The sequence below is a fragment of the Paenibacillus doosanensis genome (genome assembly GCF_025060755.1).
Lineage (GTDB): Bacteria > Bacillota > Bacilli > Paenibacillales > NBRC-103111 > Paenibacillus_S > Paenibacillus_S doosanensis.
The window spans coordinates 57,672-112,576 of record NZ_JANYUY010000022.1; the positions used below are offsets into that span (position 1 = coordinate 57,672).

General features: G+C 51.7%; 58 protein-coding genes and 1 pseudogene (1 of these 59 only partly in view). 1 reads left to right on the forward strand and 58 read right to left on the reverse strand.

Translation table 11 applies throughout. From position 1 onward, the window contains the following. From proS to N0M98_RS17275, 55 genes are all read right to left on the reverse strand, one after another. Window positions 1-1,055: the 5' portion of a proline--tRNA ligase gene (proS, locus tag N0M98_RS17005; protein ID WP_249862840.1), read on the reverse strand. Its footprint begins 397 nt before the window's first position; 1,055 of the gene's 1,452 nt are visible here — the first part of the coding sequence; its start codon is at window positions 1,053-1,055; its stop codon lies off the left edge, out of view. A gap of 168 nt (window positions 1,056-1,223) precedes the next feature. Beyond that, on the reverse strand, window positions 1,224-2,480 hold the full coding sequence (gene rseP / locus N0M98_RS17010) for an RIP metalloprotease RseP (RefSeq protein WP_249862839.1): 1,257 nt from the start codon (window positions 2,478-2,480) through the stop codon (window positions 1,224-1,226). A gap of 188 nt (window positions 2,481-2,668) precedes the next feature. Beyond that, window positions 2,669-3,805, reverse strand: coding sequence for a 1-deoxy-D-xylulose-5-phosphate reductoisomerase (locus N0M98_RS17015; protein ID WP_259618622.1), 1,137 nt, complete (start codon window positions 3,803-3,805; stop codon window positions 2,669-2,671). 19 nt (window positions 3,806-3,824) lie between these two features. Continuing rightward, window positions 3,825-4,622 carry a phosphatidate cytidylyltransferase gene (locus N0M98_RS17020; RefSeq protein ID WP_249862837.1) on the reverse strand — a complete coding sequence of 266 codons (798 nt, stop codon included), beginning with the start codon at window positions 4,620-4,622 and terminating at the stop codon, window positions 3,825-3,827. A 20-nt stretch (window positions 4,623-4,642) separates the two neighbouring features. Further along, window positions 4,643-5,410, reverse strand: coding sequence for an undecaprenyl pyrophosphate synthase (uppS, locus tag N0M98_RS17025; protein WP_249862836.1), 768 nt, complete (start codon window positions 5,408-5,410; stop codon window positions 4,643-4,645). Between the two features lie 59 nt (window positions 5,411-5,469). Further along, the gene (gene frr / locus N0M98_RS17030) at window positions 5,470-6,024 is read right to left on the reverse strand and encodes a ribosome recycling factor (RefSeq protein ID WP_249862835.1); all 555 of its coding nucleotides are present in this window, start codon (window positions 6,022-6,024) and stop codon (window positions 5,470-5,472) included. Between the two features lie 5 nt (window positions 6,025-6,029). Further along, complete coding sequence (gene pyrH, locus N0M98_RS17035) at window positions 6,030-6,755, reverse strand: UMP kinase (RefSeq protein ID WP_249862834.1); 726 nt, start codon at window positions 6,753-6,755, stop codon at window positions 6,030-6,032. A 194-nt stretch (window positions 6,756-6,949) separates the two neighbouring features. Next, window positions 6,950-7,600, reverse strand: coding sequence for a translation elongation factor Ts (gene tsf, locus N0M98_RS17040; protein WP_249862833.1), 651 nt, complete (start codon window positions 7,598-7,600; stop codon window positions 6,950-6,952). Window positions 7,601-7,692: 92 nt separating this feature from the next. Beyond that, a complete protein-coding gene (rpsB, locus tag N0M98_RS17045) occupies window positions 7,693-8,391 on the reverse strand; it encodes a 30S ribosomal protein S2 (protein ID WP_249862832.1) in 699 nt (232 codons plus the stop codon). 205 nt (window positions 8,392-8,596) lie between these two features. Beyond that, entirely contained in the window at window positions 8,597-9,091 is a 495-nt protein-coding gene (locus tag N0M98_RS17050; RefSeq protein ID WP_259618623.1) for a hypothetical protein, read from the reverse strand. Then, window positions 9,078-9,662, reverse strand: coding sequence for a hypothetical protein (locus N0M98_RS17055; RefSeq protein ID WP_259618624.1), 585 nt, complete (start codon window positions 9,660-9,662; stop codon window positions 9,078-9,080). The genes N0M98_RS17050 and N0M98_RS17055 overlap by 14 nt, the downstream gene beginning before the upstream one ends. A 39-nt stretch (window positions 9,663-9,701) precedes the next feature. Next, window positions 9,702-10,022, reverse strand: a complete 321-nt coding sequence (locus tag N0M98_RS17060; protein ID WP_249862829.1) for a hypothetical protein — start codon at window positions 10,020-10,022, stop codon at window positions 9,702-9,704. A 35-nt stretch (window positions 10,023-10,057) separates the two neighbouring features. Then, the gene (locus tag N0M98_RS17065) at window positions 10,058-11,464 is read right to left on the reverse strand and encodes a flagellar assembly protein A (protein ID WP_259618625.1); all 1,407 of its coding nucleotides are present in this window, start codon (window positions 11,462-11,464) and stop codon (window positions 10,058-10,060) included. Between the two features lie 21 nt (window positions 11,465-11,485). Continuing rightward, window positions 11,486-12,271, reverse strand: a complete 786-nt coding sequence (locus N0M98_RS17070) for a FliA/WhiG family RNA polymerase sigma factor (RefSeq protein WP_249862827.1) — start codon at window positions 12,269-12,271, stop codon at window positions 11,486-11,488. 18 nt (window positions 12,272-12,289) lie between these two features. Then, complete coding sequence (locus N0M98_RS17075; protein ID WP_249862826.1) at window positions 12,290-12,718, reverse strand: hypothetical protein; 429 nt, start codon at window positions 12,716-12,718, stop codon at window positions 12,290-12,292. Between the two features lie 3 nt (window positions 12,719-12,721). Next, window positions 12,722-13,216 carry a chemotaxis protein CheD gene (locus N0M98_RS17080; protein ID WP_249862825.1) on the reverse strand — a complete coding sequence of 165 codons (495 nt, stop codon included), beginning with the start codon at window positions 13,214-13,216 and terminating at the stop codon, window positions 12,722-12,724. Further along, entirely contained in the window at window positions 13,213-13,833 is a 621-nt protein-coding gene (locus N0M98_RS17085) for a chemotaxis protein CheC (RefSeq protein WP_249862824.1), read from the reverse strand. The genes N0M98_RS17080 and N0M98_RS17085 overlap by 4 nt, the downstream gene beginning before the upstream one ends. Before the next feature lie 5 nt (window positions 13,834-13,838). Beyond that, window positions 13,839-14,300 (reverse strand): chemotaxis protein CheW, encoded by a 462-nt coding sequence (locus N0M98_RS17090; RefSeq protein WP_249862823.1) that lies wholly within the window; start codon window positions 14,298-14,300, stop codon window positions 13,839-13,841. A 54-nt stretch (window positions 14,301-14,354) separates the two neighbouring features. Then, on the reverse strand, window positions 14,355-16,430 hold the full coding sequence (locus tag N0M98_RS17095; protein ID WP_259618626.1) for a chemotaxis protein CheA: 2,076 nt from the start codon (window positions 16,428-16,430) through the stop codon (window positions 14,355-14,357). A gap of 59 nt (window positions 16,431-16,489) precedes the next feature. Further along, window positions 16,490-17,641 (reverse strand): protein-glutamate methylesterase/protein-glutamine glutaminase, encoded by a 1,152-nt coding sequence (locus N0M98_RS17100; RefSeq protein ID WP_259618627.1) that lies wholly within the window; start codon window positions 17,639-17,641, stop codon window positions 16,490-16,492. Between the two features lie 44 nt (window positions 17,642-17,685). Next, window positions 17,686-18,570, reverse strand: coding sequence for a MinD/ParA family protein (locus N0M98_RS17105; RefSeq protein ID WP_259618628.1), 885 nt, complete (start codon window positions 18,568-18,570; stop codon window positions 17,686-17,688). Continuing rightward, entirely contained in the window at window positions 18,563-19,924 is a 1,362-nt protein-coding gene (flhF, locus tag N0M98_RS17110; protein ID WP_249862819.1) for a flagellar biosynthesis GTPase FlhF, read from the reverse strand. Before flhF ends, N0M98_RS17105 begins: the two co-directional genes overlap by 8 nt. Continuing rightward, window positions 19,921-21,954: a flagellar biosynthesis protein FlhA gene (gene flhA, locus N0M98_RS17115; RefSeq protein ID WP_249862818.1), complete on the reverse strand. Its 2,034-nt coding sequence runs from the start codon at window positions 21,952-21,954 to the stop codon at window positions 19,921-19,923. The genes flhF and flhA overlap by 4 nt, the downstream gene beginning before the upstream one ends. A gap of 25 nt (window positions 21,955-21,979) precedes the next feature. Beyond that, a complete protein-coding gene (gene flhB, locus N0M98_RS17120) occupies window positions 21,980-23,071 on the reverse strand; it encodes a flagellar biosynthesis protein FlhB (RefSeq protein WP_249862817.1) in 1,092 nt (363 codons plus the stop codon). A 33-nt stretch (window positions 23,072-23,104) separates the two neighbouring features. Then, window positions 23,105-23,884, reverse strand: a complete 780-nt coding sequence (gene fliR / locus N0M98_RS17125) for a flagellar biosynthetic protein FliR (protein ID WP_249862816.1) — start codon at window positions 23,882-23,884, stop codon at window positions 23,105-23,107. A gap of 11 nt (window positions 23,885-23,895) precedes the next feature. Next, window positions 23,896-24,165, reverse strand: a complete 270-nt coding sequence (fliQ, locus tag N0M98_RS17130) for a flagellar biosynthesis protein FliQ (RefSeq protein ID WP_249862815.1) — start codon at window positions 24,163-24,165, stop codon at window positions 23,896-23,898. Window positions 24,166-24,199: 34 nt separating this feature from the next. Further along, complete coding sequence (gene fliP / locus N0M98_RS17135; RefSeq protein WP_249862814.1) at window positions 24,200-24,916, reverse strand: flagellar type III secretion system pore protein FliP; 717 nt, start codon at window positions 24,914-24,916, stop codon at window positions 24,200-24,202. Window positions 24,917-24,957: 41 nt separating this feature from the next. Then, window positions 24,958-25,602 carry a flagellar biosynthetic protein FliO gene (locus tag N0M98_RS17140; RefSeq protein ID WP_259618629.1) on the reverse strand — a complete coding sequence of 215 codons (645 nt, stop codon included), beginning with the start codon at window positions 25,600-25,602 and terminating at the stop codon, window positions 24,958-24,960. A gap of 47 nt (window positions 25,603-25,649) precedes the next feature. Further along, window positions 25,650-26,012: a response regulator gene (locus tag N0M98_RS17145; RefSeq protein WP_249862812.1), complete on the reverse strand. Its 363-nt coding sequence runs from the start codon at window positions 26,010-26,012 to the stop codon at window positions 25,650-25,652. A gap of 26 nt (window positions 26,013-26,038) precedes the next feature. Further along, window positions 26,039-27,322 (reverse strand): flagellar motor switch phosphatase FliY, encoded by a 1,284-nt coding sequence (gene fliY, locus N0M98_RS17150; RefSeq protein ID WP_249862811.1) that lies wholly within the window; start codon window positions 27,320-27,322, stop codon window positions 26,039-26,041. Then, on the reverse strand, window positions 27,312-28,310 hold the full coding sequence (gene fliM, locus N0M98_RS17155; RefSeq protein WP_249862810.1) for a flagellar motor switch protein FliM: 999 nt from the start codon (window positions 28,308-28,310) through the stop codon (window positions 27,312-27,314). Before fliM ends, fliY begins: the two co-directional genes overlap by 11 nt. Before the next feature lie 39 nt (window positions 28,311-28,349). Next, on the reverse strand, window positions 28,350-28,826 hold the full coding sequence (locus tag N0M98_RS17160; RefSeq protein ID WP_249862809.1) for a flagellar basal body-associated FliL family protein: 477 nt from the start codon (window positions 28,824-28,826) through the stop codon (window positions 28,350-28,352). Further along, window positions 28,827-29,048 (reverse strand): flagellar FlbD family protein, encoded by a 222-nt coding sequence (locus tag N0M98_RS17165; RefSeq protein ID WP_259618630.1) that lies wholly within the window; start codon window positions 29,046-29,048, stop codon window positions 28,827-28,829. 54 nt (window positions 29,049-29,102) lie between these two features. Beyond that, window positions 29,103-29,924 (reverse strand): flagellar basal body rod protein FlgG, encoded by an 822-nt coding sequence (gene flgG, locus N0M98_RS17170; protein ID WP_259618631.1) that lies wholly within the window; start codon window positions 29,922-29,924, stop codon window positions 29,103-29,105. 96 nt (window positions 29,925-30,020) lie between these two features. After that, complete coding sequence (locus N0M98_RS17175) at window positions 30,021-30,416, reverse strand: TIGR02530 family flagellar biosynthesis protein (protein ID WP_249862806.1); 396 nt, start codon at window positions 30,414-30,416, stop codon at window positions 30,021-30,023. Beyond that, window positions 30,413-30,877 carry a flagellar hook capping FlgD N-terminal domain-containing protein gene (locus N0M98_RS17180; RefSeq protein WP_249862805.1) on the reverse strand — a complete coding sequence of 155 codons (465 nt, stop codon included), beginning with the start codon at window positions 30,875-30,877 and terminating at the stop codon, window positions 30,413-30,415. Before N0M98_RS17180 ends, N0M98_RS17175 begins: the two co-directional genes overlap by 4 nt. A 33-nt stretch (window positions 30,878-30,910) precedes the next feature. After that, the gene (locus N0M98_RS17185; protein ID WP_259618632.1) at window positions 30,911-32,410 is read right to left on the reverse strand and encodes a flagellar hook-length control protein FliK; all 1,500 of its coding nucleotides are present in this window, start codon (window positions 32,408-32,410) and stop codon (window positions 30,911-30,913) included. Between the two features lie 28 nt (window positions 32,411-32,438). Next, window positions 32,439-33,365, reverse strand: coding sequence for a MotE family protein (locus N0M98_RS17190; protein WP_249862803.1), 927 nt, complete (start codon window positions 33,363-33,365; stop codon window positions 32,439-32,441). Between the two features lie 25 nt (window positions 33,366-33,390). Next, on the reverse strand, window positions 33,391-33,831 hold the full coding sequence (gene fliJ, locus N0M98_RS17195; protein ID WP_259618633.1) for a flagellar export protein FliJ: 441 nt from the start codon (window positions 33,829-33,831) through the stop codon (window positions 33,391-33,393). A gap of 8 nt (window positions 33,832-33,839) precedes the next feature. Further along, entirely contained in the window at window positions 33,840-35,162 is a 1,323-nt protein-coding gene (fliI, locus tag N0M98_RS17200) for a flagellar protein export ATPase FliI (protein ID WP_249862801.1), read from the reverse strand. Beyond that, complete coding sequence (locus tag N0M98_RS17205) at window positions 35,159-35,986, reverse strand: FliH/SctL family protein (protein ID WP_259618634.1); 828 nt, start codon at window positions 35,984-35,986, stop codon at window positions 35,159-35,161. The genes fliI and N0M98_RS17205 overlap by 4 nt, the downstream gene beginning before the upstream one ends. Beyond that, complete coding sequence (gene fliG, locus N0M98_RS17210) at window positions 35,979-36,995, reverse strand: flagellar motor switch protein FliG (protein ID WP_249862799.1); 1,017 nt, start codon at window positions 36,993-36,995, stop codon at window positions 35,979-35,981. The genes N0M98_RS17205 and fliG overlap by 8 nt, the downstream gene beginning before the upstream one ends. A gap of 11 nt (window positions 36,996-37,006) precedes the next feature. Next, complete coding sequence (gene fliF / locus N0M98_RS17215; protein WP_249862798.1) at window positions 37,007-38,599, reverse strand: flagellar basal-body MS-ring/collar protein FliF; 1,593 nt, start codon at window positions 38,597-38,599, stop codon at window positions 37,007-37,009. Window positions 38,600-38,645: 46 nt separating this feature from the next. After that, a complete protein-coding gene (gene fliE / locus N0M98_RS17220) occupies window positions 38,646-38,945 on the reverse strand; it encodes a flagellar hook-basal body complex protein FliE (RefSeq protein WP_259618635.1) in 300 nt (99 codons plus the stop codon). Between the two features lie 21 nt (window positions 38,946-38,966). Further along, complete coding sequence (flgC, locus tag N0M98_RS17225) at window positions 38,967-39,413, reverse strand: flagellar basal body rod protein FlgC (RefSeq protein ID WP_249862796.1); 447 nt, start codon at window positions 39,411-39,413, stop codon at window positions 38,967-38,969. A 3-nt stretch (window positions 39,414-39,416) separates the two neighbouring features. Further along, on the reverse strand, window positions 39,417-39,821 hold the full coding sequence (flgB, locus tag N0M98_RS17230; protein ID WP_249862795.1) for a flagellar basal body rod protein FlgB: 405 nt from the start codon (window positions 39,819-39,821) through the stop codon (window positions 39,417-39,419). Window positions 39,822-40,037: 216 nt separating this feature from the next. After that, window positions 40,038-40,814 carry a GTP-sensing pleiotropic transcriptional regulator CodY gene (gene codY / locus N0M98_RS17235; protein ID WP_259618636.1) on the reverse strand — a complete coding sequence of 259 codons (777 nt, stop codon included), beginning with the start codon at window positions 40,812-40,814 and terminating at the stop codon, window positions 40,038-40,040. 49 nt (window positions 40,815-40,863) lie between these two features. Further along, window positions 40,864-42,261 (reverse strand): ATP-dependent protease ATPase subunit HslU, encoded by a 1,398-nt coding sequence (gene hslU, locus N0M98_RS17240; protein WP_249862793.1) that lies wholly within the window; start codon window positions 42,259-42,261, stop codon window positions 40,864-40,866. A gap of 22 nt (window positions 42,262-42,283) precedes the next feature. After that, window positions 42,284-42,829: an ATP-dependent protease subunit HslV gene (hslV, locus tag N0M98_RS17245; RefSeq protein ID WP_259618637.1), complete on the reverse strand. Its 546-nt coding sequence runs from the start codon at window positions 42,827-42,829 to the stop codon at window positions 42,284-42,286. Window positions 42,830-43,016: 187 nt separating this feature from the next. After that, complete coding sequence (gene trmFO / locus N0M98_RS17250; protein WP_249862791.1) at window positions 43,017-44,345, reverse strand: FADH(2)-oxidizing methylenetetrahydrofolate--tRNA-(uracil(54)-C(5))-methyltransferase TrmFO; 1,329 nt, start codon at window positions 44,343-44,345, stop codon at window positions 43,017-43,019. Between the two features lie 31 nt (window positions 44,346-44,376). Next, entirely contained in the window at window positions 44,377-46,461 is a 2,085-nt protein-coding gene (topA, locus tag N0M98_RS17255; protein WP_249862790.1) for a type I DNA topoisomerase, read from the reverse strand. Between the two features lie 43 nt (window positions 46,462-46,504). Next, on the reverse strand, window positions 46,505-47,608 hold the full coding sequence (gene dprA / locus N0M98_RS17260) for a DNA-processing protein DprA (protein WP_259618638.1): 1,104 nt from the start codon (window positions 47,606-47,608) through the stop codon (window positions 46,505-46,507). Window positions 47,609-47,767: 159 nt separating this feature from the next. Beyond that, entirely contained in the window at window positions 47,768-48,700 is a 933-nt protein-coding gene (gene sucD / locus N0M98_RS17265; protein ID WP_259618639.1) for a succinate--CoA ligase subunit alpha, read from the reverse strand. A 63-nt stretch (window positions 48,701-48,763) separates the two neighbouring features. After that, window positions 48,764-49,924 (reverse strand): ADP-forming succinate--CoA ligase subunit beta, encoded by a 1,161-nt coding sequence (gene sucC, locus N0M98_RS17270; RefSeq protein ID WP_259618640.1) that lies wholly within the window; start codon window positions 49,922-49,924, stop codon window positions 48,764-48,766. A gap of 590 nt (window positions 49,925-50,514) precedes the next feature. Further along, on the reverse strand, window positions 50,515-50,775 hold the full coding sequence (locus tag N0M98_RS17275; protein ID WP_249862786.1) for a hypothetical protein: 261 nt from the start codon (window positions 50,773-50,775) through the stop codon (window positions 50,515-50,517). Window positions 50,776-50,963: 188 nt separating this feature from the next. Between N0M98_RS17275 and N0M98_RS17280 the strand changes: the two genes are divergently transcribed. Beyond that, complete coding sequence (locus N0M98_RS17280) at window positions 50,964-52,523, forward strand: YifB family Mg chelatase-like AAA ATPase (RefSeq protein ID WP_259618641.1); 1,560 nt, start codon at window positions 50,964-50,966, stop codon at window positions 52,521-52,523. 733 nt (window positions 52,524-53,256) lie between these two features. Here the strand turns inward: N0M98_RS17280 and N0M98_RS17285 are convergent. The 3 genes and pseudogenes from N0M98_RS17285 to N0M98_RS17295 all read right to left on the reverse strand — a co-directional run. Next, complete coding sequence (locus N0M98_RS17285) at window positions 53,257-53,631, reverse strand: YraN family protein (protein WP_259618642.1); 375 nt, start codon at window positions 53,629-53,631, stop codon at window positions 53,257-53,259. Beyond that, window positions 53,624-53,953 carry an EscU/YscU/HrcU family type III secretion system export apparatus switch protein gene (locus N0M98_RS17290; RefSeq protein ID WP_249862782.1) on the reverse strand — a complete coding sequence of 110 codons (330 nt, stop codon included), beginning with the start codon at window positions 53,951-53,953 and terminating at the stop codon, window positions 53,624-53,626. Before N0M98_RS17290 ends, N0M98_RS17285 begins: the two co-directional genes overlap by 8 nt. Then, window positions 53,950-54,905 (reverse strand): annotated as a pseudogene (locus tag N0M98_RS17295) (hypothetical protein); the annotation flags it as partial. The pseudogene N0M98_RS17295 and the gene N0M98_RS17290, both read right to left, overlap by 4 nt.

The window sequence follows — 54,905 nt, forward strand, 5'->3', positions numbered from 1 at the left end:
CGAATCGGAACGCCGCGCATTTCGTATTCGTTAAATTTCCAACCAGGGCTTTGATCGGGACGATCGTCCACCTTGACGCGCACGCCCGCTTGCTTCAGCTCGGCAAACAATTCGTTCACGCGGCCTACGACTTGCTCTCTCGTTTTAGGAGGCCCGATTGGAATCATAATGACTTGCGTAGGAGCTACCTTAGGCGGCAAAGCCAAGCCTCTGTCGTCGCCGTGCACCATAATCAGCGCGCCGATCAGACGGGTGCTTACGCCCCAGGAAGTCGTATGGCAGAACGTATGCTGGTTTTCACGATCCAAATATTTAATATCGAACGCTACCGCAAAGTTGGTGCCCAAGTAGTGAGACGTGCCCGCTTGCACCGCTTTGCCGTCCTTCATCATCGCTTCGATCGAATACGTATCGACCGCGCCGGCAAATTTCTCGGAAGGCGTTTTCTGTCCTACGATCACCGGAATGGCCAAGAAATTTTCGGCGAAATCGCGGTAAATCTCCAGCATTTGCATCGTTTCGCGGCGCGCGTCCGCTTCGTCTTCGTGAGCGGTATGGCCTTCCTGCCATAAAAACTCGCTCGTTCTAAGGAACGGCTGCGTCCGTTTTTCCCAACGCACCACGTTCGCCCATTGATTGATCAGCAAAGGCAAATCGCGGTACGAATTAATCCACTCGGAGTACATATGGCCGATCATCGTCTCGGACGTCGGACGAATCGCCAGTCTTTCCTCCAGCTTCTCGCCGCCGGCTTCGGTTACCCAAGGCAGCTCGGGATTGAAGCCTTCGACATGCTCCTTCTCTTTTTGGAAAAAGCTCTCCGGAATGAAGATCGGGAAGTAAGCGTTGCGATGACCCGTTTCTTTGAACCTGGCATCAAGCTCGCGCTGAATGTTTTCCCAGATTTCATAGCTGTCCGGTTTGAAAACGATGCATCCTCTTACCGGCGAATAGCTCATGAGATCCGCCTTCTTGATGACATCGATATACCATCTGGAGAAATCTTCGCTTTGCGGCGTAATCTCCTTTACGAACTGTTTGTTATCCTTGGACATTTTGGCGTGACTCCTCCTAAAAACTCTCTTTCCTGGAAACCCCTGAAGCGGGGAAGATCCGTCTACAAAGGCGATCGCTGGCGCTGTTCCAACTTGCTACCGACTCTCCGGCCACTTGATCACCACGCTTCTAGGGCAAAGCTGCTTCGTAAGATAAGCTAAGCTTTCCTAGCCTTTAATTAATCGTAAAATATCGTTATAAGTAACGGCGATCATAAGCAGCATCAACATCGCAAAGCCGACGAAATGAACGATGCTCTCCCTGCTCGGATCGACCGGCTTGCCGCGCAGCGCCTCGAAACCGAGAAATACAAGGCGGCTTCCGTCCAAAGCCGGGAACGGCAGCAGGTTGAACAAGCCGAGGTATAAGCTCATAAGGCCTGCCCAGAACGTGTACTGCGCCAGACCGGCGCTGGCCTGCTCGCTCGTAAATTCGACGATTCGCACCGGCCCGCCCAAGTCGTCCATTTTGAACTGCAGCGTAACAAGCTTGCCGAAGCTATCCAGAATGGACACCGTTGCCGTAGCCAAGCTGTCCCACCCGTTGGTCACCGCCTCAAGCACATTCGCCTTTCTCGTCTCCGCCATCAATGTTACTCCGACAAGGCCTCCGTTGCCTTTATCCTCAGGAGTCACTTCTTTGCGCAGCTGCTCCTTGTTGCGTTCGACAATCCAGATCATCGGCTTGTTGACCGAATCTTTAATGAGCGTTGTCAATTTATTGCGGTCCGCTCCGATCGGTTCGTTGTTCACCTGCAAAATAATATCGTTGGCGGCCAGCCCCGCCTTCTCGGCAGGAGAACCGGCGACTGTGCTTTGAATTTTCACCTTATCCGGCACGCCGGCCATTAAGACGACGAGGACGAACAAGACGAAAGCGAGAATAAAATTCATCATCGGTCCGGCGAAGATCGACAAGGCTCGCTGCCCCACCGTTTTGCTGCCGAATTGGCGGTCCCAAGGCGCGATTTGCGTCTCCTTGTCTTTGCTGACCATCATCGCCTGCGGATGGATCGGGTACGACTTCAGTTCGCCGTCCAAATCCAGCTTGACGAATAATCGGCGTTCCAGATCGATTTCTTCCACTACGCCGACAACGGCGTCGGAGCGGTTATCAAATTCATTCAAATAAATATGCGTTACTTCTTTGCCGTTCATAGCCAGCGCGATGCGTTGGCCCGGATTGATCTGCACGATTTCCGGATCCTCGCCGGCCATGCGGACAAATCCGCCGATCGGAAGCAAACGCAGCGTATAACGGGTTTCCCCTTTTTTAAACGAAAGCAATTTGGGGCCGAAGCCGATGGCAAACTCCCTGACCAGGATGCCTGCCCTTTTGGCAAAATAGAAATGTCCCCATTCGTGTATCGTTACAAGGACAAAAAATAACAGTACGATTTGAAATGCATTTTGCAATGTAGCCAAATGGACGTCCTCCCTTTAAGCATCGCGATTAGTCAAAGACCAGTTCCATGGATGGGCTCGTTCTTTTCATTAAGATTAACATTATTTACGATATGAATACAAGCCAAGCCATGTTATGAACATATTACTTTGTCACTGAAATGATGCTAGGGAAACCGTAATTTTTGCGACGGACAGAAAATCGGAAGTCAGCTCCGTGCAGCCTCTCGCGCCCACGTATCGGCTGCTGTAATTTCCTCAAGATCCGGGTTCATGACGATCTGATGCTTATTCAGCACATTCGCGATAACATCCTCGATCTGCAGAAACGAAATCTCGCCCTTCAAGAAACGGTCGACCGCCACCTCGTTGGCCGCGTTAAATACCGTCGTTGCCGTGCCCCCCGCTCTGCCGCTATCGAAGGCCATCTGCAGACAAGGATAACGTTCGTAGTCCATCTCCCGGAAATGCAGTTTGCCGACTTCGGCCAGCTTCAGCGGCTGCGTCGGCGTCTTCATTCGCTTCGGGTATGTTAGCGCATACTGAATCGGTACCCGCATATCGGGGTTGCCGAGCTGGGCGATAATGCTGCAATCCTCATATTCGACAAAGGAATGAATGATGCTCTCCGGATGAATCAGCACGTCGATCCGATCGTATGGCATTTCGAATAGCCAATGCGCCTCGATCACTTCAAGCCCTTTATTCATCATCGTCGCCGAATCGATCGTAATTTTGGCGCCCATCGACCAGTTCGGATGCTGCAGCGCCTGCTCGACCGTAACATCCTTCAGTTGCTCGCGCGTACGATCCCGGAACGATCCTCCTGAGGCGGTCAGCGTAATTTTACGAACATCCTTCATCGATTCCCCGTTCAAGCATTGGAATATCGCCGAATGCTCGCTATCGATCGGCAGCAGCTTGACGCCGCGGCGCTGCGCCGCCGCCGTAACCAGATGGCCGGCGCTAACCAGCGTCTCCTTATTAGCCAGGCCGATCTGCTTGCCCGCCTCGATGGCGGCCAGCGTAGGCCGCAACCCCTGGCTCCCGACCAAAGCGGTAACGACAAAATCGGCGTCCGTTCCAGCGGCGACCTGCAGCAGGCCCTCGTCTCCGTAATAAATCTCAGTCCCCGCAGGAACAAGCGTCTTCAGTTCGTCCGCCAGGTCTTTTGTAGCTACCGATACTTTGCGCGGGCGGAACTTGCCGACCTGCTCCGAAAGCAGCTTCAGATTATGCCCTCCGGCAAGCCCATCCACAATAAACTGCTCCGGATAATGAGAAATGACATCCAATGTTTGCGTCCCGATCGAACCGGTTGATCCAAGTATCGAAATTCGCTTCATGCTTCACCTCTAAATCGTATTATGCATGGGGGATGAGAGAAAGCAGATGAACGGCCGGAAAAACGATCAACCAACTGTCGACCCGATCCAGCACGCCGCCATGCCCCGGCAGTATAGCTCCCGTATCTTTAATCCCCTTCACCCTTTTGTAAGCCGATTGAATCAGGTCCCCCATCTGCCCTACAACGGCGATGACAACGCCAAGCAGCAGCGCTTGAGACCATGAAAGCAGCTCCGGTGATGCAAAGGAAAAGCAAAGGGCTACGATAACCGACAATATCGCTCCGCCGAGCGAGCCTTCCACGGATTTTTTCGGGCTGATCGTCGGCCATAGAGGCGTCTTGCCGATTGCCGAGCCGGTAAAATAAGCTCCCGAATCCGTCGCCCATATACAAAAAAAGACAAGCAGCGTCCAAAACAGTCCATGTTCGGCCATGCGGGTTTCAATCATGTAATGGAAGCCGATTCCGATATATACCATACCCAGGAACATCATCGCAACGTGATCGATCGTTACTTTGTTCTTGGATACGACCGTTGCGCAAAGCACGATAAACAAAAAGATCCACGTCAGACGGTCGGCAGAAGCGATGGAAGCCGTAACGGACAGCTTCCATGGTATCGTCAGGCAAACGGTTCCTATGTATCCGAACAAGGCTGTCAGCCTGAAGCTTTTCAGCCCGTTCATTTTTAAAAACTCATCGAAGCCGATCAAAGACAGCACGACGATTAAACCGGCAAACCAATAAGTGCCCAAATACAATAGAATCATAAACCCTAATCCGGCAATGACTCCGGTCGTAATTCGCTGCTTCAAGTTTATTCCTCCATTAGCTGTTACAATCCGCCGTATCTGCGCGCACGACGCTGATATTCTTGAATCGCTTCATAAAAGTGCTTCTCCGTAAACTCCGGCCAGCATAATTCGGTAAACCACAGCTCCGAATAAGCAAGCTGCCACATCAAAAAATTGCTGATACGCAGTTCTCCGCTGGTCCGAATAAGCAAATCCGGGTCAGGCAGCGGATGGGTCAGCAAATAGCTGGAGAACATCGCTTCATCTACGGCGTCAAGAGATATTTTCCCCGACACGACATCTTCTGTAAGCCGCTTCACTCCCTGGAGCATTTCCCGGCGGCTGCCGTAATTAAGCGCAAAGTTCAAGATCAGTCCGGTGTTATGCTTCGTTTGATCGATAGCGTCCTGAATCGCTTTCATCGTATAGTCGGGAACACCTTCGTGCCAGCCCGTCATTCGAATCTGCACATTGTTGGCAATCAGTTCGTCGATCTCTTTCGGAAAAAACTCGAGCGGAAGCTTCATTAAATATTCGACTTCTTCCCTCGGCCTCTTCCAATTTTCCGTCGAAAAAGCATACATCGTCAGAACCTTCACGCCGATGGCATCGGCGGCCATTGTAATTTTCTTAACATTTTTCATTCCCGAATGGTGGCCTGCAACACGGGGAAGCCCGCGTTTCTGGGCCCAGCGGCCATTGCCATCCATGATAACCGCAACATGGCTCGGAATATTCTCGGAATCGATACGCTCAATCCATTCTTCGTTCTGAGACTTGCTTCCAAACCACTTTTTGAAAGGCATCATTTCCATTTCCTCCATTAAGGAAAGACTAAAAGCCCCCTCGAAAGGGGGTCTTCTATATTTTACACTTCCATAATTTCCTTTTCTTTGGCAGCTAACGTTTTGTCTACTTCGCCGATAAACTTGTCCGTGAATTTTTGAATATCTTCTTGATGCTTGCGGGACTCGTCTTCAGAGATGCCTTGCTTCTCCAGCTTCTTGATGTCGTCGTTAGCATCGCGGCGCACATTGCGAATGGCAACCTTGGCTTCTTCGCCGTATTTGCGCGTCATCTTCACCAGTTCGGCGCGGCGCTCTTCCGTCAAGGCAGGAATCACGATACGAATCATACTGCCGTCATTGGAAGGCGTTAAGCCGAGATCCGATTTCATAATCGCTTTCTCAATTGCGCTCACCGAGCTTTTATCCCACGGCTGAATCATAAGAGTGCGGGAATCCGGCGTGTTGATATTAGCCAATTGATTAATTGGAGTCATCGCCCCGTAATATTCGACTTGAACCCGGTCGAGCAGCGCCGGAGTCGCTCTGCCTGCGCGCAAGCTGGCGAGCTCTTTTTTCAAGGCTCCGACTGCTTTCTCCATGCGATCTTCCGCATTTTTTTTAATGGATTGTGGCATAATCGTTAAACACTCCCTTTTACAATCGTCCCAATTTTTTCGCCAAGAACGACTCTCTTGATGTTGCCGCTCTCGGTGATCGAAAACACGATTAACGGAATATTATTGTCCATGCAAAGCGACGAAGCGGTCGAATCCATCACACCCAAATTGTTGCTGAGCACTTCCATATACGTGAGCGTTTCGAATTTTTGCGCTGTCGAATCCTTGAACGGGTCGGCGGAATAGACGCCGTCTACTTTATTTTTAGCCATCAGGATGACTTCCGCTTCAATCTCCGCCGCTCTGAGCGCAGCCGTCGTATCAGTGGAGAAGTACGGATTGCCCGTTCCAGCCGCGAAGATGACGACGCGCCCTTTTTCCAGATGACGAATCGCTCTGCGGCGAATGTAAGGTTCCGCAACCTGCTGCATCGTGATCGAAGTTTGCACGCGCGTAGGGACACCGATCGTCTCCAACGCATCCTGCAGCGCCAGTGAATTCATTACGGTAGCGAGCATGCCCATATAATCGGCTGTAGCCCGGTCGATTCCTTTGGCGCTCCCTGCAATCCCTCTCCAGATATTACCGCCGCCTACGACAACAGCCACTTCCACGTTCAAGTCTACGACTTCTTTCACCTGTGCGGCGATCGAAGAAATCATATCCGAATCGATTCCATAACCTTGCTGCCCTGCCAAAGCTTCACCGCTTAGTTTTAATATGACTCTTTTAAAGATAGGCTGTACCAAGCTTATTACCCCCGTTCGTAAAGCAGCTAAGAAATGTTTATGTTTAAAAAAGAAGGAACACAAAGTGTTCCCACGTTTTTGTTTCCGTATTTGTATGCGGTAAATGATGCATCCCGTAAAATCCATCATTCACCGCAGACTTTCTTTCAGAGTGTAAAACCGAAAGACCTCGGCCGTCTAAACGGCAAGTCTTATTATTTTTTCACTTGAGCCATAACTTCTTCTGCGAAGTTTTCTTGTTTTTTCTCCAAGCCTTCGCCCAGTTCAAAACGGGCAAAACGGCGGATCGTGATGTTTTCGCCGATCGTCGCCACTTTTTCGTTGACAAGCTGAGCGATCGTTTTGTCCGGATCTTTAACGAACGACTGCTCCATCAAGCAGTATTCTTCGTAGTATTTGCCCAAGCGGCCTTCTACCATTTTTTGTACGATGTTAGCCGGTTTGCCTTCGTTCAAAGCTTGCGCCGTCAAGATTTCGCGCTCTTTGTCCAGCGCGTCTTGAGGAACGTCTTCGCGGCGAACGTACAACGGGCTGGAAGCGGCGATATGCATCGCTACGTCTTTAACAAACTCGCGGAATTGTTCCGTTTTGCCGACGAAATCCGTTTCGCAGTTAACTTCCACCAATACGCCGATACGGCCGCCAGCGTGGATGTAAGATTCTACAGTACCTTCCGTAGCGATACGTCCCGCTTTGTTAGCCGCTGCGGACAAACCTTTCTCACGAAGGATATCAGCCGCTTTGGACAAATCGCCGTTAGCCTCTTCCAACGCTTTTTTACAATCGAGCATACCTGCTCCCGTTCTTTCGCGCAATTCTTTTACCGATGCTGCATTCACTGCCATGTTTTGGCCTCCTTAAGTATTAGACTATGTACCCTAAAAAAAGGGCGGTGAAAGGATTTTGCACCTTTGAACCACCCTTCCCTATTCAGCTATTAAGCTGTTGTTTGTTCGCCTTGGTGTGCTTCGATAACTGCGTCAGCGATTTTCGCTGTCAGCAATTTCACCGCACGGATTGCATCGTCGTTACCAGGGATTACATAATCGATTTCATCCGGATCGCAGTTCGTATCAACGATACCAACGATTGGGATACCCAGTTTGCGAGCTTCCGCAACTGCGATACGCTCTTTGCGAGGGTCGATGACGAACAATGCGCTTGGAAGACCCTTCATATTTTTAATTCCGCCAAGGAATTTTTCCAAACGGTCTTTTTCCTTGCGAAGGATGATAACTTCTTTCTTAGGAAGAACTTCGAACGTGCCGTCCTCTTCCCATTTCTCAAGCAGCTTCAAACGATCGATACGTTTTTGAATCGTTTGGAAGTTCGTCAGCGTACCGCCGAGCCAACGTTGGTTGATGTAGTACATTCCACAACGCTCAGCTTCTTCCGCAACGGAATCTTGAGCTTGCTTCTTAGTACCTACGAACAAAATCGTGCCGTTTTCGTCAGCGACGGATTTCACGAAGTTGTAAGCTTCTTCCACTTTTTTGACCGTCTTTTGCAGGTCGATAATATAAATGCCGTTTCTTTCGGTGAAGATGTAACGATCCATTTTAGGATTCCAACGACGGGTTTGATGACCGAAGTGTACCCCAGCTTCCAAAAGCTGTTTCATGGAGATTACTGCCATCTTCACACACCTCCTCTAAATTGGTTTTTTGTGTCTCCTCCGCCGAGTCGCATTTTCGACATAAAACTCCCCCATTCGGGAGCACCATTATGCGAATTGACCAGCGTGCGTTTTAACACCGTCAATAAATATACCACAACTGAAAATCGTATGCAACATCTTCTATAAATAGAACAAAAAGCTCAACCTGTATCAAAGGCTAAGCTTACTGTGACGTCAAATTGGACAATACTTGGGCAAGCTCCTGCGGACCTTTGAACACGTGAAGCCCCGCTACGATCTTGTCGTTTAGACGCTGTTTCCACATTTCGTCTTCAAGCGGTTTCCGCTCCGGTATGACGCCGCTTTGCAGCAGCAGCTCGGCCACGTCGCCTGCGTTCATCCCCTTGCTTATATAAATGTAGACTTCCTTCTCAGGCTGCTTAGCGCCGTCCGCCGCCGTCTGCCGTTCGCTACTCTCCTTCAGCTTCTGCTGAACGAGCGCATCGGCCTGGGACTGGCTGTACAGCTTTTGATCCTTTTCGTATACCTGATAATAGACGGAAGCCGCCTGTTTCAACTGCTGCGGGTCCATGTCGTCCGCATCCTGCCGCCCTTGCACCGCTGCCGCCGGCGCGGAAAAATTCATAAGCTGAAGCAGCGCAGATCCGGCAATAAGGCCGATTCCCAAACCGTAGAGCATCGATTTATTTTTGAACATTCAACTGTTCCTCCTGTTTGGCCAGCTGAATAATCAAGCTCACTTCGCCTTTGTTCATTCCCATCTTCTTAGCTATATAATCGCTCGATTTGCCCTGATCATACATGCTAAACAGCTCGGAATACCGCTTTTTGATGTTCATTCCCTGCGAAGCCTGCGGTTCTTCAACGGCTGCCGCCGCTTCCCCCGACGGTTGCGGGAATGCCGCCGCGTTCTGCAGCACGGACTGCTGCCATTCCGTTATCCGCTCCAGCTTCTTCTGCAGCTCCTCATTTGCCAGGCTGAGCCTTGCGATCTCCTGGCCGGTATGCACAGATTGCTTCTCCAGCATGTCGATTTTGGAAGCCAGCTTCGCGGACTGGGCGTCATATTCTCTTGTCGTCTCCGCCAGCTGACGGATGAGCGCTTCATTCTGTTCCTCCAGCTCCGCGGCGAAATGCTCCATCGTCTCTTCGATTTCGCCTATCGTCGGGCCTTGCAATTCCTTGGAGCCGTTTGTTCTAGGCATAATTTTGGCGTAAACGATAATAATTAAGCCTATCAAAACGATGTACACCCAGGGTTGATTCAAACGATTCACCTTATTTCTGCTAGATGTCTGATGCCTCTGTTAGAGGGAAAGATCGATATGCTTGCCTTTAAAAGGGTGCTCGCCGCGTTCCGCAGACGGTCCGGCCTCCGCCGCGCTCCGTTTCCCCGCATGTTTCCCGCCTGATCCGCCCTGCTTATCTCTAGGCTTATCCTTTACGGAAGCATGATGAATCTGCTCGCTGACCCCCGTCGTCTGCCGCTCTTTCTCCGCCTGCTTAACCGCTTCCGCCGCCAACATCGTCTGGTCCTGCTGCGGCTTATGATTCATATGATGCTGCCGTGCTCCCGCTTCGTCATTTTTATGCAGCGCAATCTGCAGTTCAACCGGTCTGAGGCTCATTCCGTCCCCTCCTAAGCTAGGATAAAACGCTTCCGTTACGCGATCGGGAACATCGCTATATCCCCGTTGGCAAGCTGAAACTTAACATGGGAAACCGAATCCTTAATAAATTTGGTATACCGCCCGATGACGATTTTGGCGCCTCCATATATAGTAGAAACGACTTCCACCGTCGCTTTGTCCGAGTCTTCAAGCGACTTCTCGATCTCAAGAATGCGCTCTCTCATCTGAGACTGCTCCTCGGTAATTTGCTTCTTCGTATGGTTCAGCTTAATGCGCATCGCCATCTTATCGGGTGCTAGCTGTCCGGCGGCCGCCATCTGGTCGAGCAGCACAAGCGCTTTGCCCGTCTTGTCCAAATTCTCGTTAACCGCTCTGAGCTGGCTTCTGAGCTGCCCCAGCTCGTTGCGCAGCTCCGGCAAGACGCCGACCTCGATCACGGTTGCGGTGGACATTGAGTTGCCGATCGTTCTTGCCGTGACCTGTTCTCCGGCTTGAATCGTGCCCCCGACAATCAGCCCCTTCGTCCCTTTGCATACTACGCTTTTGGCCGCGCGGACGTTGGAATGCATAATGCTTAGCGTAACGAGCACTTCGTCCGCAATGACCGTCGCATCCTGGATAAACGAGCTTTTCACCCGGTTGCCGGCCCGGATCACTCCTTTGTTATGCCCCAGAATGCCGGCGCTGATCTCTATCGAGCCTTCCGCTTCGAGATCCGCCCCGTCGACGCTTCCGGTAATGCGGATATCTCCGGACGCCTTGATTTTAAATCCGCTAAGCACATTTCCCCGAATGACGACGGAGCCGACAAAATCGATATTCCCGATATTATAATCGACATCTCCGTTGACCTCGAAAATAGGGAACACGTTGATTTTGCCGCGGTCCGTCTTGCAGATCATGCCGTCGATCGCCGCATAGAGCGCTTTCTGCTCGGGATCGGTAACGACATTTTTCCCGACCTTCATTCGCGCTTCCTTCCCGTCCTTAGCCGTCAGCGACTCCCCTGTCACCGCTCTGCCCTGAATCCCCTGCGTAGGCGGAATCCGTTCGGCAAGCAGCTGGCCCTTGCGCACATTGTTGTTCGACGTAATTTCGCGGAAATCGACTTTGCCGCTTTCCAGCTCCACAGGCTTTTTGGCGTCGTCCGTTAATTCATACGTCATGCGGATAAATCCGTCTTTGCCGTGCAGCGGCGGGGTCCCTTGCGCTATTAACGTTTTCCCGCGAAAGAAGGACTTAGGATCGCTTGCGACCCGACTCAGGATTTCGCGGTCAATTCCATGGGAAATCTTATAAGAGCTCAGCACCTCTTCCAGCTCTGCAAGAGAGACGGAAAGCCCTTCTTCGCTGTTTTTAAATTGCAGAAACGCCTGCAGCTTATCATCCGATAAAGTAATCTCGACATAATAACTTAAAGGCATCACAGCTTCACTCATTATTCCCCCCACTTTCTTCCATTAGGATTCTTGAAATAACTGTGTTTTAAAGCGGCCGAGCGAACCGCGCAGACGAAGAATCGCTTTGGAATGAAGCTGGGAGATTCGCGACGGCGACAAGTTCATGACTTCCGCAATTTCACTCAAAGATAACTCTTCGTAATAAAACAGGGACACGACCGTTCTTTCTTTCTCCGTCAGCCTTTCAATCGCCTTGGATAACGTCTCCTTCAAATAAAACTCATTCACTTTATATTCAGGATTCTTAGCCTTCTCGTCAACCAACAATGAAAGCCTCGTTTCCGAATCTTCCTCCCGAATCGGATCGTCAATGGAACAAACGGTCGTTACCGCAATCTCCTGAACCATTTGTTGAAACTCGGCTTCGCTGACCTGCAGATAAGCGCTAATTTCGGAATCGGTTACCGAACGCAAATACTGCTGCTCCAGCTTCTGATAAGCCTCTTCAATTTTTTTCGACTTTTCCCTAACCGAACGGGGCACCCAATCACCCTGACGCAGCCCGTCGATGATAGCTCCGCGAATTCGCCAAGAAGCATAGGTTTCGAATTGAAGCCCTCTCTTATAATCAAATTTCTCAATGGCATCGATTAATCCCATAATGCCGTAGCTGGACAAATCATCCTTGGATACATTTTTGGGCAGCCCGACGGACAGACGGTTGGAAACATATTCCACGAGAGGGAGGTAGCTCTCGATGAGAGACTGTTTGGCTTCAAGCAGGCCAAATTCCTTCCATTGCCTCCACCTATCGATATTCGGTAAATGTGCGTTTTTTTGAATCATAACCGGTTGTCACCACCCTTATTCTTCCGTCATGCGACGTACCGCTTGCGCCATCTCTCCGGGTTCTGCGTTGTTCATCCTGCTCGACAGCTTAGGCGGATTCAGCGGCTCGAAGCTTGAATCGCCGGCAGAGGCATTGGATTCCGGGGAGCCCTTTAGCATTTGATGCAGCGACGCTTCTTCGTCCGGGGTCGTTAAGTCCAGCGCCGTCCCTTTGCCTTCTTCCTCGGAGGCGTGCGGCGCGGATTCCGCCGAGGCCAGCTGATTGAAGCCGGCCACCGTTCCAAGGACCCACCGGAACAAAAACACGATGGCAAACACAATAATGAAGCTGTATACGCTTCGGATGAAACTGGTCAACCAAATATTATGTACAATGGAGCAGCCGAACGTGATTACAAGCGAGATGAGGCCAATTATGAAATTCCATCTAATGGTTCCTATCATAAGCTACAGTTCTTTCACTCCTTGCTGAACGCTTCTTATCACAAGGACTCCCGTTACGCAATCAAATTCGATCGTTCTGCCGTAATTGCCGCCCGTATCCTCGGCCTTCAGAGGAATCGCATAGCGTTTCAGCATCTCTTTGCACGATTCGACGTTGCGGGGTCCGATTCGCATCGTATCGGAGCTGCCGCCGAAGGCGAACATTTGCGCGCCTCCCGCCATTTTTGCTTCCATCCGGCCTATGACCGCGCCTAGCTCTTCCATCTTGCGGATCATATCGGGAAGGGCCGTATCCGCATATTTGGCGATATTCAGCTTCCCTTCCCGAGCGATCTCCGAAGTCGGCAGCATGACATGCGCCATTCCCGCCACTTTGGCTCTGGCATCATAGAGTGTAAGTCCAACGCAAGATCCCAATCCCGTCGTCTTGAGCACACCGGTCAAGTGAGTTACATTCAAATCGGCCATGCCCACTTTGATGTAGTTGTCCTGGATCATAGCGTATCGACTCCCAGGGCTTTAAAAATTTTGTCGAACGATTCCGGGTCGGGAATAAGGAAGAAATGGCCTTTCACCTCTTCGCTGCCGTCGAGAAATTTCGTATCGATCAGCAACGCGTGATCTCCCATTTGACCGAATTGGATAAGACCGAAGCTTAAAATCGCGCCGGCCATATCAATAGCCAAAGCCGGTACGGTCGGCGTCATCGACAACTGCGTAAAGTCGGCAAGCGAAGACAAATACGATCCCGCCAAAATGTTGCCGATCTCGCTCAGAGCAGAAAGTTCCATATCTGTATAATTTTCGTCATGAGTCGCCACAATTCCTACCAGACTGCGCAGCAATTTTTTGGCCGACTCCAAAGTCATAATAAAGAACAGATTGCCCGGAGTCTCTCCCTCGACCCGAAGGAAGATGGCGATGACGACTTCCTCGGCACCGCCAACGCTGTCGGCAATTTCTTCAAATGCGACGATTCTGACTTTGGGAACGAGCATATCGACCGGTTTGTCGAGCAGCTTCGACAATGCGGTGGCTGCATGCCCCGCTCCTATATTTCCGACTTCCTTCAACACATCCATTTGAAATTCGGCCAACCGATTGAATAATTCCACTTAGGTTACTCCTCTAGGTTTTCTAATTGGATGATTTCATTCTTATTTAAGACTTCTTCCAAATTAAGCAGGATGAGCAGCCTGGTGTCGTTCACCTTGGCGATGCCGCGCAGGTATTTGGCCTTGATGCCTCCTACGATTTCCGGCGGATCGTCGATGTTATCGGTATCTACGTCGATTACGTCGTTAGCCGAATCGACGATCAAGCCGACCTCGATATCTTTGACGGATACGATAATAATGCGGGTACTGTCGGTATATTCGCTTTCTTGAAAGCCGAAACGGCCGCGCAGATCGATAACCGGCGTTACGACGCCGCGCAGATTGATGACGCCTTTAACAAAATCCGGCGTTTTCGGCACGCGCGTCATCGGCTGCATGCGCTCAATCGTGCGTACCTGCTCTACTTCGACCCCGTATTCTTCCTCAGCCAGTGCAAAAACGATGACTTTGATTTCCTCTCCCATATTCCGCGCCTCCCTTAAAATGATAAAACCGTATGTATAACGCAGTAACCCGCGTTATTTGATTAGAGCATTGGTATCGATAATCAGCGCCACTTGCCCGTCGCCCAATATGGTGGCTCCGGATATCGCGAACAAATTGGTCAAATATTTGCCGAGCGACTTCAAGACGATCTCCTGCTGGCCGATAAACTCGTCTACGACCAGAGCCGCGAGCTTCTCTCCTTTGCGGATCACAACGATCTGCGTATCTCCTGCCGCGCTCTCCCCGGTGTTCGGCACATCGAACAGTTTATCGAGCGGTACGAGCGGAATCATGCTGTTGCGATAATCGATCATCTTATTGCCGTGTACGACCCGGATTTGCTCCGGCTTGATCGCCACCGTTTCCACGATGGAAGATAGCGGGATAGCGTATTTCTCGCTGCTCATCCGTACCAGCATCGCCGATATGATCGAGAGCGTAAGCGGCAGCTGAACGGAAAATTTCGAACCTCTGCCCCATTTGGACTCGACTTGCACGGTTCCGCCAAGACTTTCGATCTTCGTTTTGACGACGTCGAGTCCGACGCCCCGGCCGGAGATATCCGATATTTTATCCGCCGTACTGAAGCCGGAAGCGAACAGGAGCATATATACTTCCTCGTCGGTCATTCTGGCTGCCTGATCCTGCCCGACGACGCCGTTCTTCACGGCGATGCCGAGCACTTTCTCGCGATTGATACCGCGCCCGTCATCTTCGATCTCGATGAACACATGGTTGCCGCTATGATACGCTCGCAAGTTAATCGTTCCCGTCTCGGACTTGCCTGCGGCAATTCGGTCGGCCACCGGCTCGACTCCATGGTCGACGGAGTTTCTGAGCAGATGAACGAGCGGGTCGCCGATTTCGTCGATAACCGTGCGGTCCAGCTCCGTGTCCGCGCCGGTGATGATCAAATCGACCTTTTTATCGAGTGTTTTGGCCACATCCCTAATCATTCTCGGGAATCGGTTAAATACGGTATCGATCGGAACCATCCGCAGCTTCAGCACGATGTTTTGCAAATCGCTGCTGACGCGGGTCATATGCTCCACGGTTTCCGTCAAATCGCTGCGCTTCACTTCGCTCGCCAGCTGCTCCAGCCGTACTCTGTCGATCAACAGCTCGCTGAACAGGTTCATAAGCGTATCCAAACGTTCAATATCGACGCGAATCGTACGGTTGGCTACGGGAGCGCCGCCTCCGGCCGCCGGCTTTTTAGTCCCGGCCGACTGCGCAGGAGCGGAGCCCGAAGCCTTCGGCACTTCCGCTGCAGGCGCCGCGGGAGCTTCGGCAACCGCCGCCGCCACCTCCGCCTGCGCCGCTTGTACGGGCGAATTCATCAGCTCGTCGAGCTTGGCTTGATCAAGCGGAGTAACCGTCGCCTTTTCAATCTCGGATACGCTCGACACCTGCTTCTCCAAGGTTTCCCTGTCCGCATGAGAGATGAAGAACACCGAGAAGCTGTCGTCGAAACGCTCTTGTTCGATATCTTCTACGGACGGAGCGGACTTGATCACTTCCCCGTGCTGCTCCAATACGTTGAATACCATATAAGCTCTGGCCGCTTTCAGAACGCAATCTTTGCGAATGGTGACCTCGATCAGACAAACGGACAGGCCCGCTTCAATCGACTGCTGAATAATCGAGAGCTGAAATTCATCCAGCAGCGGTTCCTGCTGCTTTTCCTGCTTGCTTGCTGCCGCCGTAGAAGCTCCGCCCTTCAAATAGTCGCCGCTGACGATCGATTTCAATGCGGCAACAATCTCCGAAACGTCCAGCTTGCCTGTGCCGCCTTGGATAATGTCTTCCACCATCGCTTCCAGCGCGTCGAGGCTTTTGAAAATCCAGTCAAAAATGAACGAGTCCATCTTCAGCTTATGATTGCGCACCAGATCGAGCACATTTTCCATTTCGTGGGTCAAGGAAGCCAGATCTTCAAACCCCATCGTCGCCGACATCCCTTTAAGCGTATGGGCCGAACGGAAAATATTATGGACGATACTGACATCCTCCGGACTTGCTTCCAAGCTGAGCAAATTGTCGTTCATCGCCTGCAGATGTTCCTTGGATTCGTCAATAAACATCGATAAGTATTGATTCAATTCCATAACCACGCACCTCCGTCAATGTAATCCAACCCTATATGTACACCCATGTACCTTTGAGCTTAAGTGACTACCGCTCGGGTTAACTGATGGGCAATTTCCTGTTGCGGCAGTATATGCGTAACGCACTGCAGCTCGACGGCAGCGCGCGGCATTCCGTAAACGATGCAGGTTTCTTCCGACTCGGCAATGGTGGTTACGGCTCCCGCTTTTTTTAGTGCAAGCATTCCTTTGGCCCCGTCCGCTCCCATACCGGTCATCAGAACGATATGCCGTTTGAGCTCCTTCAAAGGCAGCAGCGATTCAAACAGCACGTCCACGGAAGGACGGTGCCCGTTTCGCGGGTCTTCCTTGCTTAAGTAAATCCGGTACGCCCCGGGGCCGCTCCGAGCAATCATCATATGGTAACCGCCCGGAGCCACGTAAGCCGAACCGTTCTGCAAAATCATTCCGTCCTCCGCTTCCATAACATGCAGCTCGGATACGGAATCGAGCCGCTGCGCGAGCGACTTGGTAAAATTCGGAGGCATATGCTGAACGATAACGACCGGCGCCGGAAAATGAGCGGGAATGGCCGAGATCACCTGATGCAGCGCCCGCGGCCCTCCCGTTGAAGTCCCGATCGCCACAAGCTGCGTTACCTGAGCCGATGCCGATGATGCGGCCAAGGGTACGGTCGGAGCGGCAGGCACAACCTTTGGAGGCGCTGGCTTTTCCGTGAACGGCGGCTTCGGCTTCCACGGCGCGTTCTCCGTTGCCTTGGGCTTATTCAGCAGCCTTGTCCGCAGCGGATTGGCCGAAAATTTACTTACATTCGTTGTAACGGCCATATGAAGCTTCTCCAGCAGCGCCGTCTTGACCTTATGCAGATCGAGCGAAATCGAGCCCGAAGGTTTCCCTACGAAATCGACGGCTCCCCGCTCCAGAGCGACGATTGTTTCTCTGGCCCCTTCCTGCGTCAGGCTGCTCAGCATGATGACAGGAGTGGGATGCTCCGTCATAATGGCTTTGAGGGCGTCAAGCCCGTTCATTTCAGGCATTTCGATATCCATCGTGACCGCATTCGGCTTCAGCTTTTTGACCATCTCTACAGCTTCCCTGCCGTTTTTGGCCGTTGCCACCACCCGGAATTGAGGATCCTCCGCGATCAGATCGGAGATGATTTTTCTCATAAAAATGGAATCATCGACAACGAGCACGTCATAGGTTCTCATCTTTTCATTCCTCCAGGTTGTCTGATTTGTTGGTAAAGAGGATGCTAATATCGGAGATATTTGAGCATTTTGGACATGAAGCCTTTGACAGCGCCCCCATGCTGCTCGCCGGGAGATTGTTTGGCTATAAAATCATCCACCAGCCTGCCCAGCGATTGGGAAGCGGAGCAGTTCGGATATTCCACCATAAACGGAATTTGTTTTTTGACCGCCTTGGATACATGAGCGTCATCCTGAACATATCCGAGCGTCGGAATGTCCAGCTGAAGAAACTGTCTCGCTACCATGCTAATCTTCTCCGCCGTCTGCTTCCCTTCCTTCCAATCGACCACCCGGTTGACGACCAGCCTGAACTGTACCGGTTCATTCATCGAATTAACCATCTTGATAATGGCGTAAGCATCCGTGATGGAAGTAGGCTCCGGTGTGGTAACGACGATCGTTTCCTCCGCAGCCAATATAAATTTCAAAGTTTCTTTGGACAATCCCGCTCCAGTGTCGAACAGGATAAAATCGACCGTTCCGTTCAGCTTCTGCACCTGCTCGGCAAAATCGTTAAGCTGGTCCTCCGTCAAGCGGAGCAGGTCGTGAAACCCCGAGCCTCCGGCTATAAATTGCAGATCGTTATAGCCTTTTTGAATAATTTCCCAGATCGTTTTTTCTTTTTTCAAAAGATGGTACAAATTATACTTGGCCGAAACCCCCATCAGCACATCGATGTTCGCAAGTCCGATATCGGCGTCGAACACGAGCACCTTATATCCCCTCTTCTGCAGCGCCAGCGCAAAATTCAGCGTAAAGTTCGACTTGCCGACCCCGCCTTTGCCGCTGGTTACCGTCATAATTCGCGTTGCCCTCTCCTGCTGCCGGCCTTGTTGCCGGCTTTGATGAAGAATAAGGTTTCGAAGCCCTTGCGCCTGATCACTCATTGCCGTCGTCCCCCAAAATCAGATCGACGATTTGCCGCTCCTCCCATGTGAAGATGTCGTCGGGAACGCTTTGCCCGTTCGTGACATAAGACAGCTGCAGCTGGAAATCATGCACAAGATTGATGACGCCGCCGAACGAATCCGTTTCGTCCAGCTTGGTAAACAGCACTTTATCCAGCTTGAACTTGGAAAAATTATCGGTGATAGCCTTCATATCCTTGTATTTGGTCGTCATGCTGAGCACCAGATACGTTTCGCTCCGGCCGCCCGATTGAAGCAGGGAATTCAGCTCGGATACGTACATCTCGTTGCGAAAATTTCTGCCGGCCGTATCCATGAAAATGATGTCGCAATCTTTAAGCTGCTCGAATGCCTTCGGCAAATCCTGGGGAGAAAATACAACCTCCAGCGGCACATTGAGTATCGTCGCATAAGTTTTCAGCTGCTCGACGGCGGCGATCCGGTACGTGTCGGAAGTAATGAAGCCGACTTTGCGCTGGTATTTGAGCACCTGCTCAGCGGCCAGCTTGGCGATCGTCGTCGTTTTGCCTACGCCGGTAGGGCCGACAAAATGCGCGATTTGCGTCCCGGGAGATAACGGCTTGCCGCCTTTATCCGGAAACAGCTCAAGCAACTGCCGCTTCACCGAGCGCCGGACGCCGAGCTCCGTGATTCCCGCTTCGTCTGCGGCCGCTTCCTCCGAAGCCGCCGCGACGATCCGCTGGACGAGCTCCGGATCGACTTCCTGCTGAAGCAGCCGCTGCTGTATTTGTTCCAAGGCCGGGTCGAGCTGAGCTTGACCGCTTCCTTGAACGGACAATTTATACATGTATTCCTTCATCTGCTTCATTTCCTGCAGCAGCAGATCATCCTGGCCCCGATTGCCTGAAGCCGCATCTGAAGCCGGTTCCTGGCTCCGGACCGCCGCAGCGGCTCTCGGTACGGGTGCGGGGGCCGGCTGTGCCGATGACGGAACTAGAACATCGGGCACTTCCGGAAACGACAGCACGGCAGCCTGATCGGCCGCCGCATGCCCCGGCTTCGCTGCCGGAACCGAAGGCACGGCCTTCACGGGCCTGGAATAAGCGGCGGCGGCATCCGGATATATCATCGCCGCCTTGGCCGCCGCCGGTTTGGCGCTAGCAAGCTTAGGCTCGCTGAATCCTCCCGCGGAAGAAGCGGCCCCCGCGTCCGTAGCCGCAATGACCTCGATCTTCTTCTTCGCGAACATACCGAGAAATCCGCCGGAACGAATCTCCTTCGTATTTAGAATAACGGCGTCTTTTCCAAGATCCGTTCGTATTTTTTGCAGAGCGTCCGGCATCGAATCAACGACATAGCGTTTTACTCTCATAAATTAACGACCCCCATGCTTTGGATTTCTACGTTGGGTTCGAGTTCGCTGTAGGATAGCACCGGAATATCCTGCATCGTCCGCTCCAGCAGCTGCCTTAAATACATCCGGATCGTCGGCGACGTGAGGACGATCGGCTGCTGGCCGGATTGAATCAGCTTCGTGACTTGATCGGTGATTCGCTGATAGATCATCTGCGTAGAATTCGGATCCATCGCCAAATAGCTGCCTTGATCGGATTGCTGCACCGATTCCGCAATCTTCTTCTCAAGAGACGGCCCGACCGTTATAACCTTGAGAGAATCGCTTCCCGATGCGAACTGCTGCGTAATTTGTCTGGACAACGCTTGTCTTACGTACTCCGTCAATATTTCCGGATCTTTCGTATAGGTTCCGTAATCCGCCAACGTCTCCAATATGGTCACCAGATCGCGAATCGATATTTTCTCGCGCAGCAGCTTGACGAGCACCTTCTGCACGTCGCCCGTAGACAATACGTTCGGGATCAGATCGTCGACAAGCGCCGGATAGCTTTCTTTGACATTCTCGATAAGCGCCTTCGTTTCTTGGCGGCCAAGCAGCTCGTGGGCATGCTTCTTGATAATTTCCGTAAGATGCGTGGCCACGACCGACGGAGGATCGACAACGGTGTAACCGGACAGTTCCGCGCGCTCCTTCATCGCTTCGTCGATCCACAGCGCCGGAAGGCCGAAGGCCGGCTCCAGCGTATCGATCCCCATAATCGAGTCGTCGTCGATGCCGGGACTCATCGCCAAATAGTGGTTAAGCAGAAGCTCGCCGCGTGCTACCGTATTCCCTTTGATTTTGATAACATATTCGTTCGGCTTCAATTGAATATTGTCGCGAATCCGGATGACCGGCACGACGAGCCCGAGCTCCAGGGCGCACTGTCTGCGGATCAAGATGATCCTGTCCAGCAAATCGCCTCCTTGCTGCGTATCCGCCAGCGGGATCAAGCCGTAGCCGAATTCGAACTCGATCGGATCGACCTGCAGCAAGCTGATGACGCTCTCCGGGCTGCGCACTTCCTCGATCTGCTGCTCTTCCACCAATTGTTCTTCCTGCTCCTGTTTCTTCGTCAAGTTTTGCTGCATCTTCATCGCCGCAAACGCGAGCAAGGCGGCGATCGGCAGCGTCGTAATCAAATGAATCGGCGTAAAAATGCCGAGCACGGTAATCGTACCGGCCACAATGTACAGCAGCTTCGGATAGGACAAAATTTGCGTAGTCAGATCATGCGCCAGGTTGCCTTCCGACGAAGCCCTCGTCACGATTAGGCCGGCTGCCGTCGAGATGAGCAGCGCGGGAATTTGGCTGACCAAACCGTCCCCGATCGTCAGAATCGAATACACTTTGCCCGCTTCGGAAAGATCCATCCCCTTCATCGTCATCCCGATGATCAAGCCGCCGAGGATGTTGATGATCAAAATGATGATGCCTGCGATCGCGTCTCCTTTGACGAACTTGCTGGCGCCGTCCATCGCTCCGTAGAAATCCGCCTCGCGGGAAATTTTTTCCCGCCGCTCCTTCGCCTGCTGCTCGTTGATCAGACCGGCATTCAAATCGGCGTCGATACTCATCTGTTTGCCTGGCATAGCATCGAGCGTAAAGCGTGCGGCTACCTCGGCAACGCGCTCAGAACCTTTGGTAATGACGATAAACTGGACCAATACCAGAATGATAAACACGACGAAACCGACAACAATGTTGCCTTGCGCAACAAAGGAACCAAAGGTTTTGACCACATTACCGGCTTCGGCGTTAGCGAGAATATTCCGGGTGGTCGATACGTTCAAGGCCAATCGAAATAAAGTGGTGATCAGCAATAATGAAGGAAAAATCGAAAATTGCAGCGCATCCTGCGTATTCATGCCTACCAGAATAATCAGCAGGGCAATCGAAATGTTAATGATCAGCAGGACATCCAGCAACCATATGGGCACAGGGACAACCATCATCAAGATAATGCCGATAATGCCTATTAATACGACCAGGTCTTTTATTCTCACCTGCAGATGTCCTCCTTTACGCAAATTAGTTGGCTCTTCCTTTTACTTTGTACACATATGCTAATACTTCGGCGACGGCCTGAAACAAATCGGCGGGGATGGCTTCGCCAATCTCCACCTGTGCGTACAGCGCGCGGGCCAAAGGCTTGTTTTCCATCGTAATGATCTTGTGCTCCTTGGCGACTTGTTTAATCTTTAAAGCGATATAATCCGTACCTTTGGCGATCACCGTAGGGGCCTGCATGTTTTTGGCGTCGTAGCGGAGCGCCACCGCAAAGTGCGTCGGGTTCGTTATAATAACGTCCGCTTTGGGAACATCCTGCATCATGCGCTGCATAGCCATCCTTCGCTGCCGCTCGCGGATTTTCCCTTTAATAAGAGGATCGCCCTCCGTTTTCTTGTATTCGTCTTTAAGGTCTTGCTTGGACATGCGGATGCTTTTCTCAAATTCGTATTTCTGATACATATAGTCGAGCAGCGCCAGAACGATCAGCACGAGCCCGATCTTCATTCCCAACTTTAACGTAATGGATGAAGCGAACATGACGACATTCTCGATCGGCAGCCGGGCCAAGTCCATAAGTTGGCTCTTCTCCGCCCATAAAGTGGAGTACACGACATAGCCGATGATCGACATTTTCAAAATCGATTTCAGGCAATCGACCAAAGCCCGCATCGCGAAAAGCTTCTTGGCCCCTTCGATCGGGTTGATCTTATTGAATTTCATCATTAACGGCTCGCCCGTAAACAGTACGCCGATCTGCACGTAGTTGCTGAACATCGCAATGACGACGGTGACGAGCAGCACAGGGGCGATAATAAGCAGGCTCTGTACGAATAACTGCTTAAACAATACGATGACGTTTTCGATTGTAATGTCCCACGTCAAATAGTCGTAAAAGATGGAACGGAATACATGTATCAGCTGATCCTTCATGTATCCGCCGAAAATCATAAAGGCTAAAAACGCAAAAAACAAAATGAAGGCGGCGGGCACTTCCATACTTTTCGCGACTTGCCCCTTTTGCCTGGATTCCTGCCGTTTTTTGGGGCTGGCCCGTTCCGTTTTTTCTTGAGAAAACAATTGCAAATCCAGCTTCAAACGAAAACTTGCCACAACCAGTCCCCCTGCTTAACCCATTAAACCGAATTATGTTTGAAACAAACCGATAAACTTTTGCATGGCATCCAGCATCGCGGTAAACATATCTTTGTAGACGAACTCATAGCCGGGAAACAACAGAATCAGCAGCATGAAGCCGACCAAAATTTTGAGCGGCATCCCGACGACGAAAATGTTGAACTGCGGGGCTACCCGGGCCAAAAAGCCGAGACCGACATCCGTCAGGAAAAAGGCGACGATCAGCGGCGCAGCCATTTGAAAGCTGAGCGTAAATACGCTGGAAAACGTCTTAACCAAAAACTCCGCAATTTGCCCGCTGTACATTTTGGCGAACAGCTCGTTCGACAACGGTATCCATTCGTAGCTTTCCATAATCGCCTTAAGCAGCAAATGATGCCCGTTGAAAGAAAGAAACAACAGCATCGCCAGCACATATTTCAAATTGCCGAGAATCGGGCTCTGCGCCCCCGTCATAGGATCGATCACGTTAGCGAGTCCGAAGCCCATCTGCATATCGATGAGCGCGCCGGCCACCTGGACGATGGTGAAAAACAAATACGCGACAAAACCGAGCAGCAAGCCTACCAGAATTTCGCGAAAAACCGATAGCAAATACAGCGAATCGAACGATATCGGCGATGACATGCCGAACAGCGGGAAGGCCATCAACGTAATGAAAAAGGAAAGCCCGATTTTAAACGACTGCGGCACATTTTTGGCCGAAAACACTGGCACTACGACAAAAAACGAGGTGATGCGACAAAAAAAGAGCATAAAGCCAGGTAAATATTGCGTTAGCCATTCCATCTACTCACAGCCTAGCCGATAAATTTATATAAGTTCGTGAACAGGTTGGAAGTAAAATCAACCAGTGTCGTCAAAATCCAAGGTCCGAAAAGCAACAGAGCAAGCAATACCGCCACGATTTTCGGTACGAACGCCAGCGTCTGTTCCTGGATTTGCGTCGTCGCTTGAAATATGCTGATGACAAGCCCCACTACCAGCCCAATGACAAGCATAGGAGCACTGGCCTTCAAGACCGTATAGACGGCCTCGCCGGCCAATCTAATGACAAACTCGGCACTCATGAACCTTCTCCTCCTGCATGGCCTAAAATGTCGATCATGTGTTGTAGCTAAGCAGCAAGGACCTCACGACCAGATACCAGCCGTCCACCAAAATAAATAACAAGATTTTAAACGGCAGCGAGATCATTACCGGCGGCAGCATCATCATCCCCATGGCCATCAAGGTACTTGAGACGACCATATCGATAATGAGAAAAGGAATGAAGATCATAAATCCCATCTGAAACGCCGTCTTCATTTCGCTGATGGCGTAAGCCGGAACGAGCGCGGTCAGCGGCGTATCCTCCACTCCCGTAGGCGGGGCGGCCTTGGAATAATCCAGAAACAATTTCAAATCCTTTTGCCTCGTATATTGAAACATAAACTTCTTCACGGATACCGAAGCTTTATCAAGAGCGGCCGTTTGGCTCAGCTCCCCCTTCAAATAAGGCTGAAGCGCATTCTGGTTCACATCCCCTATGGTCGGGGCCATAATGAAGAAGGTCAGGAACAAAGCGAGTCCGACAAGCACCTGATTCGGCGGCATCTGCTGCGTCCCGAGCGAAGTGCGGACGAATCCGAGCACAATGATAATTCTCGTAAAGCTGGTCATCAGCACCAATATGGCAGGCGCGATACTGAGCACCGTAAGCAGCAGTATAATATTGATCGTATTGGAAGCCCCTGAAGTGCCGTCGGAGCTGCCAATATCAATATTAATGCCGGGAATCGGATCTGCCGCATAAGCTTGTGAAGTCCACAAAACGCTCATTGCGAACAACGTTGTAAGGGTAAGGGCAATGGCCTTAGATTTCATGGTTTATCATTCAACCGATCCTTGTTATTATCATCCGACAAGAGCTCGTCGACCCGCTTCTTGCGATCGGACAAATGCTGCATCTTGTGATGAAAGACTTCCTGAAAGGAAGCGGTAATATCCGCTTCTTCCGTTTGATCCCGTTTCTTGCCAAGCTTGCCGAGCCATCCGCTCAGCGTTTCAAAAGCCGGCGCGTTCATAGCGCTGCTGGTCAGCATCTCGGTAATATATGCCGCCTCTTCCTCATCCTCAATCTTCTCCAGCAGCTGCACGTTATCTCCTACGCCGACAATATAGAGAGATTTGCCGATTTCGACCACTTGAATCGATTTATTCGGTCCTAGAGGAACCCCGCCCAACGAACGCAGCGAACGCCCGAACAAAATTTTGTTTTTTTGCGAAACAAACTTAATAATTACAAAGAAGATTCCGATAATAACAATAAGAAAAAAAATAACTTTAAAAATCATCCATGCCGTACTTGAAGTATCCGCCCCCGGGTAAGCAAAATCCGGAGAGACGGCCGGCGTCTGGTCGGATGAAGCGCCGGGTTCCCCGTAGCAAATCATCGAGAAACCGGCAACTTGAAGCATCCCCATTATGATAAACGAAGCTAGTCTGGTTGCGAGTCTGTTCAACATTCACATTCCTTTCGGCTCATGTAAGACTCTCCCCTATGTACCATCCATTATCCCAACGTCTTCTTAATCGCTTCGATGACGCGATCCGCTTGGAACGGTTTGACAATAAAGTCTTTAGCGCCTGCCTGGATAGCGTCGATAACCATCGCCTGCTGCCCCATAGCCGAGCACATGATGACTTTAGCGTTAGGGTCGATTTTCTTAATTTCCTTCAACGCCGCGATTCCGTCCATTTCCGGCATGGTAATATCCATAGTGATAAGGTCAGGACGCACTTCTTTAAATTTTTCAATCGCTTGAGCTCCGTCGTTGGCTTCGCCCACAACTTCATATCCGTTTTTGGTTAAAATATCGCGGATCATCATTCTCATAAATGCTGCGTCGTCTACAATTAAAATTCGGTTTGCCATGGGTGAACAGTCCTCCTAGAGTAGGTTTAGTATTGTAATTTTTGAATGCGATCCCATTGATTCACAATGTCAGTAACGCGAACCCCGAAGTTTTCATCGATAACGACGACTTCGCCTTTTGCTATCAGCTTGTTGTTCACCAAGATATCCACTGGTTCCCCTGCCAGCTTGTCCAGCTCGATAATCGAGCCCTGCGACAGCTCCAGGATATCTTTGATTACCTTGTGTGTTCTTCCTAATTCGACAGTAACCTTCAGCGGAATATCAAGCAGCAGATTGAGATTGCCGTCTTCGGCCGGCGGAAGATTCGTCGGTGCGAAATTGGAAAACTGCGCCGGTTGTACATTGACATTGCGAGCGGGTCCCGTACCGTAAGCAGCTGGCTGCGGAGGGTACATCGGTTGTTGCGGCGGTACCATCGGCTGTTGGTACATCGGTTGCTGATACATTGGCTGCTGCATTGGCGGCTGTTGATACATCGGCTGCGCGTACGGATCTTGCAACGGAGGAGCTGCTTGCTGCTGAGGAGCAGGCGTTACCTCCGGCGCTGCCGGAGCAGGTGTCGGTGCTGGCGCTGGCGCCACAGCCGAAGCGGCCGCAGATTCTTCTTGGCTGTCTCCCCCTCCCATCAATGTCGATACCATATCCTTCGCAAAATGAACCGGAAGCAGCTGCATAATCGTTGAATCGATCAAGTCTCCGATCGTTAAACGGAAGGATATTTTGATAAATACATCTTCGGGGGGAAGTGTCGAAGTTCCTCCTTCCTCGGCTAAATTTAGTATATCAATTCCTGGAGGAGAAATGTTCACGAATCGGTTAAAAATTGTCGACATTGATGTCGCAGACGAGCCCATCATCTGGTTCATCGCTTCCTGAACGGCGCTGATATGAATTTCGGACAATTCGCCCATTTCCGCAGTACCGTCGCCGCCCATCATCAAGTCGGCGATAACTTGAGCGTCGCGCGTTTTAATCACGAGCAGGTTGATTCCATGAAACCCGTCGACGTAATTCACATGCACGGCTACGTGAGGCTTCGGAAACTCTTCGATCAAATCTTCTTTGGCGATAATCGAAACTTTCGGTGTCGTAATATCGACTTTTTTGCCGAGCAAAGTAGACAACGCCGTCGCCGCACTGCCGAACGTAATATTACCGATCTCTCCAAGCGCATCCTGCTCAAGGGAAGATAAATAATCCTCTACCGTGACTTCTCCGCTTGAACTGCCGCCCGAGCTATCGCCGGATGTTTGTCTCAGCAGCGCATCGATTTCTTCCTGAGACAAATAATCTTTGCTATTCGTCATTCTCTTCCGTCCCTTCTTCGACTATGTCGGTAATTTGTATGGCCAATTTTCCACGTGTCGTCCCGGGAGTCCCGTGAAACTTCAGCTTCTCTCCTATCCGTATGTTCAATAGCTCGTCCACCGGTTTATTTAAGGAAACGACGTCTCCGACATTCAAGCTCAAAAATTCGCGAACTGTAATTTGCGACTCGCCGAGCTCGGCGATGATCGGCAGCTTAGCCTTGTGAATCCTCGACTGCAGCGCCATCACTTCTTCGGGAGCGCTCGTCTTTTTCTGAGAGACAAACCAGTGATGAACGGATAATCTCGGCATGATCGGTTCGATGACAACATGAGGGATACACAAATTGATCATTCCTGTCGTATCGCCGATCTTGGTGCTCAGCGAAATGAGCGCAATCGTCTCGTTCGGCGATACGATCTGCATAAACTGCGGATTCGTCTCCAACGCTTCCATACGAGGCGACAGATCGACCACCGTTTTCCACGCCTCCTGCAGACTCTCGAACGCCCTGCTGAATATCCGTTCCATCACGATCGTCTCGATCTCCGTGAGCGCATTGATTTTCGTCGGTGACGTTCCCGCTCCTCCGAGCAGCCGGTCCAACATGGCGAACGCCACGTTCGGGTGCACTTCGAGCACCATTCTGCCTTCGAGCGGTTCCGCCTCAAAGATATTGAGAATCGTCATCTTCGGTATGGAACGAATAAATTCATCATAAGGCAGCTGCTCTACCTGAACGACATTGATTTGGACAAACGTTCTCAGCTGCGCGGAGAAATAAGTTGTCAGAAACCGCGCAAAGTTTTCATGAATTCTCGTCAAGCTGCGGATATGATCTTTGGAAAACCGGACCGCCCGCTTAAAATCATACGCGCGTACTTTTTTCTGCGTCTCTTCCTTCTTCAGCTCTTCGGCATCCATCTCACCGGAGGACAGTGCGGCAAGCAAGGCGTCAATCTCATTTTGTGAAAGTACATCAACCATTAATCGTCACCTCCCTTTCGCAAGTATGTAAAATGGAGCCTACTGAAGCACGCTGTCCGTGATCCAGATTTGTTTGATTTTCCCGCTGGATAACAACGGGTTCATTTTATTCATAAGGACGGAAGTCAGATTATCGAAGCCCTTGCTGCCTTGTACCTGCTCCGGAGTCATATCGGCGAGCGTTTGTACGATGATGGCTTTCATTTTGAAATCGAGCTTCTCAAATTCTTCCTTGGCCTTCTTATTTTCCATCTCAATGGCAAAGCTCGCTTTAATGAAGCGGTTATTCGCTGCGAGGTTTGTCAGTATATCCTTCAATATTACTGTGTTTTCTTTTGCTTCATCCGGTGTCGATTTCTTGGCCGGTTTCACTTCGCCGGCTGAGCTGAGCGCTTGCTCCTGCGGATTGCTGCTCGCTTTATCCATATAATTCCACAACACGAAGGCTGCGGTTAATATTAAGGTTATAGCTATAAGGATCGCTACGATCAGTAGAAAAACTCGGCTTTTTAACAACTACAACCCCTCCGAATCCAAACTCTTGATTGTCCCGGTGACTGAACCGATCGAACGCATATACTGAGTAATCTGCTGAACGACTTCGGGCCCCGGTTCCAATACGGTTATCTTTTTGCCGGTAATTAAGGTAATCATCGTGTCCGGCGTTTCTTCTATACTTTCAACCAACAGAGCGTTAACGGTAATCTGTTTCCCATTCAGACGGGTCAGTCGAATCATGAATAGCCTCCGAATTTGAATAGTCAGGGGGAGAAGACTCCCCCTTCTATATTATTAGCGTTTCAGGTTAACGACTTCCTGCAGCACTTCATCCGATGTCGTGATGATTCTGGAGTTCGCCTGGAAACCGCGCTGTGCTACGATCATCTCGGTAAACTCCGAAGTCAGGTCCACGTTGGACATTTCCAGCTGCCCGGCGACAATCGCGCCTGTGCCCAGCGTAGGGTCATTAGGAAGCGCCGTCCCCAAATCGATCGGGTCCACATTCGAGTTAGCGGTTGATCGGTATAAATTGCCTCCGACTTTTTCAAGACCCGCCGGATTCGTTACTTTGGCTACAGCGATCACAAACGGAGCATCCGTAGTACCATCCGCCTTCGTCGTAATGACTTCCCCGTTCTGCGAAATCGAGAATGCCGTATCGTCCTCGGCCAAAACAATCGGCGCGCCCTCCGTGCTCAAAACGAACATCCCGTCGGAATTCACCAGCTGGCGGTTAGCGTCGATCGTAAAGTTGCCCGCGCGGGTCAAAAACATATTGTCCGGCGATCCGTCCGGCGATACGGCGAAAAATCCGTCTCCGTCAATCCGCAAATCGGTAGGCACGTTCGTCGTCATGGCGCTGCCCGGAGTATGTACGGTATCGATGGCGCTGATCGACACGCCCAAACCGATCTGCTGCGCGTTAACGCCGCCCTTGGCGTTCTCTTCCGGCGCGGTTACCCCGGATACGGTTTGGCTCAGAATATCTTTGAACATAACCCGCCCGGCCTTGAAGCCGATCGTATTCACATTCGCGATATTGTTTCCTATAACGTCGAGCTTGGTTTGAAATCCTCTCATACCGGAAACGCCGGAGTATAGCGATCTTAACATGCGCTTTTGCCTCCCAATAAATGTATAATTCCTTGATTAGCCGGTTGCTTCCATCGTTCCGCAACCTTGGGCCTCCTAAAGCGGTCCAGCCCGTTCTTACGATAAAATCACTGCGCTGTCGATCTGCGTAAACACATTGTCCTTCATCGAGGCGCCGTCAACGGCGGTCACTACCGTTCTGTTTTTAATATTCACGATAAGCGCCGTATTATTAATGATCATGAGCGAATCTTTAGCTCCCTTGGATGCGGCTTTATCGATAGCCGACCCGATCTGGGCAAGCTGTTCAGGTTGGAATTCAATCCCCCGCTGCTTCAATCGCTGCTCGGCATGGTGGCTGAACCGGATCAGCTGATTTTGCAAAATGTTTTCAAACGAAGGATCTTGCTTGAATGCAGGCTTGGATGCTTGTCCCCGCGCCTCATTTCGCTGGATAGGCGACGTTCTGGCGCTGCCGGGATACAGCTGTCCGACAGAGATTCGATCGGTCATTGCGATTCCTCCGGACTGGAGCTCGCGCTATTGGCGATTTGCGTAATCTGGTCCAGAGCGATCTTCTCCTTGCCGACGACGGCAAACTGCGAGCCGTCCTTCACGACGATCGAATCGACGATGCCCGTTTTATCTATCGATTCGCCTTTCTCGTTCGTCCCGCCCCAAGTTATCGATTTGCCGATCAGTCCGGAGGCAAATCCCAGCGATTGGCGCAGCAGCTTCATTTCGTTGCTCATGTTGCTAAGCTGCTCAACGGAAGTAAACTGGGCCATCTGGGCGATAAATTCCTTATCCTGAAGCGGCTGCGAAGGGTCCTGATTTTGCAATTGGGCAATCAAAATTTTTAAAAACTCATCTTTGCCCAAATCGTTCGTTTTCTGTTCCTTCGCTACGTTGCTGATGTTCGTTTTGGCGTAATAAGGCCATACGTTTTTGGTGCTTACGGATGAATCCGACACGGTTTCACCTCCCGAACGTTCATACTGCGATGATTAAGCCGTAACGTCAATCGACGTTTGCCCCGGCCTCCCTAACACAGGCGCGCTTTTCACAGCTTGGGCGAGCTCTTCTTCCATAGAAACGCCGTTGCCGTTATTTCCTTTGGACTGCTTGCCCGATTGCTGGGACTGCTGCTGCCTTTGCTCCTGGAACAATCCGGACTGGAACGCCTGATTTTGCGTGACTTCCAATTTGTCCACTTGAATGCCTTGGCTTTGCAGCGTCGATCTGAGCTGTGACAGCTGGCTTTCGAGCATTTCCTTGCCCGCCATGCTGTCCGCCATAAATTGGGCGATCAGTTGGCCGTTATGCATCGTCAATTTCACATCGACATGACCCAGATGCTGCGGATATAAAGACAGCTTCGCTTCCGTCAAGCCGTCAGCCAGCGTCTGAACCGTCAAAGACTTCATGACGAACTGAGTCATATCTTCCGCAAACGTAGGCGCCTGCATTAACAGAACCGGCGGCTTTGCCGTCTGCGCTGCGTTTGATGTCAGCTGTTTCAAATAATCCTGAACAGGTACGGCCTGAGAATCATCCGCAGAAGCGCTAATATCGGATAACGGTTCAAATAACGGCGCATCTTGAGCTTCGGACTTCGCTTCCATTCGGAAAGGCATCGTCTTGGCCGCCAATACTTCCAGACCGGGATGAACCGGTTGGACGACCGTCGCCGCCGGCGCGCTTGTTTGGGCTGGGTTCGTTTGAACGAAAGCTTGATTGCCGATAATGTGTTTCAATTCGGAGATCAGCTTTTGCATCGCTGACGTCTTACCGTCAGGCTGCACCCCCGCCGCACTCTGAGCGGCATTCGTCTCAAGCAGCTGCCTGAAATCTTTAAGAATCGTCAGCGCCTCCTGCTTGGACACCGGCTTCCATTCGGCCGGCTGAACCGATTGCGAAGCCGACTGTTGAACTGGAGCTTGTTCTTCAAGCGGAACGAACAATTCGGACGGGATCGCGCTTACGGCCGCTGCCGGAGCAGACTGTACCGCTGCTGCGGCAGGCTGCGTTCCCTCGCTGTCCGCGTGCGCTTGATCTTCGGCGCTTGTTTGCTGCACGTCCGCCGGCGCTTGCGCTTGAGGCTGCATCATGACGAGCATCGCTTGCATTTGAGCCAGCCAAGCTTGGATATCGGGACTCGCGAGCAATGCGGAAGCATCGTCCTTGCCGGATTGCAGCAGTTCGATAAGCGCATCCAGCTGCTTAAGCGAATCTTCGGCTGCAGGCAGCTGCTGGTTGGCGCTGTTATCCTGCAATTGAGCCAGAAGCTGCGCCAGTGCGTTCAAACCCGCCACACCCGGCTGTTGGCTGCCCGTCGTATTGGCCGAAGCCGTCCCCGTACCGAGAAGCCCGATCAAGGCAGCCGAGAAGCCGTCGGCGTTTTGCCCCGCCGCCGTCCCGGACGAGCCGGAGCCCGCTGCGTTTCCTTGCGTTCCGCCGGAAGCTGCCGCAGCTGTATTCATGGATAATTGAGCTTGAATTACCATTGTCTTGTTTTCACCTCCTTTGCCGTCATTATTGAACGAGCCGTGCAGATATTAACGCTGCCGTTTCCTTGGACTGCTCGGCAATGGCGGTAAGCACTTTGGAGCGTCCGGCGCTATCCATGGAACTCAGGATCGAGAGCACTTTGTCCGGATTCGAGTTTTGCATTTCCAACAGCACCGTGGCCGCGCTCTTGGGCGCCATATTGGCAAATGTCGCTCCAAGATCGTCCTTGCTTATTTTTTGGGACGCTTTCGCGTCGCTCGCCGAATTCTGCTGCAGACGCTCCTGCAGCGCCGCAATTTCACGATCTTTGACCGTCGTCTGGTCTTTAAGCAATATGGAAGCGTCCGCCGCTTTCTTCGCATCCATTTTCTCCAAAATTTTTACCCGGTCATCGGTTTTCATCATGCTCAGCACGAGCACAAGCTCCGATTGAGTCAAGTTTTCCATAATAGGAGCCGCCTTGGACGGAGTCATCTTGGCATACATCGAAGCCAATTGTTGAATTTGGGCGGTGTATTCTTCATCCGATTGCGCTTTGCTTTTCATCTGCTCCGTCAGCTCGCTGTTTTTCTGCTGCAATTCCTTGATGGTCTGATCGCGCTGCACCAGAGCGCTGTTCGTCTTGTCGATCTCTTGTTCCTTCTCGTCCAGCTTCGCGTTCAATGCTTGGATCGTCTCTTCCGGCGACGGAGCCGCCGACGCCGATTTTTGCTGACCGTCGGAAGTCTGCGTTTTCGCTTCTCCCGGTTTCGGTTTCGGGTCCGGAACTATATTTTGAATTACCGGAATTTTATTCGCTGCGCGAAGCACGCCGTTCATCACGTCATAATCGAAAATCGTGAGCAGCACGCCGAGCAATACGGCGGTAAACACAAACGGAATCAAAAACCAGATGAGAAACCGTTCCATAGCCCCATACGAAGAGGTATTTTCCACATCCAAATCTGACATTCCCTTCACCTCCCTAATCCGGGTTCTACGACAATCTCCGGAAACGGTTCGTTGCCATTTCATCCATTTGGTCCTGTTCCTTTTTCAACACCATCGTCTGAAAACGGGTCAACGCTTTTTCCTTGGCTTTCGTCCACACCTTCTCTTCCATTACTCTTCCCGCCAACACATCCTGCTTGATGTTAACGGCTTGCTGAGCATGCTCCAGATCCTTATGCTTCAATTGAATCTGATGATCGATGTGATCGGCATACTGCTGCAGCATCAGCATTTGCGAGATCGTCGCCCTATTGGAAGACACTTGGTGCAGCTGCTCGTGAATGCCGTCTTTAACCGAGTGCAGTTCGGTAAGACTCGACTCCTCTTCGCGCAGCTTGCCGATTGCTTCCGACAGCATCCACTCCGCTTGCGTCTTTTCGTTCGTCTTCAGGTCTACGATCTTTTGAAATGCATAACGGAATCGCATAGATTTGTTCACCCTTTATAAAATTCTTGGATTAACCTTTCCTGAGCTTCGCCGAATGTAAGCTTTTCCGTAACCCTCTGTTTGGTGTAGTCCCAAATGGATTGAATCGATTCCAAAGATTTATCAATTTCCGGATTAGAACCTTTTTGGTACGCCCCTATATTGATTAAATCTTCCGAATCTTTGTAAACAGATAACAGCCGCTTCAAATTTTCCGCTGCCAGCTGATGCTCTTGGGGAACGATTTCCTTCATGACGCGGCTTACGCTGGACAGCACGTCGATCGCCGGATAATGCCCTCTATTGGCGATGTTCCGGTCGAGCACAATGTGCCCGTCCAATATGCCGCGAACGGCGTCGGCGATCGGCTCGTTCATATCGTCGCCGTCGACCAAGACGGTGTAAAACGCGGTGATCGAGCCTTTAGGTCCTGTTCCCGAACGTTCCAGCAGCTTCGGCAAGGTCGCGAATACGGAAGGCGTGTATCCTCTCGTCGCCGGAGGCTCGCCGACAGCGAGGCCGACCTCGCGCTGCGCCATCGCATAACGGGTGACCGAGTCCATCATCATCATGACGTTTAGTCCGCGGTCTCTGAAATATTCCGCAATGCTCGTAGCGATCAGGGCGCCTTTAATGCGGATTAGGGCCGGCTGATCGGATGTGGCGACGATGACGACCGAACGGGCCAAGCCTTCGGGGCCAAGATCCCGCTCGATGAAATCGAGCACCTCGCGTCCGCGTTCTCCAATGAGAGCAATCACGTTGACGTCGGCCGAAGTGTTTCGGGCGATCATCCCCATCAGTGTGCTTTTGCCGACGCCGGAACCGGCGAAGATGCCGACGCGCTGCCCTTTGCCGATCGTCAACAAGCCGTCGATGCAGCGAACCCCTACGCTGATCGGCTCAAGCACCCGAGGGCGCTTGAGCGGATTACTCGGGATATTGTTGGTTGAGTACTGCGCCATGCGGGATGACAAAAAAGTACCGTCCAAGGGCTGGCCCAAACCGTCGAGAACCTTGCCTAACAATTCGTGTCCGACCTGGACCGTCAGAGGCTTGCCCGTTCCGACCACATCGCAGCCCGGTCCGATCGATTCAAGTTCGCCGAGCGGCATCAGAAGCACTTTATTGTTCTTGAACCCGACGACCTCCGCCTTTAATGGCTTATTGGATTTCAGCGGGTAAATGTAGCACACGTCGCCGATGCTCGCATCCGGCCCTTCCGATTCAACCGTCAAGCCGATCACCTGGGTCACCTTGCCGTTCACCCGAATCGGGTCGATATGCCGAAGCTGTTCGATATACTTCAATACATCAGGCGCCTGATTCATCCTGAGGTTCCCTCATTTCTGACGGCAAGATGCTGCAGCACGTTCTTGATTTCCTTTAACTGCGTGTCGATTCTAGCGTCGATACTGCCGAAGGACGAGCGGACTACGCAGCCGTGATCCTGCACCGACGGGTCGGGAATAATCTGCAGCTCCGCCTGGGAGTCGATATGCAGCAGCAGCTCTTCTCTTGCATCCTGAATATAAGTGAAATGAGCCGGAGCCACACAAAGCGTAATGATCCCTTTCTCTTTGCGGCGCGCAAGAACGGATTCGATTAATTCGATAATCCATTCGGGCTCTACCGTCAGCTGGCGCGAGATAACCTTCTCGGCGATGGAGCAGCTCAGCTGAATTAAGAAGGGTTCGGCTTCCTGTATAATTTGCTGCTTCAATACATAGGCTTGATTCAATATTTGCGACGCTTCCTGCAGCATCTCGTTGTACTGCTCGCGCAGCTGAGTTTCCGCTTCGCGCATCCCGTTCTCGTAGCCTTGACGGAATCCATCTTCCTTAAGCTGGTTCTGGAGCTGCTCGTCGCTCTGACGCCGCTCATTCCACCACTGTTCGATTTCCGTCTGCGTTTGCTCGCGGACGGCCGCCGCTTCGTCCATTGCCGCTCGAACTTGTTGTTCCGCAAAGCTTTGGGCGTCTTGGAGAATTTGCTCCTTCATTTCCTCCAATTCGCGAAGCTCGGTATGATATTGCTCCGTGAAGCCGTCCGAAGACGCGCCCGGTTCGGCAAAAATCGTTTGTTTTTGTGCAACTTCGACTACCTTTTTATCGTCTAAGGATACGTATTGCGTATATTTGATCACATTAGACAATAATATCATCTCCTCCACCGCGGGCAATGATGATCTCGCCGGCCTCTTCTAGGCGGCGAATGGTAGCAACGATACGGGTCTGCGCCTCTTCCACGTCGCGAAGACGTACAGGACCCATAAATTCCATTTCTTCCTTGAACGTTTCGGCCATCCGTTTGGACATGTTTTTGAATATGGCGTCGCGCACTTCCTCGCTGGCCACCTTAAGCGCCAGCTGCAAATCGGCGTTTTCGATATCCCGGATAATTCGCTGGATGGAACGGTTGTCGATGTTGACGATATCTTCGAACACGAACATTCTTTTCTTGATTTCTTCCGCAAGCTCCGGATCTTGAATTTCCAGCGAATCCAGAATCGTCCGTTCCGTTCCGCGGTCGACGCCGTTTAGAATTTGAACGATGGCTGCGATACCGCCGGCATTGGTATAATCCTGGGTAACGGTCGCCGACAGCTTTTGCTCCAGCACCCGCTCGACTTGGCTGATCACTTCCGGCGAAGTGCTGTCCATCAAGGCGATCCGTTTGGCGACGTCCGCCTGTTTGTCCTGAGGGAGCGAGGACAATATGATCGACGACTGCTCCGGCTGCAAATAGGCGAGAACCAATGCTATCGTTTGCGAATTTTCGTTTTGAATGAAGTTTAGTATTTGAGCCGGGTCCGCTTTCCTTGCGAAGTCAAACGGTCTGACCTGCAAAGTGGCCGTCAGCCGGTTAATAATATCCAGCGCTTTTTGCGAACCAAGAGCTTTTTCCAAAATATCCTTGGCATAGGCGATGCCGCCCTGGGAAATGAACTCCTGAGCCAAGCAAATTTGATGAAATTCGGCTAAAATCGCATCTTTCTCTACGCTATCGACTTTTCTTACGTTCGCAATCTCTAAAGTCAGCTGTTCGATTTCCTCATCGCGCAGATGCTTGAAAATTTGGGCCGACACCTCCGGTCCCAGGCTGATCAACAGAATGGCGGCTTTTTGTCGCCCTGTTAAAACTTGCTGCTGAACTTTAGCCAATCGTTACACCTCTATTCATCGACCAACCAAGTGCGAAGCAAGTTGACGAATTCCTCCGGCTTTTTCTTGGCCAAGGTTTCCAGCTGCTTGCGGACTTGATTATCATTGGTCACATTATCAATATCAATGGTCGGAAACTCCAGCTTGGCCGGTTCTGCTTCCAGTTCGTCCGCCTCTTCTTGTCTTGCCTTGCGCTTTCTAATCCATAAATATCCGCCTCCGGCGAGCAGCGCCAGTGCCACGCCGCCAAGCGCGCCATAGAGCAGCATCGAGTTGGCATCGGCCGTTTGTCCCGTTTGCGGTCTTGCGAACGAATGGGCGAATACCGTTACTTTCTTGGCCAGATCTTCGTCCGTCAGCGTCTGCTTGCTATCGGCAAGCGCCGCCCGCACGACATTGACCAGTATTTGCTGCACCGCATCCTTCGTTTCTTGCGTCAGCGTATTCGGATCATCCGGATTAGGCGGCTCGATTCCGACGTTGATCGTTAGATCCTTAACGACATAAGGCGTTGAAATAATATCGTTCGTAATCCGGTTCACTTCGGAATTGACGGTCCGCTGCAGCTCTTCCGAATTGGATTTGCCGTTGCTGTTGCTTCCGGGATAACCCGGAACGTCGGTTTGACCGGTGCCTGCGACCCCGCCGGCTGCCGGCGAATTGTCGCTCGTATAGTTCTTTTGGATTTCCTGAACGGAAATTTCCAGACCTTTCTGGTCCACCGTATTCGGAGCGGTGACGAGCTGCTGATGGCTGTTCATCTGGTCAAAGTTCATCGTAGAGAATACTTGCACGATGACTTTGTCTTTTCCGAGAATGGCTCCCAGCATCTGCTGAACATTCTTTTGAACGTCCGTTTTAAACTGGTTGTTGATTTCAAAGTTTTGCAGCGCAGCGCTGCTGCTTGTGATATTTCCTTGCGCTTTGGAATATTCCAGCGGTTCGCCGTTCTGATCGGAAATCGTAATATTCTCTATAGGCAACCCTTTGACGCTATGAGAGACCAGGTTGTACATCGTATCGATTTTGGCCTGATCTAAACTGTACCCTTGCTTCAGATTAACGACGACGGAAGCGGAAGCTTTGTCCTTATCCGCATCTTTAGGAAGAAACACGCTTTCTTCCGGAATGTTAATAAGCACTTTCGAGCTGCTGACGGCCGTGTTGGAGTTGATCAGCTGCTGCAGTTCGCCTTGAACCGCGTTTATGTATTTGACGTTAAACTCTTTATCCGTGGTGCCGAACGTGCTGCTCTGCGCAAAGGAGCCGTAGCCGATATTCCCCGTTTTGTTCAGTCCCTGCGATTCCACAGCCAGCTTCACATTGGCCACTTCGCTGCGGGGAACTCCGATGCTTTTGCCGTCGTCGCTCAGCTGATACGGAATTTTGGCGCTGTCCAGATAGCCCTTGATAGCCGCCGCATCGCTTGGCTGCAAATCGGTGTATGCCAAGGCGTACTCCGTCTTTGAAAAATTATAACTGATTATACCTATCGTCAATGTGACAAGAATCACTGTAGCTACAAAAGTAATCTTCTGCGTTTTACTGAATTGATTCCAGTATTGCCTTACTCGATTCCAATACTGGGTTATATTCTCGTTCACTATTCCACCCCATCTAAAAGACCGTCGCTGGTAATCTTAAATACGACTATACTTGCATTCTCATCATTTCCTGATAGGCCTCGACGGCTTTATTGCGAACTTGAACGGTCAGTTCAAGTCCCAAAGAAGCTTTTTCCGACTCGATCATCAGCTGATGTACGTCCGAAATTTGCCCTTTGGCAAATTGGTCGTTGAGTGCATCCACCTTTTGCTGCTGTTCATTCAGCTTATTGATGGCGTCGTTCAAAAATTTCCCGAACTGGTCCGATAACTCCGATGCGCTTGCGCTTTTCGATGTTGGTTGGGTGATGTTTTGCAAAGGCTGCATAGCCAGTTTTTGAATCATAACGAATTCTCCTTTTCAATATTATTTGCCGATCTCCAGCGCCTTGCCAATCAAAGCTTTCGAAGCGTTGAGCGCCGTTACATTCGCTTCATAAGAACGTGTAGCAGAAATCATATCTACCATTTCCTTAAGCACGTCAACATTCGGCATCATAACAAACCCATTCTCATCAGCATCGGGATGCGTCGGATTGTAAACCTGCTTAAAGGGAGAAGTATCATCAGTGACCTTCGTCACTCTCACCCCTTCTCCGGCCGTATTCGACTGTGCGTTTTGCAGCGCCTGTTCGAAAGTTGGCTGTTTAGGCTCGATCGTCACTAATTTGCGTTGGTACGGAACCCATTTTCCGTTAACCATCCGGGCCCGGGTCGAGTCCGCGTTTGCTATATTGGAAGAAATCACGTCCATCCGAAAGCGCTGCGCCGTTAAGGCGGAAGAACTGATATCAAAACCGTTCGTAAGTTTCATAAATTAGCCTCTCCCTCCGATCGCGGTTCTCGCTTTTTTGATTTCGCTGTTTACTTGCTGAACCATGACGTTGTAACGCAGTTGGTTTTTCGCCATTAAGGACATCTCATAGTCGATATCCACATTGTTCAAGTTATTGTTAATCGCCGAGTTATTGTCTTTAACGATCTGCGGCTCAGGAGTCGCCGGGCGTCCGATATAGAAGTGACGCGGATCCGTTCTAAACCCTTGCAGGTTCGCAGTACCGTTCAGCTCGTTTTGCAGAAGTTCTTCAAACCGTACGTCGGACCTTTTAAAATACGGCGTATCCACATTAGCGATATTGTCCGCTATGACTCTCTGCCGCATCGTAGCCGCGTCCAGCGTGCGTTCCATTTGATTAAATACCGGCTTATTCAGAATATTCATGCCCTATCCTACCTTCGCGGTGATGTTAAATTACATTATTCAACAGCTTGGCTGCATTATCCTCCTTTCTTCGACATAATAATCGAAAAATAATATGACTATTTGGAAGAATATGTAGTCGCTCAGAACTATTTCTATATTGAAGAAATATGAAAATTATTACAATATGAAAAAAGCCCTATATTTGCAATATAGGGCTTAGAACCTGTGATTTTATTATATTTTTACACTTTGAATGCCGCTGATCAATTGGTCGTTTAGTACCCTTATATAGGTCCCTTTCATGCCCAAAGACCGTGTTTCGATGACTCCGGCGCTTTCCAGTTTTCGCAGCGCGTTAACAATTACCGACCGCGTTATTCCGACACGATCTGCGATTTTGCTCGCAACGAGCAAACCTTCCGAGCCTTCCAGCTGCTCGAAAATATGCTCCATCGCCTCAAGCTCGCTAAACGACAGCGAACCGACGGCCACCTGCACAACCGCCTTGCTGCGCGCTTCTATCTCGATCTGCTCGGCCTTCTCCCGCAATATTTCCATCGCGACGACCGTCGATCCGTATTCCGCTACGATCAGATCGTCATCGATAAATCCGCCGCCCTCGCGGCGGGTCAATATTAGCGTGCCCAGGCGGTCTCCGCCTCCGATCACCGGTACGATCGTAATATAGATGCCGTTCTCGGCCAGTCTCTCGCCGAATACGTTATAGTCGCTAAGCGCATTCATATTGGAGGAAGTTTCCTCCACTTTCAGCAGCAGCTGGTTGTATTCAGGCGGAAACCGGTTATCGGACAGCACCGATTCGCCCGCTCCATCTCCCAGTTCCAGGCGCGTCAGCGCCTTGCCGAGCACCTTCCCTTTGCGGCTGACGACAAATATATCGGATTGCAAAATATCGCTCAAAACCTCCGCCATATTCATAAAGCTGACCGGGTTACCCGCTTCCTTTTGCAATAATTTGTTCAATCTTCTTGTCTTCGTTAACAATGTCATGATACTGCCTCCCAAAGCGACCAACCGTTTGAAATGTATGCTGCGTCGTTTATAAAATATACTGGCTTAGGTCGCGGTTTTGCACGATGTCCGAAAGCTTCTCCCGTACATATTCCGGCGTAATGACAATCTGTTCCAGCGTGATTTCCGGCGCCTCGTACGACAGATCCTCCAGAAGCTTTTCCAAAATGGTGTGCAGCCGTCTCGCGCCGATATTATCCGTATTTTGATTCACCTCTGCAGCGATTTTGGCGATTTCTTCAATCGCGGCTTCGGAGAATTGAACCTCGATTCCTTCTGTTTCCAGCAATGCCGTATATTGTTTCGTGAGCGCATGTTTCGGCTCCTTCAAAATGAGCACAAAGTCCTCTTGCGTTAAGCTGCTGAGCTCGACTCGGATAGGAAAACGTCCTTGAAGCTCCGGAATTAGGTCTGAAGGCTTAGATACATGGAACGCCCCCGCGGCAACGAACAAAATAAAATCCGTTTGCACCGGACCGTACTTGGTCATGATCGTGGAACCTTCGACGATAGGCAAAATATCCCGCTGCACCCCTTCGCGGGAAACGTCAGGACCGCCGCCGCGACCGCCGGAGCTGCAAATTTTATCGATTTCATCGATAAAAATGATGCCGAGCTGCTCCGCCCGCATAATCGCTTCTTGGATGACGTCATCCATATCCAGCAGCTTTTGAGCTTCCTCCTGGGTCAGCACCTTGCGCGCTTCTTTGACCGGAAGCTTCCGCTTCTTCGTTTTTTTCGGCATTAAATTGCCGAACAGCTCCTGCATGTTCATGCCGGCTTGCTCGTTGCCTTGCCCCGAAAACATATCCAGCATCGTCGGAGAACTATCCTCGACCTCGATCTCGATGACCTTCTGCTCCAGCTCCCCGTTGGCCAGCTGCTCCTTGATTTCCTGCCGGCGGGCGCTAATATGCTGATCCGCTTCCGGCTCCTGCGGTTCCGTCTGCGCTTGGTTGCCGAACAGCATCTCCAGCGGATTGCGCTGCGTCTTTTGCTTCGCCGGGTTCGGAACCAAAATGGCAACGATGCGCTCGTTCGCGAGCTGCTCGGCTCTATCCTTCAGCTTCTCAGTCCGTTCCGCCTTCACCATGCGAATGGAGGTTTCCACCAAATCGCGTACCATCGCCTCCACGTCGCGTCCGACATAGCCGACCTCGGTGAACTTCGTCGCCTCGACTTTGACGAACGGAGCGTGAACCAGCTTCGCCAGCCGCCTAGCGATTTCGGTTTTCCCTACCCCTGTCGGGCCGATCATCAATATATTTTTGGGTACAATCTCGTCGCGAATCGTTTCGTCCAGCAAGCTTCTGCGGTAACGGTTGCGCAGCGCTACGGCTACGGACTTTTTGGCCTTCTTCTGACCGATAATATATTTGTCCAGCTGGGTGACAATTTCTTTCGGTGTCAACGCGGTATGCTTCAAGAGAGTACCTCCTCTTTGTCTTCTACTCGATTTCTTCCACTATAATATTATGATTCGTAAATACGCAAATTTCGGCGGCCATCGTAAGCGCCGCATGCGCGATTTCTTTGGCGCTCATATTTGGAGCGTACCTGGTAAGCGCTCTTCCGGCAGCCAAGGCAAAGCTTCCGCCCGAGCCTATCGCCAATATGCCGTCGTCCGGCTCGATAATTTCCCCGTTTCCGGAAATCAGCAGCACGTAGTTCAAGTCCATAACGATCATCATCGCTTCCAGCCTGCGCAGCACCCGGTCGGAACGCCAATCCTTCGCAAGCTCCACCGCCGAACGCTGTAAATTGCCGTGATGCTCCTCAAGCTTAGCTTCGAACTTCTCGAATAACGTTATCGCGTCGGCAACCGATCCCGCGAAGCCCGCAATGACTTTGCCGCGATATAAACGCCGGACTTTTTTGGCCGAATTTTTCATCACCATGCTGTTGCCGAAAGTAACCTGGCCGTCGCCGGCAATGGCTCCTTTACCTTGGTGACGGATAGCGAAGATCGTCGTCGCGTGAAAGGTTTGTTCCATAAAAGCGATACCTCCAAATGGGTGAAGAATTCGGCATAACAGGCACTCAATAGAAAAACCTCGTTCGAGGACGCACTAACAGAGCAGCCGCGATGCAGAGGTTCCATTAACAATGTATATCTAGCTGGTACATAATCTTATAGTTCAGGCTGTTTCAAAACAAGATTATAGTATCATAGTACAGCTTTTACTTACAAGTGAAATTGTATTCGTTTTGGGAAAAATTCTGAATTTTCTCAATTGCACGCAAGGCAATTTTTTCGTATCGTACCTTTTTCACTTTAACCTTCTCGTCAAGCGGCGGCAGCAGTCCGAAGTTGGCGTTCATCGGCTGAAAATGTTTAAAATCCGCGGTCGTAATGTAATGAGCCATGCTGCCGAGCGTCGTGTCCGGAGGAAGCACGAGACAATCCAGACCTTTGGCGTAACGCGCCGCATTCATGCCCGCGATCAGACCGGAAGCCGCCGATTCGACATAGCCCTCCACGCCGGTCATCTGTCCGGCAAAAAACAAATTGTCGCGCTTCAAAAACTGATACGTAGGCTTCAGCAGCTTGGGAGAGTTGATAAACGTATTGCGGTGCATGACGCCGTACCGGACAAACTCGGCGTTCTCTAAGCCGGGAATGAGCGAAAATACCCGCTTCTGCTCGCCCCACTTCAGATGCGTCTGAAATCCTACCAGATTGTACAGCGTGCCTGCGGCGTTATCCTGGCGCAATTGCACGACGGCATAGGGAAGCTCGTTCGTATGCGGGTTGATCAAGCCTACCGGCTTCATAGGGCCGTACAAGGCTGTTTGCTTGCCGCGCCTTGCCATCACTTCGATCGGCATACAGCCTTCGAAATAAATCTCTTTCTCAAACTCTTTGACCGGAGCCACTTCCGCCGAAATGAGAGCCTCATAGAAGATATTAAACTCTTCTTCGGTCATCGGGCAATTCAAATAAGCGGCTTCCCCTTTGTCGTAACGCGAAGCGAGATACACCTTGCTCATATCGATGGAATCCTTCTCGACGATAGGAGCCGCTGCATCGTAAAAATACAAATATTGTTCGCCCATCAGCGACTGCAGATGCGCGGAAAGAGCCGGCGAGGTAAGAGGACCGGTAGCCACGACCGTAATGCCTTCCGGCAAATCTTGAAGCTCTTCGTTGCGCACTTCGATGAGCGGATGATTGCGCAGCATCGAAGTCACCTCGGCCGAGAAGCCTTCGCGGTCAACAGCCAGCGCTCCGCCGGCGGGAACGGCATGCTTGTCCGCACAGCGCAAAATGAGCGAATTCAAAATGCGCATTTCTTCCTTAAGAACGCCGACGGCGTTGGTGAGCCCGTTGGCGCGCAGCGAGTTGCTGCACACCAGCTCGGCGAATTGATCGGAAATATGCGCCGGCGTTTTACGCACCGGACGCATTTCGTATAAAATCACAGGCACGCCCTGGCTGGCGATTTGCCATGCGGCTTCGCTGCCAGCCAGTCCGGCTCCGATAACGGTAACTTTCGGTGTCTCTGACAAAATGATTGGCCTCCTGAAACAATTACTTAAGTTATTCTTTTTCCTGCACTTCGTCCTTAAAATCGCATTGGATGCATTGGTGGAACACGCCGTTCTTGTTCCGTTTCTCGATAAGCATCGATCCGCATTTCGGACAAGGCTGGCCGACCGGCTTATCCCAGGATACGAATTCGCATTCGGGATAGCGATCGCAGCCATAGAACACGCGGCCTTTTTTACTGCGGCGCTCGATGATCTTCCCTTCTTTGCAGCTCGGACACGTCACGCCGATATCTTTGACGATCGGTTTCGTGTTGCGGCAATCCGGAAATCCCGAGCAAGCTAGAAACTTGCCGAACCGGCCCATCTTATAAACGAGATGACGGCCGCATTTCTCGCAAATCTCATCGGAAACTTCATCCTGAATCTCGATCTTCTCCATTTCCTCTTCCGCCACTTCCAGCCGCTTCTCGAAAGATACATAGAAGGAATTGAGTACCTTCACCCAATCTTCCTTACCTTCTTCTACATGGTCGAGCTCCTCTTCCATATGGGCGGTAAACTCGACGTCGAGGATTTCCGGAAAAAATTCGATCATCTGCTGAATGACCAGCTCGCCGAGCTCGGTCGGAATAAACTTCTTCTCTTCTATCGCCACATAACCGCGTTTTTGAATCGTTTCGAGCGTGGGCGCGTAAGTGCTCGGACGGCCGATTCCCATTTCTTCCAGCGCGCGGACCAGCCGGGCTTCCGTATAGCGCGGGGGCGGCTGCGTGAAATGCTGCTTCGGATCGATCTGCTTCCGCTTCACTTTATCTCCATGTTTCAGAGGAGGCAGCAGCTTATCTTCTTCCGTCGTCCCGTCGTCATTGCCTTCCACATAGACCTTCATAAAGCCTGGAAACTTCATTTTGGAACCGACCGCGCGGAATACCGTATCTCCCGCCGCAATGTCGACCGTCATCGTATCCAGAACGGCCGAAGCCATCTGGCTCGCCACGAACCGTTCCCACACCAGCTTATACAAGCGGAATTGATCCCGGCTCAAATGCTCCTTGATGTGCTCCGGCTCCCGCAGCACCGAGCTCGGACGGATCGCTTCGTGCGCGTCCTGGGCGTTGGCGGCTTTCTTGATGTATACCCGCGGCGTTTCGGGATAATAGGCTTCCCCATATTTTTGCACGATAAATTGCTGCGCTTCTTCCTGAGCAACCGGCGAAATTCTCGTCGAGTCCGTACGCATGTAAGTAATCAAACCTACGGTTCCTTCGCTCCCGAGATCGATTCCTTCATATAATTGCTGCGCAACCGACATTGTCTTGGAAGCGCGGAAGTTGAGCTTCCGGGCGGCCTCCTGCTGCAGCGAGCTCGTAATAAACGGCGGCGAAGGATTGCGAAGCCGCTCCTTCTCCCTTACCTCGCCGACAACGAACTCCGCTTTTTCCAGTCCCGCCAAAATTTCGTTGACTTCCTGCTGATTGGACAGCTCCTTCTTCTCGCCTTTCAGGCTGTGAAACTTCGCTTCGAATTCGGAGCTGCCTGCCTGCAGCTTGGCGGTAATCGTCCAATACTCTTCCGGCACGAACGCCTTGATCTCGTTCTCGCGGTCGTACACGAGCTTGACGGCTACCGATTGCACGCGGCCGGCCGACAGCCCTTTCTTGACTTTCTTCCAGAGCAGCGGGCTGATCTTGTATCCTACCAGCCGGTCGAGAATACGGCGCGCTTGCTGCGCGTTGACGAGATCGAGATTGATTTTGCGCGGCGTCTTGAACGCATCCTTAACCGCCTGCTTCGTAATCTCGTTGAACACGACGCGACAGGCGTCGGTTTCTTCCAGCTCCAAATAATGAGCCAAATGCCAGGCGATAGCTTCCCCTTCGCGATCAGGGTCAGCCGCCAGATATACTTTTTTTACTTTTTTGCGGGCGTCTTTCAGTTCCTTAAGGACGGAGCCTTTGCCTCGGATGGTAATATACTTCGGTTCAAAATTTTTCTGTATCTCAACACCGATTTGGCTTTTCGGAAGATCGCGAATATGGCCCATGGATGCCTTGACGATAAACTTGCTGCCCAAATATTTGCCGATAGTTTTGGCTTTTGCGGGTGACTCCACAATGACTAGCGAATCTGCCATAGGCGTCCTTCCCCCTTCATTTATCATTATTTATCTACTATCTTTAACATATAGCATATACAGAACCTGGCAATTGTTTCACTCGTTTTGTCATTAGTAAATTTAACAGAACTGAATGCAAATGTCCAAATGTAAATTGGCTTTGTACCAGCAATTCGTCAATCGAAAGCGGCTGATTCTGCAGCAGATCGACGACGGTCTGCTCGTCGGAGGATAGAGGAGGCTGCACAGGAGAGTTTACTTTAATGTGCGCCATTGTGTCCAGACATATCCAATGCGGGTACTCTTCCAATATATCCTCGGCGCAGGTGACCAGCTTGGCTCCCTGCTTGATCAGAGCCAACGTTCCTTGGCTTTTGGGGGAATAAATCGGGCCCGGCACGGCATAAACGTCCCGCGATTCCTCCAGCGCCTGATCCGCCGTTATAAGAGATCCGCTCCTCAAAGCGGCTTCGATGACAAGAATCCCTTGGCTCAACCCGGCAATAATCCGGTTGCGCTGCGGGAACAAACCCGGATGCGGCTTCGTCTGCAAAGGATATTCGCTCAGCAGCAGCCCATCCCTGGCAATGCGCTCATAAAGCAGCTTGTTCTCGGGAGGATACACCTCATCTATGCTGCAGCCTAAGACGGCGACCGTGCTTCCGGCTTCCTTAAGCGCTCCTTCGTGCGCAGCGCTGTCGATTCCTCTCGCCAGACCGCTAATCACGCACGCTCCGGCCGATGCAAGCGATTGCGATAATTGCTCCGCCGCTTTGCGCCCGTACACCGTCGGCGTGCGAGTCCCTACGACTCCAATGCCAAGCCGCTCCAGCAGCGAGACGGAGCCCCGGTAATACAGCACCCACGGCGGCTGCGCCGTCTGCTTCAGCAGCTCCGGATAACGCTCATCGAATATCGTCATGATCCCGATCTCTCTGCTTCGGTACGCATCCAGCAGCGATTCTGCGGCGCGCTCGTCCCATCGGCGCATCGCAGCCGCAAGCTTCTCCGCGCGGGAAGCCGACAGGCCAAGCCCCTGCCAATCCGCCGCTTCGAGAGCAAGCGGTTCGGTCAGATCGGGGAACCGGCTTACGATGCGCTCCATCGTTTTCCAGCCTATCCCTTCCATATGGTGAAGCGCAATTAGAATGGTTCTATTGTTCATCTAGTATATATCACTCCTTCGTCAAGAACAACTTTTGTGAATTTTATCGTAAGATGCAGCTCATTCCTTCCGCGGTTTCCCGGCCGAAACAAAAGAAAAGCCCTCCACTCCCCGAAGGGAATGGAAGGCTGCTTGCCTGTCCAGTTTCATGCCTGCTGCTTATTTCTTAGTGATGCATTTGTCCAGCAAACCTTTTTCTTCCAGAACGCTTACCAGCGTAGAGCCCATTTCGGAAGGCGTTGGAGCTACTTTAATGCCGCAGCGCTCCATCGTAGCTACTTTCTCTGCAGCTGTGCCTTTGCCGCCGGAGATGATAGCGCCGGCATGACCCATACGTTTTCCCGGAGGCGCCGTTTGTCCGCCGATAAAGCCTACAACCGGTTTTTTCATGTTGGCCGCGATCCACTCGGCAGCTTCTTCTTCCGCCGTACCGCCGATTTCGCCGATCATGATAACCGCATAAGTATCCGGATCATCATTGAACAGTTTCAAAATATCGATAAATTCGGAGCCTTTGACAGGGTCGCCGCCGATACCGACTGCGGAGGATTGTCCGATGTTGCGAGTCGTCAATTGATGAACGGCCTCATAAGTCAAGGTTCCGGAACGGGAAACGACGCCTACATGACCCGGAGTATGGATGTATCCAGGCATGATACCGATTTTGCATTCGCCCGGAGTGATGACGCCTGGGCAGTTCGGTCCGATCAGACGCGTTTTTTTGCCTTCCATATAGCGAGCCACTTTGACCATGTCAAGCACAGGAATGCCTTCTGTAATACAAATGGCCAGCTCCAGCTCAGCGTCAACGGCTTCCATGATGGCGTCGGCCGCGAATGCAGGAGGAACGTAAATAACGGATACGGTAGCGCCGGTTGCCGCTTTAGCTTCCGCCACTGTATTAAATACAGGCAGCGATACGGTAGAACCGTTTTCCAATGTGATATCCACGTTTGTGCCGCCTTTGCCCGGAGTTACGCCGCCTACCATTTGCGTACCGTAGTCAAGTCCGCCTTTCGTGTGGAACATACCTACGGAACCGGTAATACCTTGAGTGATTACTTTTGTATTTTTATTAACCAAAATACTCATTTGTATAGTTCACATCCCTTGAATTATTTGAAGAAGAACTCACGTTCGGCATGATTGCGCAGTTTATTTTACAAGAGCAACGATTTTTTGTGCGCCGTCTGCCATGGAATCCGCAGCCACGATGTTCAAGCCGGATTCGTTCAGGATTTTCTTGCCAAGCTCTACGTTAGTGCCTTCCAAACGCACAACAAGAGGACGTGTCAGGCCAAGCTCTTTGGCCGCTGCAACAACGCCTTCCGCGATAACGTCGCATTTCATAATGCCACCGAAAATGTTCACGAAAATGCCTTTTACTTTCTCGTCGGAAAGGATGATTTTGAAAGCTTCCGTTACTTTCTCTTTCGTAGCGCCGCCCCCTACATCTAGGAAGTTCGCAGGGTCCCCGCCGTAATATTTGATAATATCCATCGTCGCCATAGCCAGACCCGCGCCGTTAACCATGCAGCCGATGTTTCCGTCGAGTGCGATGTAGCTCAAGTCGAACTTGGAAGCTTGGATTTCTTTTTCGTCTTCTTCCTCCAGGTCGCGAAGCGCTTGAATGTCTTTGTGACGATACAGCGCGTTGGAGTCGAAGTTCAGCTTCGCATCCAGTGCCATAACGTCGCCGCCGCCTGTAACGACCAAAGGATTGATTTCCGCAATGGAGCAATCTTTATCTACGAATGCAGCATAAAGAGCCAACATGAATTTGACGGCTTTGTTCACCAATTCAGTTGGAATATTGATCGCGTAAGCGAGCTTGCGCGCTTGGAATGCCTGCAGGCCGATCGCAGGATCGATTACTTCTTTGAAAATTTTCTCCGGCGTATGCGCCGCCACTTCTTCGATCTCCGTACCGCCTTCTTCGGAAGCCATCATGACGACGCGGCCCGTACCGCGGTCTACAACGACGCCGACGTAGTACTCTTTCTTAATATCGCAGCCTTGCTCGATCAGCAGGCGCTTCACTTCTTTGCCTTCCGGACCTGTTTGGTGAGTGACAAGCACTTTGCCCAAAATTTGTTCTGCATAAGTGCGAACTTCATCCAGGTTTTTCGCAACTTTAACGCCGCCCGCTTTACCGCGTCCGCCGGCATGAATTTGCGCTTTGACAACAACGACGGAAGTTCCGAGCTGTTTGGCCGCTTCTACAGCTTCGTCCACTGTAAAAGCGACTTTTCCTTCAGGTACGGCAACACCATACTGTTTCAGCACTTCTTTGCCTTGGTACTCATGAATATTCATTTAGCAAAATCCTCCTATCAGTGATAGCTTTCTATATGAGCCAGAGCCCTGGGGCAAGAGCCGCCGGACCCGCATCAAACGAAGAAATGTTCGATATGATGCATTAGAAATCCTGCCTGTTGCGCAAAACGCAACAAAACCTTCATTATTGTACCACTTTTTTTCGACAGTTTCCTTAATTTTTACGGCAAACCTCGCTTTTTTCAATCAAACTTTTTTATGCCTCTGAAAAATTTCCCGTATAATATCATTCCCAAGGAAATAGAAAGCAAACAAAATTCCCTCGCAAAGCGAGGCTTTGGCTCCGGAGCTGATCCAGATTCAAGTGATTGGCGTGAAGCCCCGGAAAGGATTTTAAGAAAAACTTAGCCTGCGACTAAGTCCTTGTCTAAACCCACACGTTTGAGCGCGGGGGAGGAAATCGGCATGGGGTTCCTACCGCTGTTGAAATTCGTGTTATTTCTTATTTCCTGACTCAGGCATTGCAATACTCCGGATACATGGCTTCTGAGCAACGGTATGAGTGAGAATATCAAAAGACGCATCTTTTCTTCTCAGAAAAAATGCGTCTCGGAACGAATATCCGCCGGTTACATATAGGTTGGGTTTGTGGGCGTCATCGCACGCGGCTCGCGTTCGGCCTGCTTGATAAACCTGAGTTCATTTCCCGCAAAGTTGCAAACATTACATTGAATCATAGGCTCCGAATCTTGAATTTGCTGCGGCTCGTTCACCTCTTGTATGGAACCGGAGATGGCGTCCTTCATAAATCGCTGCGAAACGCTTGAAATGACGCTGAACTTCACCCGATTCGAACGGCAGTTCGGACAGAAGTAAGGTTTTTCCTGCATGTTTTCACCCCCTTACTTGTATAACCTGATTTGGAACAAATTATCCATCCGGTTCACGCGGCGGGCGCAGATTGGGAAAAGATTGCGCAAGCTCCTAATAGAAGGTAAAATAACGATTATAAGCCATACGGACAATAAGGAAGCACCTTTTGCCATTGGATGATTATCCGGAGGGAAGGTGTTTTTTGATGTACGGAAAAGTAATGAGCGCTTGTCTGCATGGAGTGGAGGGCAAGCTGGTCGAAGTAGAAACCGATTTGAGCAATGGACTTCCCCACATGAGTATAGTCGGGCTGCCCGACAGCGCGGTAAAAGAGTCGATGGAACGGGTTCGGGCCGCGATAAAAAATTGCGGCTTCGCCTTTCCGCTGCAGCGGATTACGGTGAATTTGGCGCCCGCCGACATTCGCAAGGAAGGCTCGGCGTTCGACCTTGCCATCGCCCTCGGCATTCTGGCCGCCAGCGGGCAGCTGAAGCTGCGGGAGCCGGAGTCGACGCTCATCCTCGGCGAGCTGTCGCTCGACGGCTCGGTTCGTCCCGTGCCCGGCGTGCTGTCGATGCTGGCCACCGCAAAGGAGCACGGCATTCGGCGCGCCATCGTGCCGCTGGAGAACGCCCGTGAAGCTGCGCTGATCGAAGCGATGGACATCGGCGCGTTAAACCATATCCGCGATTATCCTAAGGATGCGGAGGACGGCTTCGGCCAAATCCGGCTGCAAGAGCCTTATGCCGATGAAGGTTCCGCCGGCATGTCCTCCGCCCTGCCGTCCGCCGACAATTTCAGCGACGTGTACGGACAGCTTCATGCCAAGAGAGCGTTGATGATTTGCGCGGCGGGAATGCATAACTCGCTGCTCCTCGGTCCGCCAGGAACGGGAAAAACGATGCTCGCCAAGCGGCTCGCGACGATCCTCCCCGCCATGTCGGAGCAGGAGGCTCTCGATGTGACCAAGGTTTACAGCGCATCGGGCAAGTTCGCCGACCGCAGCAGTCTCATCCGAGATCGCCCGTTTCGCATGCCGCATCATACGATCTCGGCCGCCGGACTGGCGGGGGGCGGAACGATCCCTAAGCCGGGCGAAATCAGTTTGGCGCATCGCGGCGTGCTGTTTCTCGACGAGCTGCCCGAATTTTCGCGGTCTGTGCTGGAGGTGCTGCGCCAGCCGCTTGAAGATCGGCATGTAACGATCGGGCGGGCCCGCGCCGTCTATCGCTTTCCCGCCCATTTCATTCTGGTCTGTTCGATGAATCCGTGTCCCTGCGGCTATTTCGGGGCTGAATCCTCCTCCCGCCCCTGCACCTGCAGCCCGCTTAAGATCGAACAATACCGCTCCAAAATTTCCGGACCTTTATTGGATCGAATCGATCTTCAAGTGGAGGTTCCGCGGATCGATTACATGCAAGTGGCCGATGCCGGACCCCAGCTGTCTTCCGAAGAGATGAAGAAGCAGGTCGACCGCGCTCGCTGCATTCAGCTGGATCGTTACCGCGGCAGCGGGATCTGGTTTAACAGCGAGCTGCAAGGCAAGCTGCTGCGAACCCACTGCCGGCTGCAGCCCGAAGCGGAAGAGCTGCTCCGCAAATCGTTCGAACTGCTCGGACTCAGTGTCCGGGCTTATGACCGGATTCTGAAGATCGCCCGAACGATTGCCGATCTCGACGGAAGCGCTCAACTGGAGGCTCCGCATTTGGCGGAAGCGCTGCAGTACCGCTGCCTGGACAAGATGGCGCTGCCTCATCCGCAATAAGGGATGACGGCCGGATCGAGCCGTATTAAGATGCGCTTAATGAACTCCGCAAGGCGGAACACGTCTGCAAGGCGGATGTCGGCTTTGCGGGGGAGTTCAGAAGGATATACTTTCGGGTTTTGCGGGGAGTTCGGAGGGATTTACAATATTTGCTTCTACGGGGGTACGAAGCCCATATAACGTAACGGACATGAATGCCGCTATTTCGGTCAATACAGCCCTTTTGGGTTTCTAACGGACATATCTGCAGTTATTTGGATGAAAATGTACTGTAGGCAGTGGATCGCGGCGGATAAGCGCCGTGATGTCCGTTGGTTTCGGAAAACGGCGAATGGCTGCGTTTTAAGCGTCGCCGGTGTCCGTTAGATTGTGAGAGTCGTTTCAATCCGTATCAAAGCTTCAGCATGATCGGCATACAACCGCCCGATCGACACTGCCGTCGGGCGGTTAAATATTTCAGGGCGGCCTCCGGTTTTCTCTGTAAGCATGGTGAAAAAGTAGTCGGGATTGCAGTTAAAGAGTTGGCGCAGCGGAATCGGGTCGCCTTTGTAGACGAATGTTCTCCGCCTCAGAGGTTCAACAATCCAAAAAATGCGGTTGTAATGCAGCGAGCGGAAGCCTCCGTCGGCCGCAGCCCGCTCTTTTGTCTACACCCTTCTATAGAAATGACTGCGCTTCATCTTATCTTCTTCTACACAGCAAAAAACCAACGCGTTCATCCGGCCTGGGACCGTCAGAAGGCGTTGGTCAAATGTTCGAGCGAGATCAGGCCGCCCTCCTTGTCCGAGAGCACCGAGATGACGTCGAACCGGAGCTGGCAGTGATCCAGCTGATGCCGGAATACGTATACTTGCGCCGTCTCAACGACCTGCCGGCATTTCCGGTAATCGACGGATTCCTGAGGGGTGCCGAACGAGCGGCTATCGCTGCGCGTTCGCACTTCGACGAAAACGAGCAGTTCCCCGTCCCATGCGATAAGATCGATCTCTCCGCTCCGGCAGCGCCAATTCCTCTCCGCGACCCGGTACCCCAGGCTCTGCAGATGCATTAAAGCATAATACTCTCCCTTGGCGCCGAGCTGTTTGCGATTCAGCAGCGGTTTATTCATAAGGCATCGTCCTCATTCGTTTGGCCCGCTGGTCGGACCGGTATATAAAGGTCAAAATTTCCGCCACGAGCTTATACAGCTCCGGCGGGATTTCCTGATCCAGATCAAGCTTGGACAACACTTCAACAAGCGACGGGTCCTCCTGAACAGGGATATGATGCTCCTTCGCTTTCTGCATAATTTTTTCGGCGACATGCCCTTTTCCCTTAGCGATCAGTACCGGAGCTTTTCCCTGTTCCGGGGAATATTTCAGCGCCACCGCCTTCTTCACGGAAGACTGCGAATGCTGCGGCGCCGAAGGGGAACGACCGTTTTCTTTCATACGCGAACATCCATTCCCCTGTAAGATTTTTTGCCGTAAAAAGCCTGCAGCATGGCAGGAATAACCGCAGATTGCTCACGGACGGTAGGCGCCGGATTGTCCGTATTCGCAGCCTTTTCCGGATAGGGACCGCATTTCAAGGATATGAACTGATAGCCGATGCCGGACAGTCCGGAAGCGATCTCCTCTCGGTTTTCTTCCAATAGCCCCTGCAAAAAAGGCTGATCGTTCATAACATGAAGGCTGACGATGCGGTCGACCACCTGCACGTCCACCATCGTGTTTCCCAGCGCTTTCATGTTCAGATCGAATACGAGCCGGCAGTTGCGGGCGTCGATCTCCCCCCGCCTGCCCTTCCGCGACTGAATATGAATGGCCGCCGTCTGCTCGCCGTTTGCGTTCAAGAGCGGCACGAACAGCGTAATATGGGTGAACATGGAGCTGCGGTCCGAGCTTAGCAGCAGCTGCTGACCGGTAATTTGCTGCACCGCCTGCTGCGCCGTTTCCTTCAGCGCCTGCGGCACGTCGTCGGCCTGGCTCAGCTGCATCAGCACGCTCTTAAGCGTGTCGGCCGCTTTGTGCTCCGCCGAAGCCGCGCCGGGCGGAACGGAGCCGGCTCCGGCATCGCGGGCAGCGGCCGACGCATCCGCCGCGGTCATGCTGTCCGGCATTCTCGACAGCTGATGCTCATGCTCGATGCCGAGCGATTTGATCAGCCGCGGAAGCCAATGCTCGCCGGAAGCGTCCTCCTGAGCCGCGCCGGATAAAGGCGGCGCAGCGTGGTCGCGGGCGGCGTCGACCGAAGGCGCCGCACCCGCAGGCTTCGCCGCCGCGGGCGAAAGCTCGGCGGCAGCATCGGAGGCGGCCGGCGCAGCAAAGCCGCCTTGCGCCCCCGCCGCCGCAGCGGGCCGCGCAGCCGGTGCGGCTCCCGCCGCGCCCGCTTGCAGCGGCG

Bases quoted from the DNA above. Each gene is read 5' to 3' on its own strand.
- sucC (WP_259618640.1), bottom strand. From the start codon at position 49,924: ATGAATATTCATGAGTACCAAGGCAAAGAAGTGCTGAAACAGTATGGT.
- flgB (WP_249862795.1), bottom strand. From the start codon at position 39,821: ATGAATATTCTGAATAAGCCGGTATTTAATCAAATGGAACGCACGCTG.
- N0M98_RS17100 (WP_259618627.1), bottom strand. From the start codon at position 17,641: ATGAGAACCTATGACGTGCTCGTTGTCGATGATTCCATTTTTATGAGA.
- N0M98_RS17090 (WP_249862823.1), bottom strand. From the start codon at position 14,300: ATGGGAGAGGAAATCAAAGTCATCGTTTTTGCACTGGCTGAGGAAGAA.
- fliR (WP_249862816.1), bottom strand. From the start codon at position 23,884: ATGGAATGGCTAACGCAATATTTACCTGGCTTTATGCTCTTTTTTTGT.
- N0M98_RS17070 (WP_249862827.1), bottom strand. From the start codon at position 12,271: ATGATTCAAAAAAACGCACATTTACCGAATATCGATAGGTGGAGGCAA.
- N0M98_RS17105 (WP_259618628.1), bottom strand. From the start codon at position 18,570: ATGAGTGATCAGGCGCAAGGGCTTCGAAACCTTATTCTTCATCAAAGC.
- rpsB (WP_249862832.1), bottom strand. From the start codon at position 8,391: ATGGCAGTAATCTCCATGAAACAGCTTTTGGAAGCTGGGGTACACTTC.
- flgG (WP_259618631.1), bottom strand. From the start codon at position 29,924: ATGTTAAGATCGCTATACTCCGGCGTTTCCGGTATGAGAGGATTTCAA.
- dprA (WP_259618638.1), bottom strand. From the start codon at position 47,608: ATGAACAATAGAACCATTCTAATTGCGCTTCACCATATGGAAGGGATA.
- N0M98_RS17080 (WP_249862825.1), bottom strand. From the start codon at position 13,216: ATGATCCAGGACAACTACATCAAAGTGGGCATGGCCGATTTGAATGTA.
- N0M98_RS17015 (WP_259618622.1), bottom strand. From the start codon at position 3,805: ATGAAGCGAATTTCGATACTTGGATCAACCGGTTCGATCGGGACGCAA.
- fliJ (WP_259618633.1), bottom strand. From the start codon at position 33,831: ATGCGATTCCGTTATGCATTTCAAAAGATCGTAGACCTGAAGACGAAC.
- N0M98_RS17060 (WP_249862829.1), bottom strand. From the start codon at position 10,022: ATGAGCCTCAGACCGGTTGAACTGCAGATTGCGCTGCATAAAAATGAC.
- N0M98_RS17190 (WP_249862803.1), bottom strand. From the start codon at position 33,365: ATGTCAGATTTGGATGTGGAAAATACCTCTTCGTATGGGGCTATGGAA.
- fliE (WP_259618635.1), bottom strand. From the start codon at position 38,945: ATGATTCAAAAACTGGCTATGCAGCCTTTGCAAAACATCACCCAACCA.
- flgC (WP_249862796.1), bottom strand. From the start codon at position 39,413: ATGAAACTTACGAACGGTTTTGATATCAGTTCTTCCGCCTTAACGGCG.
- N0M98_RS17175 (WP_249862806.1), bottom strand. From the start codon at position 30,416: ATGACCGATCGAATCTCTGTCGGACAGCTGTATCCCGGCAGCGCCAGA.
- N0M98_RS17050 (WP_259618623.1), bottom strand. From the start codon at position 9,091: ATGTTCAAAAATAAATCGATGCTCTACGGTTTGGGAATCGGCCTTATT.
- topA (WP_249862790.1), bottom strand. From the start codon at position 46,461: ATGGCAGATTCGCTAGTCATTGTGGAGTCACCCGCAAAAGCCAAAACT.
- tsf (WP_249862833.1), bottom strand. From the start codon at position 7,600: ATGGCAGTGAATGCAGCATCGGTAAAAGAATTGCGCGAAAGAACGGGA.
- N0M98_RS17065 (WP_259618625.1), bottom strand. From the start codon at position 11,464: ATGAGTGAAGCTGTGATGCCTTTAAGTTATTATGTCGAGATTACTTTA.
- N0M98_RS17165 (WP_259618630.1), bottom strand. From the start codon at position 29,048: ATGATTCGACTGACCCGTCTGAATGGGAAACAGATTACCGTTAACGCT.
- N0M98_RS17290 (WP_249862782.1), bottom strand. From the start codon at position 53,953: ATGAAAGAAAACGGTCGTTCCCCTTCGGCGCCGCAGCATTCGCAGTCT.
- codY (WP_259618636.1), bottom strand. From the start codon at position 40,814: ATGACATTGTTAACGAAGACAAGAAGATTGAACAAATTATTGCAAAAG.
- fliY (WP_249862811.1), bottom strand. From the start codon at position 27,322: ATGACGAATAGCAAAGATTATTTGTCTCAGGAAGAAATCGATGCGCTG.
- N0M98_RS17280 (WP_259618641.1), top strand. From the start codon at position 50,964: ATGTACGGAAAAGTAATGAGCGCTTGTCTGCATGGAGTGGAGGGCAAG.
- N0M98_RS17095 (WP_259618626.1), bottom strand. From the start codon at position 16,430: ATGGAATTGAATCAATACTTATCGATGTTTATTGACGAATCCAAGGAA.
- N0M98_RS17075 (WP_249862826.1), bottom strand. From the start codon at position 12,718: ATGATAGGAACCATTAGATGGAATTTCATAATTGGCCTCATCTCGCTT.
- frr (WP_249862835.1), bottom strand. From the start codon at position 6,024: ATGCCACAATCCATTAAAAAAAATGCGGAAGATCGCATGGAGAAAGCA.
- fliQ (WP_249862815.1), bottom strand. From the start codon at position 24,165: ATGAGTGCCGAGTTTGTCATTAGATTGGCCGGCGAGGCCGTCTATACG.
- fliI (WP_249862801.1), bottom strand. From the start codon at position 35,162: ATGAATCAGGCGCCTGATGTATTGAAGTATATCGAACAGCTTCGGCAT.
- hslV (WP_259618637.1), bottom strand. From the start codon at position 42,829: ATGGAACAAACCTTTCACGCGACGACGATCTTCGCTATCCGTCACCAA.
- fliP (WP_249862814.1), bottom strand. From the start codon at position 24,916: ATGAGCGTTTTGTGGACTTCACAAGCTTATGCGGCAGATCCGATTCCC.
- N0M98_RS17140 (WP_259618629.1), bottom strand. From the start codon at position 25,602: ATGTTGAACAGACTCGCAACCAGACTAGCTTCGTTTATCATAATGGGG.
- N0M98_RS17285 (WP_259618642.1), bottom strand. From the start codon at position 53,631: ATGAATAAACCGCTGCTGAATCGCAAACAGCTCGGCGCCAAGGGAGAG.
- N0M98_RS17185 (WP_259618632.1), bottom strand. From the start codon at position 32,410: ATGGTAATTCAAGCTCAATTATCCATGAATACAGCTGCGGCAGCTTCC.
- flhF (WP_249862819.1), bottom strand. From the start codon at position 19,924: ATGAGAGTAAAACGCTATGTCGTTGATTCGATGCCGGACGCTCTGCAA.
- uppS (WP_249862836.1), bottom strand. From the start codon at position 5,410: ATGATGCCTTTCAAAAAGTGGTTTGGAAGCAAGTCTCAGAACGAAGAA.
- fliM (WP_249862810.1), bottom strand. From the start codon at position 28,310: ATGGTTGATGTACTTTCACAAAATGAGATTGACGCCTTGCTTGCCGCA.
- N0M98_RS17275 (WP_249862786.1), bottom strand. From the start codon at position 50,775: ATGCAGGAAAAACCTTACTTCTGTCCGAACTGCCGTTCGAATCGGGTG.
- sucD (WP_259618639.1), bottom strand. From the start codon at position 48,700: ATGAGTATTTTGGTTAATAAAAATACAAAAGTAATCACTCAAGGTATT.
- N0M98_RS17145 (WP_249862812.1), bottom strand. From the start codon at position 26,012: ATGGCAAACCGAATTTTAATTGTAGACGACGCAGCATTTATGAGAATG.